This window comes from Allofrancisella inopinata (genome assembly GCF_012222965.1).
In the GTDB taxonomy this organism is placed as follows: Bacteria; Pseudomonadota; Gammaproteobacteria; order Francisellales; family Francisellaceae; genus Francisella; species Francisella inopinata.
Genome location: NZ_CP038241.1, coordinates 749,729 through 807,399, shown reverse-complemented (window position 1 = coordinate 807,399; position 57,671 = coordinate 749,729). Strand labels below are relative to the sequence as shown.

Genomic DNA, 57,671 nt, shown 5'->3' with positions numbered 1-57,671 from the left:
TTCACTATCCTAATATTAATAGTTATAATATTAGTATTACTTTTATACATCTTTAATACTTTTAGAATAAATGCTAGTATCTCAAACAATAAACAAGGTTTATTTATTGTCCAACAAGCGTTTCCACAATACAAAATCATAAAAACTTTCGATACGGGAATAAACTTACAAGGATATGTTCTTGAGGATAAAAAAGATCCTAAAAAGCGTACGGTCACATTTACAAGTGATGATGGTAGCGTAATAGTAAATGGTGAGCTTCTAGCTTGGAATAGAAACGAAAATACACTGACTAATCTTAACCAAATTTATATAAGTTACTTCACTTCAGATGATACTGCGAACAACCTTTATTTGGAAATAAAGAAAAATGCTTCTTATATTCAACAAGGAAGTGATACTGCTGCTCATAAGTTTTACGCTATTATAGATCCTAGTTGTAGTCATTGTAGTACTCTCTTTGATGCTACTCAACCAGCTATAAAAAAAGGCTTATTAGCTGTACGTTGGATACCAGTTGGCGCATTAAACAACAGCACAAATATCGTTAATAGCTTTTTTAACTCAGAAAACCCATTGAAAGCTCTTTTGCAATTCTATCAAGATAAAAAATATAACAAAAAACTCACTGAAACTAATCAAAAAACCTCTGGTAACCTTAAGTTATCTAAACATATAAGTGGTTTTCCAACTATTATTTACAAAACTTCTCAAGGGGCTCTTAAAGTATCTGGTGGCAATAAACTTCCACTTACCAATGCTACTGTAGCTAAAAAAGAAAATGTTAAAAAACTTAATGAATTTTTACTTTTAACCTCTGATCAGTTTTAAACCCATGAAGAAAATAATTATTTTTTTAGCTAGCCTAATATACATTACTATAACTTTTGCTACTTCAAATAGTATTGAGATATCAAATCAAATAACTAAACTAGAAACACAATATGGTGGTAAAATTGGAGTATATTTAATTGATTATAATGACAAAAGCAACTTCGGGTATAATGAAAAATTTCACTTTCCTATTTGTAGCGTTTATAAATTTTTAGTAGTTGGAGCAGTACTTAAAGAAAGTATGGTGACCCCGAACCTTCTCAATGAAAAAATAAAAATCAACGAAAACGACATTATTGGATACACTCCAATAACATCTAAAAATATAGACAAAAAACTAACTATAACAGAATTAAGTAAAGCCACAATGTTAAGCGATAATACTGCTGCTAATTTGCTAATTAAAAAATTAGGCGGTTTAAAAAATTTAAACAAGTTTATCCAATCTCTAGGTGATAGAGATACTATAATTACTGCAGATGAACCAGCTATAAATAATATCAACCTTAGAGATAATTTAAATAAAACATCTCCCCAAATAATTGCTAAAGACCTTAATAAAGTAGCATTTGACAAAAAAATTCTTAATAAAAAAAACCAATCTCTTTTCAAAAAGTGGTTACAAGAAAATAATACAGGAAAAGATAGAATAGCTTTTAATATACCGAAGGAATGGAAAATTGGGGATAAGACTGGAACATGTGAATATGGAACAACAAATGATGTTGCTATTATTTGGCCTAAAAACAAAAAACCTATTATAATAGGTATTTTTTATACTCAAGTAGATAAAAATGCTAAAGCTAATGATATTGTTATCCAAAAAATTACTAAAATATTACTGAACAACTTAAAGTACAATGACCAAAATTAAAATGATAGTTGGCCTAGGAAATATAGGCAAAGAATATGAAGATACCCGCCATAACGTTGGAGAGTGGTTTATCGCTAAAATTGCTCAAGATAAACAAGAAAGTTTTAGTGTAAACTCAAGACTTAACTCAAATATCGCTAAAGTAAATATTGCTTATAATAATGTAATTCTAGTATTCCCTACTACTTACATGAATAACAGTGGTTTAGCTGTTAGCAAAGTGGCTAATTTTTATAAAATAAAACCAGAAGAAATACTAGTTGCTCACGATGAGTTAGATATTGATTGTGGTCAAATTCGTCTTAAAAAAGGTGGCGGTCATGGCGGTCATAACGGTCTTAGAAGTATTCACCAACATTTAGGTACAAATGAGTATCTGCGTTTAAGAATTGGTATAGGTCATCCAGGCCATAAAAGTAAGGTTTCAAACTACGTGCTATCAAAGCCATCCGTAGAGCAAAAAAAACAAATAGACATTAGCATTGATAATGCGATATGTCTTTTAGATGATATAATAAACTATCAACTAGAGCCTGTAATGCAAAGGTTGCATACTAAATAAACATTATGCTGTCATGCTGAATTTATTTCAGCATCTCACCGTAAACCTCATGATGAGATCCTGAACCAAGTTCAGGATGACGTTGAAGTAAAAAAGATAAGGAATAAAATAATGGGATTTAAATGTGGTATAGTTGGTCTACCTAATGTTGGTAAATCTACCCTTTTTAATGCACTTACAGAAGCTGGAATTCAAGCTGAGAACTACCCTTTTTGTACTATTGACCCAAATGTTGGGATTGTGTCTGTTCCTGATCAAAGGTTAAATGAGTTAGCCAAAATTGTTAATCCTGAAAGAATACTTCCAACTACTATGGAATTTGTTGATATAGCAGGATTAGTAGCAGGTGCTAGTAAAGGTGAAGGATTAGGCAACAAATTCTTAGCTAATATTCGCGAAACTGATGCTATAGCCCATGTAGTTAGATGCTTTGAAGATGACAATGTAATTCATGTTAGTGGTAAAGTTGACCCTATAGACGATATCAACACTATCAATATGGAACTTATTTTAGCTGATATTGAATCTTGTGATAAAGCTGTTCAAAGGTTTTCAAAGATGAAAAAATCTGGTGATAAAGAAGCTCTAGCAAAAGCAGATTTTTACACTAAACTTAAAGAGCATTTAGAATCTGAAAAACCAGCTAGAATTTTTGGTATGACTGAAGATGAAGTTAAATGGCTTAAGCAAACCCCACTACTAACAAGTAAACCTGTATTATATATTGCAAACGTTGATGAAAATGGTTTTGAAAATAATCCACTTTTGGATAAAGTTATTGAGTATGCAAAAGCAGAAAACTCAAATGTAGTGCCAGTTTGTGCAGCTATGGAACAAGAAATAACCCAACTAGAACCAGAAGAAAAATTAGAATTTTTAGCTGATATGGGACTGACTGAAACTGGTCTTGATAGAGTTATTAAGGCTGGTTATTCTTTACTTAATTTACAGACTTATCTTACAGCTGGTGTCAAAGAAGTTAGAGCATGGACTATACCAGTTGGGGCAACAGCACCTCAAGCTGCTGGAGTAATACATACCGATTTTGAGCGTGGATTTATTCGTGCTGAAGTTATCGCTTATGATGACTATATAAAATATAATGGTGAAAAAGGTGCCAAAGAAGCTGGTAAAGCTCGCCTAGAAGGCAAAGATTATATCATGAAAGATGGTGATGTAGTTAATTTTAGGTTTAATGTTTAATCAAAAATACTCCTATCTTCCTCAACGATAGCCTTTGCATTTTAAAGTAAAACCTAAGATTTTAACATAAGATCCATATTCGGCTGGACGCTACCATTTTTCACTATTCCGCGCTCTACAAAGTCTTGGAAATATTCTTTAGAAATAAAGCTAGAGTTTTCATTTAAATTAAAATCTACAATATTATCTGCATCAAACACTACTAGTTTTTTGTTAAGGTATCCAACATTTTCTGGACATAGATCGGCCATGAAACGTTTATCATCATCTAAGGACCTAGCAATTGTAAAAAGATCCCCGATATTTCTATTTTTAGAATCCATAACTTCTATAACAGGCATTTCCAACACTTTTTGATCCTTGCCAACCGCTTTAGGAGAAAAATTACTTTTTTTATTTATGGATAATGAACATAATATCCTAGAAGTTCTTACTGCTCTTGTTTCTTCACCACCACAATCTTCTTCTATAAAAAACTTATAGACTTTACCATTAAAACTATAAACCTGACCAAAACTACCTTGACCTAACTTTTTACCTTTAAACGTAACAAGAGCTTTAATCTCTTCCATATCCATTTCTTGGAAACTACATTGAGAATAATATTTTTGCCAAGCTAACTTTGGCTTAAAGTTATTATTTCTCGAAGAAAATCCTCTTATATAGCTCTGTATTCTAGTTATTGACTTCTCCTTCATTATAGAATTTTTAATTGAATCAAGACAACCTTTATAAGCGGAATTATCAGGGTTTCTATAATTTCTATTTTTCATGTGTGAAAACAAAAAATGATTATTCGACTTAGGATGTCTCTTTGAGGTATAGTAGTCAAATTGGTTTTGATTATTATTTATATGCGTTCCATACTTAAGTAAAAGTATTTCATTATCTATCAAATATTCTAGTTGTTTTATATTTCTAGCTTGATTTACCGCATCTATTACCTCAATTGCTCTAGAACGATGGTTAGTCCATCGCCTATTACAATAAAGTTGAATTTGGGTAATGATATCATTTTTCAGAGATTCTAAAGACACTCATAAATAATTATTTTTTTTATTTATTCAATTAGTAACACATAATAACTTAATACGCAAGGTTATTTGAAAGATTTAGAAAATTTTATAGTATCAATCATTTAATACTTCTTTAATTGTATATCTATAGAACTGAAAGCTTTATAGATACTATCTTATTATCTCTAATTTCTGTGATTTCTAATAGAACGTCATTGTCTTTTATACAACATGGGCCAGATGGTAAATTTTCAATCTCTTCGATTATTAAACCAGAAAGCGTTTTAGCATCCTCACTTTCAAATTGAATACCAATATGGCGATTTATTTCTCTAAGCGTAGCACTACCTCCTATTAGGTAACTACTATCATCAAGCTTGCGAATATTATTATGGATGTCGAACCTATCAGAAAACTCCCCTACTATTTCTTCCATAATATCTTCTATTGTAACCACGCCGGTAACATCTCCATATTCGTCAACAACCACAGCAAAACGCTTACCTTTCTTTTGGAAATTGATAAGTTGAGTCTGTAAAGATACAGTTTCTGGGATAAAATATGGCTGTTGAGCAATCTTACGCAACTTAGATTTGTTAATACTAGACTTAGATAGTATTAACAAGTTAATTATTTCTTTTAATCTAATTACACCTATTACATTATTTATACCATTTTCACATACAAGAGCATTTGTGGACTTCATTTTAGAAATACGTGCAAGTATTTTTTCTATGGGATTGTTTAAATCTATATATTCTATTTTATTAAAATGAGTCATCACCTCTTGAATCAAAATTTTATCAAGCTCAAGTACACCTAAAAGCATATTTTTATTTTTAGACCCCAATTTTGCATTTGACTCATGGACAACAGTATGTATTTCGTCTTTATTTAAAGATTCATTATTTACTGATTCTATTTTAATACCAAATATCTTAAGCGCCACCCTAGATATTATCCCTAAAACTATAACTATAGGATATAAAACCAGCATAATTAGTTTTAAGGGTAATGAAAATGGAAATGCCAACTTCTGTGGATATACTGCTGCAAATGATTTAGGTATGATTTCCCCGAATATCAAAATCACCATGGTAACCACTATTGTAGATACCATAAGCCCAAAACTACCAAAATGGGTTTCTGAATAAGATGATATAACGGCTCCTGCAAAGATGTTTGCAAAAGTATTGCCTATAAGTATAGTAATTAAAAGTTTTTCTGGTTTAGCTACTAATGACAAACTACGCTTTGCAGCTTTATTATTTTTCTTTGCTAGATGTTTTAGCTTATATTTATTAAGCGCCATCATACATGTTTCTGAGCTTGAGAAAAATGCCGATACGCATACAAGGGAAAATAAAATTACTATTACGGTATAAGTATCCATTATCTACTTAATGATTAGAAAAACAAACTTGAAAGTAATTCTAGCATATACAAGTTGCTAGGTAAAAATATATGATTTTATTTGCTAGATTGTATTCTTAAGATTAGCTAAGAAGTTAAAGCTAATAAATAAAATAATTATTTATAAAAAATTTATACATTAAATTTAAAAAAAATATATTATATAATATTATTATAGTTACTCATTAAGTTTTTTAGTTAAAAAAATCTGTGCATGTATTATTTAAATTTTAAAAAAAAACAGTTACAAAAACTGTTATTAGCAACAACTTTAACCCTCCCAACGTTAGGATACTGTGGATTTATAGATTGGATAAGTAACTATACAGAAGTTACAAATGAGATACAGCAACGCCTTGAGCAAAAATATTATGGTGATAAGTTTGAAGTTTGGGATGTAAGTTATTCAAGCAATTTAGATGAATATAATTTTAAATATAAGTTAGAAGACAGCAATGATGCTACTTATATAGGGTCGTATTCCCCTAAAGGAGATAGATTAGTAGCAAATGAATATATGTGGGAAAAAATCTCTAAAGAATGGAGAGCAATATTTGTGCCATATGTTAAAATTGCTAGTAATAATTATTTTTTAATTGGTGGTATTGCTACACAATATCATAAAAATTCCAAGAAATATAAAATTGATTATAGAAGTAAAGCATTAGACGATTTATTTAGTGAAAGTTTAACTGCTCAAGAGTGGATTAATAAAGATCACAATGTTATTGCTGGAAGTATATCAATATTTATAGAGATACCAAGAACAGCAGAAGGGATATACAAAACCCTACAGATGGCTGAAAAAATACACGCAAAGCTTAGATCCTTTGGCTTGTCTAGCTATAAGTTAGAAATAATAACTTATGACTTACCTAACAAATTTGACATAGATAAATATTTTAATCAAGTTAAAGATAATTTTGTAACTTCCATTGATTGGTGGTTTGAACCAGGCATTCAGAAGTATGCATGGGGGTATTTATATTTAGATTCATGTCAAAAGGTTGATACGCTTGAAGAGTCTTGTGATGGTTATAAGGAAAATGATACAAATAATGATAACTTAACACTAATAAAAGATCATACACCTGAAAATAGAATACGTAGCTTAAGTTATTTAGCCAAAAAATTTCGTTTAGTAGATTGGTTCGGCACACCTAACAAATGTGATCCTATATTTGGGTGTTCAAGTATATGGCTTGCAAAACTAAGAGCTAATAAATCATTAAAATCTAGTCAACATTATCCAACACTAGTAAAACTAATAAATAAGGAAGGGTAGTAACTATAAGTAACTAAGTTAATTAGAGACTATAAGAAAGTCTTCAAGAAAGATGATCTAGATGGGTGTTTAAGCTTTCTAAGAGCTTTTGCTTCGATTTGTCTAATACGCTCTCTGGTTACGTTGAATTGCTTTCCTACTTCTTCTAAAGTATGGTCAGTATTCATACCTATACCAAAACGCATCATCAAAACTTTAGCTTCTCTTTCTGTTAAGCCTGTCTCTATCAATTCTTTAATTGCTTCTCTTAGGTTTTCTAAGTTTGCTGACTCTATTGGAGAATAGTTATTTTTATCTTCAATAAAATCACCTACTGTAGAATCTTCATCATCGCCAATTGGGCTTTCCATTGAAATAGGCGTATGCGAAATATTAAGAATCTTCTTAAGCTTTTCTTTAGTCATATTTGGCGTATGTTCGATAATCTCCTCTTCTGTAGCTTCACGACCTTTTTCTTGCATAATCTGACGCTTAACCCTATTTACCTTATTAATAGTCTCTATCATATGCACTGGCACACGAATAGTTCTAGCTTGGTCTGCAATAGAGCGTGTAATAGCTTGACGAATCCACCAAGTAGCGTAAGTTGAAAATTTAAACCCTTTACGATAATCAAACTTATCTACAGCTTTCATCAAACCAATATTACCTTCTTGGATAATGTCTAAGAAATGTAAACCTCTATTTGTATATTTTTTAGCTTCAGAAACAACTAACCTTAAGTTTGCTTCTATCATTTCTTTCTTAGCTTGCGTGATTTTAGCTTCACTTTTTGAAATTTCCAAATTTACTTTTTTAAGCTCTTCAATATCCATCATCATTAAACTTTGGAATTGATTTATCTGCTTAGTTAGTGTTTCTATCTCACGAATAACATTTTCAGTAAACTTATATTTTTTAATAATAGGCTCAAGCCAGTCTATTTTGCCTATTTTATATACTTTTAGAAATTCTTGTCGAGGAGTTTTGGCTCTCTCGACACTTAACCTTAAAATTTTTCTTTCCAGTTCTCTAACTTTTACAAATGGTAATCTGATATAATCCACCAATTTTTGTAAATGTGACGTTGATAACCTTAAGTTATCAAACTCTTTAACTATTGTTGCATAGAGCTTTTTGTTTGGTTTTTCTTGATACTGCTCATAAAGTTTTTCAAGATTTATAAAAAATTCATATGCTCTTTGAGTATCTATTTTTTCCTCATGATCGCTTTCAGCTAATTTCTCCTCAACATCTTGCTCATCACTAAAACCAGCCATTATTTCATTAAATCTAATATATTTAGTTACAGGTTCTTCTTCTATTTCCTGAGAAGCCATGTATTCAGTAGCCTTTTCCTCTAGCTCACGAAATCTTTCAATATATGTTTTAACAACTATTGGATAACTCAAAATAGTACTAAAAACCTCGGTTGTGCCTTCTTCAATCCTTATTGCTATTTCTGTCTCACCTTTTTTATCTAAAAGGTCTACTATACCCATTTCTCGCATATACATACGGATAGGATCAGAAGTTTTTCCTTTCAAATCATCAAGGTTTGCTTCACTTACTTTACGTTCGTCCTCTTCTTCTAACTCAGGAGTTCTATCGTAAACATCAATTCCAGCATCTACTAATATTGCCTCTATCTCTTCATATTTTTTAGGATCATCCGAAATATCACCAGGCAAAGCATCTAAAATATCAGCTCTCGTTAAGTAACCCCTTTCTTTACCATCAACGATTAAATCTTTTAGATCTGAGAGCAAATCTTCTTTTGTCATTTAACACTCCAATAGAATTTTTATTTTTATTTTTATCATTTAATATTTAAACTAAACACCTAATTTTGCTACTAAATATTTACGTTCCATCTCTTGGATTTCTGTCCTAAGTGGCAACGATGCTAAATATTTAAGTTGCTGCTTTACGCTTAGAATCTCAACTCGTTTTAACATATCTACTATTTGCTTTTGGTAATCAGCTTCTTTTGCATGTTTTTTAAGTGTATTTTCAATACCATAACTCAAAATTTCAAAAAAATACTCTCGACACTCCGGATAGTCTTCTGCTAATAATTGTATAAGTATAATAGCTTCGATTTCATTAGATGTGTCCTCTTTGAGAATTTTCAAGCTCTTTGCTAAAATATCTAGATTTTGCGAAGCTGAAAATATCTCAAAAACAGTATTTTTTTGCAACTCTTTAAAATCTTCTATATTTACAAAAATTTCTGCCAATAATATTTGTTCTAAAAGCAAGCTTTTGGAAATCCTTAGTTGCTTATTATAGCGTTTTACAGCTAAATTTTGACTTATAGTACTGTCTATTCTCTTGCGTATTTTTAAAATCTTCTTTACTTGATCTATTTTTATATTTACCTTATCAGATAAGGTAGCTATTATGCTTTCTGAATAGATATTTTCCTCTACTTCAGTTAAAAATGCTTTTAAATTTTCTAGCACTTCTATTTTTGCTTCAGCGGCATTAAGATCTCGATTACCTACAAAATTTTTAATTAGAAACTCCGTTACAGGTAATGCCTTGTCTAAAACATCCTGAAAAGCTTCTAAACCATATTCTTTTATATAATCATCTGGATCTTTATTATTTTCTAAACTCAGTATCCTAAGTTTTTTATTAGCAGTTAAAGTTGGTAATACTATTTTTATAGTCCTCATAGCAGCTTTTTGTCCAGCTTGGTCTCCATCAAAGCATAACACCACCGAATTAGTTTCTCTAAATAAAATTTTCGCATGATTCTGCGTAAATGCTGTCCCCAAGGTAGCAACTGCCCCATAAAAGCCATGCTGTGCTAATCCCACCACATCCATATAGCCCTCTACTACAACTAAACTTTCACTTACATTTTTGTGTTGTTTTTTAAATTGTCGATACTCATATAAACCGTAAAGTATATTATTTTTTTGGAAAACTAAAGTTTCTGGCGAGTTAATATATTTCACACCGTCTTTATCATCTAACACTCTACCACCATAAGCTATAACATTTCCTTGAATATTACGTATAGGAAACATTATCCTTTTACGAAAACGGTCATAGATATTACCGTTATCTTTTTGTACTACTAAACCTGTTTCAATTAAAATATCTTCAGCAAGTTTTGCTTTTTTCGCCAATTGGATAATGTTATCCCACCCATCACAAGCATATCCGATACCAAAAAATTTAGCTAACTCGCTACTTATAGCACGTTTTTTTAAATAATCTATAGCCTTATCTTTCATACTGGAATTTCCTAGACTCCAACGATAATATTTTTGAGCCGTTTCCAGAAAACTTATACATTTATTATATAACTGTTCTTGCTGTATATCTTCTTGAGAATGGTTTTCATATTCTATAGGCTTACCTATCGTTTCTGCTAGATTTTTTACAGCGTCAATAAAATCCAAATTATTAACTTTTTTTATAAAAGTAATGGTATCTCCTGATTCTTGACACCCAAAACAATGAAAAAAATTTTTATCCGGTGTCACAAAAAAAGAAGGCGTTTTTTCATTATGAAATGGACAACAGCCTTTATAGTTTTTACCAGACTTTTTAAGCTTAACAAACCGTGAAATCACATCAACAATATCAACGCTAGATATTAGATCTTTGATAAAACTATTGGAGACTCTTTTTGTCATATTCTAAAACAGCTGAAAACTATATTAAATTAGATTTTACTATAGCACTAACTTTACTCATATCTGTTCTACCAGCTAACTCTTCTTTTACATATGCCATTATTTTCCCCATTTCTTTCATAGAGGTAGCACCTACAGACTCTATAGCTTTTTGCACTATTGCAACTACCTCTTCGTCACTTAGCTGCTTTGGCATATAATTTGTGAGAATTTCTATTTCTCTTTTTTCACCATCTGCTAATTCAACTCTATTAGCTTGGATATATTGATTATAAGAATCTTGCCGTTGTTTGATCATCTTACTAATAACAGCAATCACGATATCATCAGTTATAGCAATTTTTTCATCTATCTGCTTTTGTTTAATAGCAGCCATAGCCATACGAATAGTAGTTAGCCTATTTTTATCTTTATTTTTCATCGACTCTTTCATATCTTGAGTCAACTGATTAAAAATTTGTGACATTGTATAAATAAGATTTCCTAATAAAATAGATGAGAGTATTTATTTACTCTCAAGGTGAATTAAATTATCCTGCTACTATATTGCTTTTGAAAGCCCTTTTTACAGCAGCAGCTTTTTTTCTTTTGCGTGCCCAAGTTGGTTTTTCGTAGTATTCTCTACGGCGTAACTCAGATACTATTCCAGCTTTCTCACAAGATCTTTTAAATCTTCTAAGAGCAACGTCAAAAGGTTCTCTTTCTTTAACTCTAACGCTTGGCATACTTCTCTCACCTCACTTAAAAATGCCAGTTAATTAAGTTTATAAAAGTTTAGGGTACACCCCATTAAATAACAAAACAAGATTTTAGCATATATTCAATTAAATGCAAATTTTTAATAAAGTTACTAGCTCTTGAAGTTTGTACTTTCAAAAATTTTATCAGCTGATTTAGCTACAAAACCTTGATATAACTTACCATTTTTATCCGGATACCTTTTAGCAAATTCATAGTAACAGCATGGTATAGTTTGCTTACCTTCGATAAAATCTACTTCTACCAAACCAGACATTGTACTTGACTGCTCTAACAAATCATCTGGAGTACCTTTTATTTCTCCACCTGAAAAGTTAAGCTTTATACCGTTTTGTTTTAAGAAATCATTTACTTGTGCTACTTCGTCAAAATTTTTTAATTTATTGATAAATACTGTAAAATGATTTGCCCTAAAACCAAAGGCATAAAACCAAGCTGCATATTCAGATTCTTCTAAAAGTTTAGTATAAGTTTGATAACTTAACTTACCCCAACTAGTACCTGAAATCAAAAGTTGTTCTTTATTATCTAATAATTTTTGTGGAATAGCTTTGATACATTCTTTCATAGTTTCCTGAACAAAAGAGCTAAATTCTTTTGTCAATAACTGACTTATAAAAATTTTTGGCTGATTTTCATCTACGTGCTCAAGATGTATTGCTTTTAGTTTTTTAACTTCAAAATCATAACTTCCACAAATACTATACCCCTTGTCTATAAAAACTTGAGCTAAAGCATTTATATCTATACTTGAGTCATCTAATGTTCTTAACGCAATATGATCATTAATAGGATTTTCTCCCTGTTTCACAAATAGATCATAAATTTGTATAACATGAGGATTAAAAGCAACGTATTGGTCCCATAGCTTATTTAAAATATCTATACTCATAACCTCTTAGTCCTCCAAATTAAATTTGATACCTTGTGCTAGTGGTAAGTCTTTACCATAGTTTATAGTGTTGGTTTGTCTACGCATATAAGCTTTCCATGCATCTGAACCAGCTTCACGACCACCACCTGTATGCTTTTCTCCACCAAAAGCTCCTCCAATTTCCGCTCCTGAAGTTCCAATGTTTACATTAGCAATACCACAGTCACTACCTTGGCTTGAGAGAAACTTTTCAGCATTTTGTAAGTTATTAGTAAAAATAGAACTTGATAGCCCATAATTAACCGAATTATTTAATTCAATCGCTTCGTCTATATTTTCAAAAGGCATTATATATAAAATAGGACAAAAGTTTTCTTCTGCTACTATACGCATATCTTTGTTAGCTTCTATAATAGTTGGCTCTACAAAAAATCCTTCTTTTTCTATTTGTTTACCACCGATTATAAGTTTACCACCTTGCTCTTTTGCTTTTGAAACCGTATTGATAAAATTCTCAACAGCAGCTTGATCGATAAGTGGACCCATTAGGTTTTTTTGATCTAAGGGGTCACCAACTTTGATTTGTTTGTAAGCATTAAGCATTTTTTCTTTGACCAGATCGTAGATAGACGTGTGCACTATTAGACGGCGTAAACTTGTACAACGTTGCCCAGCAGTACCAACAGCTCCAAATACAGCTCCAGGTATAGCAAGTTTTAAATCAGCACTTTCATCTATTATTGTTGCATTATTACCACCTAACTCTAAAATACATTTACCAAAACGCTTTGCTACCTGTTGACCAACATCTTGCCCTACTTTTGTTGAGCCAGTAAATGAAACTAAGTTTACCCTTTCATCGTTAACTAAAGCCTTTGAAGCTTCTATATCCTTTGAAATAACAGTGTAAAAAATTTCTGGGTAGTTATTTTCTTTAATAACCTTTTGACAAATATTTTGTACAGCAATAGAACATAAAGGAGTGTTTTCAGAAGGTTTCCAAACTACTGTATTACCACATATTACCGCTAAAAATGCATTCCACGACCATACAGCAACAGGAAAATTAAATGCCGAAATAACTCCTACCACACCCAACGGATGCCACTGCTCATACATTCTATGCTCAGCTCTTTCAGAATGCATAGTTGCCCCATATAGCATACGTGATTGACCGACAGCAAAATCTGCCATGTCAATCATTTCTTGAACTTCACCGTCACCCTCTTGTTTAGATTTACCCATTTCTAATGACACTAAACTACCTAAAGAATCTTTATTTTTACGTAGTTCTTGTGCTATTAACCTAACCAACTCCCCTCTTTTTGGAGCTGGTATCTGACGCCACTGTAAAAAAGCTTCTTTAGCTTTTGCAATAGCATCTTGCATATCTTTAGTACTATGATTTGCAACTCTAGCAATAATCTGACCATTAGCTGGATTGAGGGTTTCAATAGTATTTCCACTATCATTTACTATATAGTTTTCTAGACCTAAGTTAAATTTTTCTAACATATTTATAATAACCTCCCGCTATTAAGCTTGTATCAAAAGACCTGAATTTTTATAATAATCTCCAAACTTATTATTATAAAACTCTTTTAAGCATATAGACTCTTGATTAATAAAACCAGAAGCTTTTTGTGGTTTATTTAGCATGATATCTATAGTCACGCAAAGGCTTGTTGCTGTAGTTAATTGTAAAGCTGAAAAACGCTTTTCAAACATAATTTTGGATGGGTATTTTTGAGCAAAATGACGCTCAGACTTAAGGCCTTTACGAGTTCCATCTACTGAAACATATATCAGTACTATATCTTGGTTAATACGAGCAAGAGCATTATCCATAATTTTAACCATTAGATCTAAATCATCACCAAGCTTCATATCTTGCATCAAAAACTTCATTTTCTCACAATGACCTGGATGGCGAATACTTTTATAATTCATATTTTTGACTTTATCTTTATAAGTCTCAATCATCGAACCAACACCACCTGAAGTATTAAAAGCTTCGTAAGTTAAGCCATCAATTTTAATCTCTTCAATATCAGCTAATGGTGCTAGAATCCTCTTTTGCCCTCCTACGACTGCTTCACAAGGCTTAGCGTACTCATTTACTAAACCTTCTGTAGACCACGTTAAACCATATTGAAGTGTATTTGAGACATTAAGAGGTAAAGCTCCTACACGCATACGTACCATGTCAACTTGCTCAAATTCACCCAAAAGACTATTAGTTACAATGCTAATAAATCCTGGTGCCAAACCACATTGGGGGGCAAAAAAACTATTTGATGTAGCTGCTAATTCTTTAATATATTTTGTTGTTTCAACATCTTCTGTTAAGTCAAAGTAGTTAAGGCCTAACTTAGCTGCTAAACTTGCTATGCCTTTATTAAAATAAAACGGTAAACAAGAAACTACAGCATCAAAACTATTATCTTTAGAATACTTTTCTAATTTTTCTGTATTAGTTACATCTAATTCAATGTATTTAAGATTTGTATTATTTTTTTCCAAGGTTGGACTATCTTCAGGTATAACCTTATCAACTAAATGGACAATATATTCACCACTGTCTACAAGCAAGCATGACGTCAAAGAGCCTACACGGCCAGCCCCTAAAATTAAAACTTTTTTCATAAGATACTTCCTTGTGTATTATTATGAATATTCTAATTAAGTTATATCATTTAGCCTATAGAGAGTAAATATAATTACAGCTAGAAATCTTGTGTAGCGCCGTATTATGGGACTGTTACAACACTCCCTTTCAGTAATTTTGATGAAATAAAAATTCATTTCGACAGGTAGTTACTGAGCTTGCCGAAGTACTCAATGAGCTTTTATTTGATATATTTTAATAGTCTTATGATAAATTATCTCATATCATAAGTTTTAGTAACTAAAATATTAGTTCTCATATCAAATAATAAAATAAAAAACTTTTTTAAAGCTACCTATATCGACAACCCATAGTAAAGTTGTTTTACCTTGCTGGACTGATATTTTTTGACGTATATTATTTATTTGGATAGTATATGTACCACTATCTATCTGTTGTTCAAACAAATCCACACTATTTGGTAACAATAACCAACTTCTTAAATCAGCTTCTTTTGGTTCTGTTTTTGATAAATCAAATTTCAACTTACTTCCTAGCAACCCACCTAAGGCAAACTTTTTATCATAATTATATTTAAACACCTCAATAACTGTATTTTGCATAATTACCTTAGGATATTCAGCCACTAAAGATTTTATAGCGAATAAAGTACCATCTAATAGTGTTTCTGTATAAGTATTGACTAATTCTCTATCATTATCTGAAATTATAACCTTTTTAGGCTCAAAAAATTGGTACTGGGTATTGTAAACAGGTAATTGAAATTTCCTAACTCCAATATTGCCAATATCTAAAGGTGCTTTTATGGAAACTCTAGTGTTTACTAACCCCTGCTCATAAAAAACAACTATCCGACCCATTCCCATTGGAAATGGTGACGTTTGGCTTTCTATTGCAGAATAGAATTCTTGTACTGTTTGGTCAAGGTAATGATTTCCAACTGTATATTGCTGAGCTTTTATTAAACTTGTTAAAGCAGCATTATAATCTTTAGATATAGAACTTTCTAAAATAGCATTTAAGTAATACCCCATAGGATTACCATATGAATTTGGAATTCTGTCAGAAAAATTAGTCATGCTTTCTAAAAATTCGAAATTTTTAATGCCCAAATTTTCTATATTAACAGCATCTGTTTTAAGCTGTTTTTGTGCTAGTTTAGCCATACCTTTAGCTATACCATCTTGTTGGAGAGTCCAAAATTTAGCATTATCTAGCTGTTGTAATGATTTAAGAGCAGAAGTTGGGTCACTTTGCTTTAAATAGTTTAAAGCTTGATATATATACAAGAAATTTATAGCATAATCAGGAATTATATACGCATTATCAGTATCATAGTAATCATAGGTATTTTTATTTAACAATATTGCTCTTGCTTGTTTTATAGCTTCTTCTTTAGATGTCGCTACAGTGCTTAAAGCTTTATTATACTCATCTATGGAAATTTGGTACTGATCATTTAGTTGTAATAATCTGCCAGACTCTAAACTATTTAAATTTTTAAGTTGCTCTATATTTCCAATATGGTTATTGCTTTTTATAGCTGATTTTAAATTTGCCTGTGCTAACCTCTCACGTACAGAAAAAAATATTTTAGGATAGTTGCCAGATTCAAATTCTACTTTCGTAAGATCATCTTTAGCATCTATATAAGCACTACTGCAACTACCTAATAAACATACCCAGCAAAACAAAAATAATTTATTTAATTTTTTCATCTTTATAACACCAGTGCCATGGCTCATAAATAAAACCATATTCATTATCTCTAGGAAAACTCATTATAAAACCATATTTTGAAGCATTTTTCTCTAGCCAATAAAAAGCTTCTGTATTTTCAAACTGCTCAGTTAGAACTTCTTTTTCACCTAAGGTTGTCAAATCTATAGCTTTACCTGTATGATGCTCACTTTCTCCCACTAAAGCATTTACTTTGCTAATTTGCTCTAATGTTTGGCCATTGGCTAATTTTCTATCAATAATCTTTTGTTGATAATCATAACTTCTAAACCCAGATACAATAAAAAGTTCTATATCATCAGACTTAGCAGCAGCATATAAAGCTAACCAAGCTTTATAAGTATTTTTTTCTAAATATACATCTCTTTGAAAGAAGTCTTTTCCGACTAGTACAAGAGTATTTTTATCAGCCTCTATAAACTTAGGTTTTTTTACCATCTAATTTCTTCTTCTAGTTTGAGTATTTCCTGAAGATATTTATCATGTTCTGCAAGATTACTAACACTTGCTTGACGTAAATTTAGTCTTTCAAAATCTATATCGGCACTATCTTTAGTTGCAGATTTAGAAGTTTGTAATGACAGTTTAGTTTGTCCTCCTGTCATAGCAAGGTATACATCTGCTAAAAGCTCACTATCCAGTAAAGCTCCGTGAAATGTTCTATGATCATTTCTAATAGCATAACGTTTACATAAGGCATCTAGATTATTTTTTTGCAGAGGGTGTTTTTTCCTCGCTACTTCTAGGCTATCTACGATATTAGCAACATGATCCTCAAGTTTTCCATACTTGTTGTTTTTTAATAAATTAAGCTCCCAATTAATAAATGGTACGTCAAAAGCTGCATTGTGGATTATAATTTCAGCATCCTTTAGAAACTCTATCATATCATCAACTTTTTCATCAAAAGTTGGCTTATCTGCTAAAAATTCATTTGTTAAACCGTGTATCACTAATGCTCCTGCTTCAACTTCAAAATTTGGATTACAATAAAAGTGTAAAGTATTGCCAGTTATCTTCCTATCAATAACTTCTACAGCTCCAAACTCAACAATTCTATTACCAATTTTAAAATCAAAACCAGTAGTTTCGGTATCTATAAAGATTTGTCTAGACATTTGGTAACAACAAAAATATAACCATAATGAAATTATATCAACAGATAGCTATAAATGTAGTATATAGTTCAAAGAAATTATTTAAATGCATCCTAAAAAAGTATTTACTAAAAAATGAGTACGATAATTTTTTTACTATTTGGAGCTGTTGCAACTAATAGCTAAGTGATTCTAAACTTTTTTAACAAATTGTGATTTTAGTTTCATAGCTCCAATACCATCAACTTTACAATCAATATCATGATCACCCTCAACTAAGCGGATACCTTTGACTTTTGTACCAACTTTTATAACTTGCGAAGAACCTTTTAACTTAAGGTCTTTAATAACTGTAACAGTATCACCATCTTGTAATAAATTACCATTTGAATCTTTGACTATAAGTTTATCATCCTCATTTTTAACTTCATCCAACTTCCACTCATAACTACACTCTGGACAAGTTAATAGATCGTTATCTTGATAAACGTACTGTGACTGACATTTAGGGCATTGTGGTAAATCTTGCATATTTTTATAACCTTAATAATTTACATAAAAACTATTTTAACACAAAAGCAACTATAACTTTTTATATAAAAATCCTTAAATACAGTGATAGTAAGTTATCTTGTTGAAAAGACTTATTTGCTTGGGCATTAATATAACTATAACTAAAACCAAGCCAAGCATCTGCAAAGGTGTTATATCTAAATCCTGTATCTATAATAGCTGCATAGTTAGTACTAGATTGCTGTAGTTGAGAATAACTAATATATGGTACTAGATCTTTATTGTAAAACTTTGTTGTGTAATTTAACTGTGATGACCATGAATATACTTGCCCACCAGATGATAAGAAATTATTTGTATTTAAATTTGGAAATAATGAGGTATAAAATCCTTCTTTTAAGTTAAAAGATCCAGAAACATCTGTAGTTTTATCTACTCCTTTATCGGTAAAAATAAATTCACTCATAAATTCTAAGTCACTAACACTAACTCCAAAGTTAAAGTCCACAACTCCCACGTTGTCATTGTTTTTATTTGTAAAACCTGAGACATTTGAGTAAGCTGAGCCAAAATACCAGTAATCACCTACTGTATTTAAGTCATATGTGTATTTCATATTTACAGAAAAGCCAAGTTTTGCATTACCATTGTAAGCATTTGCAACTTGCAAAAATTGGTTCTGAGAAGGCGCTAAAAACACTACGTTTGCCTGCAAACCATCCTTATTATACGATAAGTTCACATTACCACCAGATTGCATAAAGTATATTCTAGTAAGTGTTGGTATAAAGTTAGTAGTTTCATCAAAATTACCAAAATTAACCGTAGAAAGTGCAGCATATGTAAATACTGGTAAACGCTTTAAATCTCCTAAAAGAAAATAAATGCCACCAGGATTTACATTCCAATCACCATTATCAGTATAAACGTTTACAGATGCAAAAACAGAAGTCCAATCACCTAGAGTACTTACCATATAATACTCAAAATTATAATTATTTATAGAAGTTGAATTTTGGTTGCTAGTGTTGTTTCTACCCCACATAGGTAAAAATGAAGCTGTTCCCCCAGCATAAAGATAATCATCTTTTAAAAGACCATTTTGGCGAGATAGCATTATAAACAAAGGATCCGCAGTTTCTTGCTGGGTATTCATCATTGCTTGTGAAAATATTACATTATTATCTATAGCTTGGTAATATGGTAACTTAAGCTTATTAAGGTAAGTGTAATCTAATATAGTTTTACCTATATCAACACTTGTAGTTGGAACAAAGGTTTCTCCCTCTTGCTGCTCAACTATATCTATTACAGATTTATTTTCGATTGATGACTGATCTTCTGTAAGTTGCGATTTTTGATTATTATCAGAATAATTATTAGCTGCATAAACAAGGTTGCTAAATACTAGCATACCTATAATTAAAAATAATTTTTTCATTTATACAGCTCACTAGGATATTTCTAGTACTTTATTTATGAAAATAAATAAGTTTTTCTTAGAAGAAAAAAATAAACGTTTAGACTATAGATCTGAAAGGTGACCAGCTAAATATTCAGCAACGCCTTTTGGAGAAGCCTTCATGCCTTGGTCACCCTTATTCCAACCAGCTGGACACACTTCACCATGTTGCTCATGAAATTGTAAAGCTTCAACCATTCTTATAACCTCATCCATATTTCTACCTAATGGAAGGTCATTAACAACTTGATGACGTACTACACCTTGTTTATCAATCAAAAAAGTACCTCTAAACGCCATACCACCTTCAGCTTGGACATCATAATCTTTTACAATTTTTTGATTAATATCAGCAACCATAGTATAACTAACTGGTCCAATACCACCCTCATTGATTGGTGTGTTTCTCCAAGCATTATGCGTAAAATGAGAGTCTATAGATACAGAAACAACTTCCACACCTAGCTCTTTTAGTTTAGCTGTTCTTTTATCTAAAGCTATTAACTCAGATGGGCAAACAAATGTAAAATCCAAAGGGTAAAATACTACTACAGCATATTTACCTTGGATCGCTTTTGCAAAATCATAGTTATCTACAATTTCACCATTTCCTAATACTGCTGGTGCGTTAAAAATTGGTGCTTTTTTGCCTACTAATACCATAATTACATTCTCCATTTATTGGTTTATGTTTATTTTAAAAGATTATTGATTTAACGCTAACAATTTTGCTTATTAATTATTCTTATGTCAACTTTATTTACTCTAATATACTTAAAGATTTCTTTAAAACTTACTGCTAAAATGTAGACCATATATTATGATTAATAGCCAACTTAACATGAATAAAAAGATAGTACTTTTTTTAAGTTTAGTATCCTCTTTTGGATACTCTGAAATAGTTAAGTCTGAAGTTTGGAAAGTTAATGATGTAAGTAACACTTATAAAACAAAATATTTCTGCAATAAAGATTTATCCAAACAAGATTGTGATAAAAATATAAAAAATATGCAGGTATTAGATGTGGACATAGATCATCTTAACTCACAAGATATAAAAACTTTACAGCTTAATAAAATTTCGTATAAAACTACAAATACCTTTCCAGCTAGTGGAAAAATTACCTCTAAAGTTTCTGGATTACTCATACTACCAGATACAGAAAAACCGAAAGGTGTGGTTCTATACTATCACCCTACTGTATTTGATAATAGTGGAGTTCCATCAAACTTAGGTAAAAACAATAAAACTAGCCTAATGCTTAATACTATTTATGCAGCTCTTTACGCTGCTAATGGCTATATAGTTGTAGCCCCTGATTATATAGGTCAAGGAGATGATTATAAAAATTATCATCCATATGTCCTATACCCCCAGCAAACTGTAAATACAGCTATAGATCTACTTAATGATATCTCTAATGTAATTAAGGAAAAATACAAACTAAGTGATACAAAAAGGCTAAATCTATTTTCTGTTGGCTACTCGGAAGGTGCTCCATATTCCATCTGGACAGCAAAATGTTTAGAATCTACATATAATTGCGATGGTATTAGCAAACTTGAAAAGTTGTACAGGTATAGGGCTGCAGTTGGTTTAAGTGGTGCATATGATATCAGTAATACTACCCTACGTTTTATGATAGATAACAATGATTCAAAAACATATAAACTCTATAGTAAAATCATAACCTCTATGCTAAAACCAGCATTAGTAGCAAATACTTTGATGAGCTATTTAAATTACAGTAACGCTGATAAAACTATTAACATTAAAGACATTGACAAAGGATTTTTTAACATGAAATGTTCAACCTTTGCTCAATCTAAATGTAATATAGACGGTAAGCACTACACACTTGCAAATGTATTTAACCAAAAAGATCTACCAAATACCGTCTTAGCTGAAGCTATTTTTAGTAGTTCTTTATATAAAAAATTTCCAAACCAAGACTCTGCTTCTCATTATAGTATACCAACAGGTAATAACTCCATGCTTGATCTGTTAAGTGAAAAAATTTTTCATGACCGTGAATTTTTACAAACGTTACAGAATGCTGATATTGTTGATTTTGGAACTAGGACTAGAACACCTATCTTCCTTTTTAGCTTAAAAGAGGATTCCATTGTGACGCCTCTTAACTACGACAGCTTCATAGCAAAATCTAATGCTATAGTAGACAGCTTTGTTCTAGATAATGATAAAATAGTAACCAAAAGTATAGATTGGCTACCTGATGTTTTAGGCATAGGTAAGGTTGATCATATAACCGGTGAGATATATGCCAATCTTTTTGCATACAAATATATAGATGACTTAAATAAGGTTTACATATAATTATGATACAAGCAATTACAGAAAGAACTGGAATATTAGTTAACTCGAAAGGTTTAGAAAAACTAGAAACTGCAAATATCTTTGTAGCAGGATGTGGTGGCGTAGGATCTTTTGTTATTGAAGCACTCGCTAGATCCGGTGTTGGAAAACTAACAATAATTGATATGGATATAGTAGACCCCTCTAATATCAATCGCCAACTTATTGCTTTGCATAGTACAGTTGGTAGGCCTAAAGTTGAGGTTATGAATGACAGAATTTTAGATATAAATCCTAAATGTCAAGTCAACGCCTTGCAGACTTTTATTAATTCTGAAAATACATATAGTCTACTTACTGCTGAAAAGTATGATTATGTAATAGATGCTATAGATACTCTAAATGCTAAAGTTAATTTAGTAAAAGCATCACATGAATTAGGAATAAAAACGATATCAAGCATGGGTGCTGGGGGCAAAACAGACCCTATGCAAATAAAGGTTGCTGATATTTATAAAACTGATGTTTGTGCTCTGGCTCGTGCTATGAGAACACGTCTAAAAAAACAAAAAGTCAAAAAAGGTATAAAGACTGTATTCTCTACTGAAAAAGGTATAGCTCCATTACCTCCTAAAGAACCTCAACCAAACCAACAAGGTCGATCTAGAGCCACAAATGGTACCCTTAGTTATATGCCATCTTTATTTGGACTAACTATAGCTGGTATTGTAATTAAGGAGATAGTTGATGATGATTTTAATATTTAATTTTAACTTAAAAATTATAATTTATCAGCGAAGCATTCCATAACCTTTTAAGAATTATCTTTTTCAAATTTCTTTAATTCCTTACGAAAATCTAGTGAACAGTCATAGCTCAAAAGAATAAATATCATAAACAAAATTACTTGCTTCATTTATATGCAACATAGAAATTTTATTATTTTATTATTATATATAAGTTTTTTTAATAGAAAATAAATGTTAAAATGCTAATTAAATATTAGAGATAATTTTTAATTACTTTAAATATATAATTACATACGTTTTTGGAGAATATTTTTAATGAATTTTTACGATATACTATATTCAAATATAGAAATTATATCAAAAAATTGCCATTTGGGTGATTATTATACTGCTCTAGGTTTGCCAAAAGGTCTATGTTTTGGTATGGCTGCTATGTGGGGTCAAGCATATTTAGCTGATGATCTTAAGACTTTTTATAAAAGATTAGAGTTACTTACAAGTGTCACTATAAATAAGCAGTTTAATGGCATTACCTATACCAGATTAACTGACCTTATTAACGCTGTACATAATTATGAAAGACAACTACCTAAACGCAAATTAGCTGGACAGGTTATTACTAATCATATAGTTCAAGAAAGAGAAATATATGAGTTAGTTATTTCAATAAGAGCTTTCTTAGATGGGTTGCTTGCTTACCATGAAGCTAAATATACTTTAGTTAACGGTGAGGGTATAAATTTTGGTCAAAATATATTAAAAACTTCACCATTTGTTATAAATAAAGAATTAACTGTTGTTAGTCAAGGAATATTTGGTGATCAAGAGTCTAATGTTACTTATCAAAAGGTTTCTCCATTGATGGAAATATACAATTACCCTTTTATTGGAAATAAACTAGATTATTATGATTTCTTAAAACTATTAGTTGATAAGTTTGCTAAATATCCGTTTCGTGCTTATATTAAGGTATCTAGTATTAATCATATGGTTGCATTTAATATTAAATCTGATTTACTTGGTGGCTATAAATTAAAATTGTATAATGCTAACAATTTACAGAAGAATAAAGTTGAAGCCGTAACATTTACTGATGTTTATGGTTTAGTTAATAATGGTATTTTTGAAGCTTTTGGTTTTAATGTAGAACAAAATAGCCTCCTAGCTTTAAATTTATCAATCTATATTAGCCCTACTATAGGAGTCGATAAAATTGATGCTTATGAAAACGCTTGTCGGATTAAATTTCAAAAAAAGATTGAAAAAATTAAATTGGAAATATACAACCAGTTAAATAGATATGTAAGTAGCTATTTTAAATGGAAAAATCATAAGAAGCGTGCAATATATACTAGAGATAAAGTAAGAACAATGGATATAAATAAGCTTTATAATTTTATTGCAGATGAAAAACACATATTACGAAGAGAAGAAAATCTGAATGAGCCAACGGAAATACATTTTAATAATAATATGCCGTCATTAGAGAACAATTTAGAAAAATCTGCATATATGAGGATTATTGAAGTTTCTCTAAAAAAGATTGAAGCAACTTATGCTGACAACATATATAATGACCGCGGTTATAAGGAGATGCTATTTAAAAAAATTTGTAGCAAAGGATATCATTGTAATACTGATTTTTTATATATTGCTTGCCGAAATGGCCACACAGAAATAGTTAGTAAGCTATTAAAACATGGTGGAATTGATGTAAACAAATATACAAAAAAAGGTGTTACTCCTTTATATATTGCTTGCCAAAAGGGCCACACAGAAATAGTTATTGAGCTATTGAGACATCCTGAAATTGAGGTAAACAAAGGTACAAATACAGATACTCCTTTATCTATTGCTCGCCACAATGGTCACCAAAAAATATCTCGTGCGATAGTTAGAGCGGGTGGTAAGGGAAAACCTCTGCAAGCATAAGCATAACTCGAAAAACAAGTCAAATATTTCCAGCTATCACACAATAACTACTAAAACCTATAAGCCAAGGTAGTCATAACTTTTGACTGGAGTTTCATTATAATTCTGACAGGTTTAGGAAGTTTCTTTCCCCCTGCTTTCTCCGCCTCTACAGCATGTTGTGCCTCGTCAAGATACATCTGTTTTAAGATTTCACGTGAGCGATTATCATTTACAGGTAAATTTTTTAGATGTGAATCCAAATGTTTCATTACTTGTTTTTCTGTTTCTACTACAAAACCATAGCTTAAACTATCACTTATAGCCCCAGCTGTAACCCCTATACCAAATGATGCCCAATACCAAAAAGGATTAAGTAAACTTGGTTTTGCACCTAACTCCTGTAATCTCTCGCCACACCAAGCTAAATGATCATACTCTTCATCAGCAGCTTGATATAAATAGGTCTTTGTTTCTACTGATTTAGCTACTGCAGCTTGCCCACGATATAAACCTTGAGCACACATCTCTCCGGTGTAGTCAACTCTCATTAGACCTGCTGAATGTTTTTTTTCTGCTTGGGTTAACTGTTGATCATATATGTTTTTACTAGGAGACTTTCTAGTGGGACTAACTTTAGCCTTTGTAAATTTTGCGTAGCTATCAAGCTCTTCTATAACCCTATCTAAAAACGATAATTTTCTCATAAAATATAAATTCCCTTTTGAAATTATATTTTGCTAATAAAGTCCATACAAAGAAATTATTGCAACTAAGGCAAATAATATGTTTAGTGCTAAAAAAATCCAGCTCACAGTAAAACCTTGTCGTATAGAAAAAACTGCATAAACAGACAAGAATATACCACAAATTACCATAAATTCATTTCTGGCTAGTACGATCCCCAAACATAAGCAAACTAAACCAATAAATGCACAAATTCTAGCAAAATTTAGTTTATGCCTAGCAAAATACCAAATAGCAAACACAAAAATTAAACTAACAAAAACAGTTAAATTATAAACCTGGGGAGCTTGATAAAACACCACTATTGCACTTATTACAAGTGCAATACCTTCCAAACCTGTAAAAAATTGTTCCTTTTGAATCAATGCTGCTACAAACATCAAAAGTGTGGCATATAGTATCACCACATTTTTCTCAAAAATACCTTTCTCAACTAGCCCAAACACAAACAGTGCTAAGCCGATTACGCCCAGACAAAACCCTATATTATTTATGTATTTTTTTAACATGCTTTAGTAAGATCACTCTTTACTCTAAGATACACATTATATGTTTATATTATACTTGTAAATATAAATTTTAGCAAAACTTTAATTTGTTAACTTAACAGCGTATTATGTTATAATCTGTTTGTTTTATTTAACTAAAAATATAAAGGAGATTTAATGTCTAGAAAGAAAATTGCTCTTATTGGTGCAGGTCATATTGGTGGAACTTTAGCTCACTTGGCACTTATCAAACAACTTGGTGATGTTGTTTTATTTGATATCGCTGAAGGTATGCCTCAAGGTAAAGCTCTAGATCTAGCACAAACATGCCCGATTGAGGGAATAGACTTTAAAGTTAAAGGAACAAATGATTATAGAGATTTAGAAAACTCTGATGTAGTTATAGTAACTGCAGGTGTGCCAAGAAAGCCAGGTATGTCTCGTGATGATCTTCTTGGCATAAACATAAAAGTTATGCAAGCTGTTGGTGAAGGTATCAAACACAACTGTCCTAACGCGTTTGTGATCTGTATTACAAATCCTTTAGATATTATGGTTAATATGCTACAAAAATTCTCTGGCATCCCAGATAACAAAATAGTAGGCATGGCTGGTGTACTAGATTCTGCTAGATTTAGAACTTTCTTAGCAGAAGAGCTAAATGTATCTGTTCAACAAGTTCAAGCTTACGTAATGGGTGGGCATGGCGACACTATGGTTCCTCTTACAAAGATGTCTAATGTAGCTGGTGTTTCACTTGAGCGTCTAGTACAAGAAGGTAAACTTACACAAGAAAGACTAGATGCTATAGTTGCAAGAACTAGAAATGGTGGTGGTGAAATTGTTGCTTTGCTAAAAACAGGTTCAGCATACTACGCTCCAGCTGCTGCTGGCATCCAAATGGCAGAAAGCTACTTAAGAGATAAAAAAATGATTCTACCATGTGCAACTAAAGTAAAAGCTGGTATGTATGGTCTTAAAGAAGACTTATTTGTGGGTGTTCCTACTGAAATTTCAGCAAATGGTGTTAGAGCTATAGAAGTAGAAATTTCAGATGTAGAAAGAAAAAATTTACAAGTTTCAATAGATGCTGTTAAAGATTTAAATAAAGCAGCAACAACTATTTTAGCTAAATAATTTTTTACTAATCTTCTTAACCCTTTATATTATCTAGCTCTTAAAACACCTCTAGTAATGTCAAGGATAATATTTCCTTTTTTGCTATTTTAAAATCCTAAAAAGTTGGTAGAATTCTAATAATAAAATATCAATTATACTTATTTAGTATAGATTTAATTTATTTGTTAGTTTATTAATAAGGTTTATTATGGCTAAAGAAAATTATCTAGGCATACATATAGATGTCTCAAAAGACCAAGAGCTTTCTCTACAAGCTCAACAATTACTTACTAACTATTATTGCTTAGAGAATGAACCATCTCCTCAGTATGCTTTTGCTAGAGCTGCTATAGCATACTCTTTTGGTGATAGCAACTTAGCACAACGTATATATAATGCTGCATCTAACGGTTGGTTTATGTTTGCTTCCCCTGTATTATCAAATGCTCCACTTCCTGGGGCTAAAGTCAAATCTTTACCTATTAGTTGTTTTTTGTCTTATGTACCAGATTCCTTAGAAGGGTTAATAGAGCATTCATCTGAATTAAGATGGTTATCTGTAAAAGGTGGTGGTGTTGGTGGTCACTGGTCAAGAGTTAGATCTGTTTCTGATAAGGCTCCTGGACCTATACCTTTCATGCATACTGTAGATGCTGATATGGTTGCGTATCGTCAAGGTAAAACTCGTAAAGGCTCGTACGCAGCATATATGGATATATCTCACCCTGATATAGTTGAGTTCTTAAGTATTCGTGTACCTACTGGTGATGTAAATAGAAAGTGTCTAAACTTACATCATGCTGTAAACCTAACTGATGAATTTATGCAAGCAGTTGCTAACAATGATAACTGGAAACTAGTTGACCCTGATGATAGATCAGTTAGAGATATAATCAAAGCCCGTAAGCTTTGGGAAACTATATTAGAAACTCGTTACCGTACTGGTGAACCGTATTTAAACTTTATTGATACTGCTAATAGAGCATTACCAAAAGCTCAAAAAGAGCTTGGACTAACTATCAAAGGTTCAAATTTATGTAATGAAATTCACCTTGTAACAGATGAAAAACGTACTGCTGTTTGTTGCTTATCTTCTGTAAATTTAGAAAAATATGATGAATGGAAAGACACAACTCTAATTAAAGATCTAATTAGGTTTTTAGATAACGTTTTACAGTTTTTTATAGATCATGCTGGTGATGAAATATCTAAAGCTAGATACAGCGCTTCTCGTGAAAGAAGCCTAGGGCTTGGGGCTATGGGCTTTCATTCTTATTTGCAGATGCATAGAGTACCATTTGAATCCAAAGAAGCTGAAGAAATAAATGAAGAAATTTTCAAAAGAATAAAAGAACAAGCTGTTGAGGAAACTTTAGAGTTAGGTAGAGAAAAAGGTGAAGCTCCTGACATGGTAGGAACTGAGCGTAGAAACGCTCATTTACTTGCGATTGCTCCTAACGCCAATAGCTCCTTAATACTAAATACTTCCCCTAGTATAGAACCTTGGAAAGCTAATGCTTTTACATCTAGAACTAGAGTTGGTTCTCATTTAAATAAAAACAAATATTTGGAGCAAGAACTAGAGAAACTAGGCAAAAATACAGAAGAAGTTTGGTCAGAAATTATAACCAATGGGGGTTCTGTGCAACAACTAGATTTCTTAAGCAAAGAAATAAAAAAGGTATTTAAAACTGCTATTGAGATGGATCAAGACTGGCTAGTGTATTTAGGTGGTGCACGTCAAAAATATCTATGTCAAGGTCAATCTTTAAATGTGTTTTTTCCTGCTGGAGCATCTAGAGCATATTTACATAAAGTGCACTTTAATGCTTGGAAATATGGTTGTAAAGGTTTATATTATTTAAGAACAGAAACTTCAAATAGAGCTGAAAATATTTCTAAAAAAGTAGAAAAACAAAGGCTTGTAGAGTTTTCAGAAGTTAAACAATCTGAAAGTGAATGTATCGCATGTGAAGGATAAATCTATGAACGTTAAAATGTATACTAAAACTGGCTGCCCATTTTGTACTGGAGCAAAACAATGGTTCGATCAAAATGGTATTAGTTATGAAGAAATCACTCTTGATAATAATCAAGAACGTAATGACTTTTACGATAAAATGAATCAAAGTGGTAAGGTCAAATCACATATTAAAACAGTACCCCAAATTTTTATAGATAATGAGCATATTGGTGGCTTTACAGATTTACAGGCTAATGCAAGTAAGATTTTAGGTAAAAAATAGGTAGTAATGTGGAAGTAAAAATATATACAAAAACTAATTGCCCTTTCTGTGATTTAGCAAAAAGCTGGTTTGGCGCTAATGATATTTCTTTTACACAAATTACCCTTGATGACGATATCGAAAGAGCTAAATTCTATGATGAAGTAAATAAGAATATTCTATTAGTAGAAGAACATGTTAGGACTGTTCCGCAAATTTTTGTAGGTGGTGTTCACATCGGTGGATACGATAACCTAATGACTCGAGCTGGCGAGGTAATCGCAAGGGTTAAAGGATCTTCACTTACAACTTTCTCAAAGACATACAAACCTTTTAGCTACCCTTGGGCTGTTGATCTAACAGTTAAACACGAAAAAGCTCACTGGATTGAAGATGAAATTGACTTGTCAGAGGATGTTACAGACTGGAAAAATGGCAAAATCTCAAAAGTAGAAAAAGAATATATTACAAATATTCTAAGGCTTTTCACTCAGTCAGATGTTGCAGTTGGTCAAAACTATTATGATCAATTTATACCAGCATTTAAAAATAATGAAGTTAGAAATATGCTAGGCTCTTTTGCAGCTAGAGAAGGTATCCACCAAAGAGCATATGCTTTACTTAACGATACTTTAGGGCTACCTGATTCAGAATACCATGCTTTTTTAGAGTACAAAGCAATGACAGATAAAATTGACTTTATGATGGATGCTGATCCAACTACTCGTCGCGGTTTAGGACTGTGTTTAGCTAAAACTGTGTTTAATGAAGGGGTTGCTTTGTTTGCTTCTTTTGCTATGCTGCTAAACTTCCAGCGCTTTGGAAAAATGAAAGGTATGGGTAAAGTAGTTGAATGGTCTATACGTGATGAATCTATGCATGTAGAGGGTAATGCCGCTTTATTTAGAATTTATTGCCAAGAAAATCCTTATATTGTTGATAACGACTTTAAAAAAGAAATCTACCTAATGGCTAGCAAAGCTGTAGAGTTAGAAGATAAATTTATTGACTTAGCATATGAGTTAGGAACTATTGAAGGACTAAATGCTGATGAAGTAAAGGTGTATATTCGCCATATTACAGATAGACGCCTCACGCAATTAGGACTTAAAGAAATATATAATATAGAAAAAAACCCTTTAACTTGGTTAGAGTGGATTCTAAATGGTGCTGATCATACCAATTTCTTTGAAAATCGTGTAACAGAATATGAAGTAGCTGGTTTAACCGGTAATTGGGATGAAGCATATAGGAGTTAGTGAAAAATTATAATGTAAGTTTTGTCAAAAACCACTATAGTTTAACAAAATTAGACTTTGTATCCTACTAAAATTCTGTCAACATGTCCCTGCTCAAATGATATCTCTTAAAAATCCTATTCTTTATATTCTCTTTTTCTAATTGATTTAAGTTACTTAAGTAGTTTTCGCATTCAGCTAAATTACTTTCATATAAAAACCTTAGACTATTTTTACACTTTAAATCTTTTGGATAGGTATTATTTTTTACTTTATACCATGCAGAAAGCCTGTCAATATCATCTGCTGTTACTATAAAAAGATGTTTTTTCACTCTTGTAATAGCCACGTAAAAAAGCCTTCGCTCTTCTTCTAAAACTTCATCAGAAATTTTTGAGTTGTTTTCACCAAAAAAGCCTCCTTCTGTAGCATCATGGATAACTACGTAATCCCACTCTAAACCCTTTGCTTTATGCATAGACATTATTTGAACCTGATTAGGATTAGTAACATTAAGTCCTTGTTGAGTAGATTTTAGATATAATTCATATAAAAGATCTATGAATACATTAAGAGTTTCTTTGTTACTTTTAGCAAAGCTGGATATTCCCTCTATTATCTGCAGTTTTGATCTACTAGAATATGTCTCTGCTGAGACTTTAGATATAAGCTTTTCTAGTTCTAGCGTTTCAAATATGAAGTTTATGGCTTTACCTGGTTTTTTTGCACGTGTATTATTAAAAATAGTTCGCCAACAGTGTGCTACAGCAAGGATATTTTTTTCTTTAAAAGATTTATCAACGTTTTTGCTTAACTCTATGATTAAACTTGTAGCTTGATCAATATCTTTAGCAATTTTTATAGCTAGAGTTTGTTTTTGCTCTTTTTTAAGGTATAAAGATGGATAGTCAAGCATAGCCTTTATAAATTCTATACGTTGATCTATAATATGTTTTTCGAAGCCATAGCCTTTATTTAAAAGCATTAGATAGCCATAAATAGCTTTAAATATATTTTCACTAAAAATGTCCTTATCAGCAACCACATGATATGGCAAATCATTATATAAACAACTTAATTCAAAAACGGTTGTTGAATTATATTTTCTAACTAATATAGCGATGTCACTTGCGTTGATTCCCAGTTCAATTAAAGCTTTTAGTTTTAACACAGCTTTATCGCTATTATCTAAAATACTAATATTTGTAGTTCTATCTAACTTTGGATAAGTAATACATAGGTTGTCGTGACGTTTTTTATTATTAGTTATAATGTTATTAGCCATAAGTGATATTAAATCACCATAGCGAAACGTATATGAAAGGTGATATTGTTTGACTTTTTTAAAGTCATTTTTGAAGCCCTCTAACATATAGTATGGAGTTGATCCACGCCATTGATATATAGTTTGATCAACATCCCCTACTGCCATGATGTAGGTATTATCGCCTACCAGACACTTTAAAAAAAATTGCTGTATAGGGTTTATATCTTGGTACTCATCAATAATGATATGTGAATATAAATTATTAGCTCGTGAGATATTTGTTTTATTTTTCTCAAAAAATTTTGCTGGAAGATAAATCATATCGTCGTATGTGATAGCTTTTAACTTTTCACATTGCTTGTTAAATTCAACAAATATTTTATCCAAAAGTTTTTTTTCTTTAGGGTTTAAACTTGTTAGCTTTTTATTATTTAAGCAAAGATCAGATTTTAAAATAGAAATATATTCTTTAAAAGCTTCTACCCTATCACTATCTATCTCTTTAATGATTTTAAATTTTTTTGGTAGTTTTTAATTAAATTTAATAAAATACTATCAACCTCATAATCTTTGAGAATTTTATTAAATTCAATATATCCTGCTTTAGCAAAAGCTTGTAAAAAGCTATTACCTAAAGAATGCATTGTACGTACATTTATATATTTTGATTTCTCAGCAGATAAAACTTTTTTTAATCTGTTTGCAAAATCTAATTGCGCTGATTTATTATACATAAGAACAAGTATTTTATTTGCTGGAATGCCCTTAGCTAATAAATACTCTATTCTTGCTATAAGTGTTTGGGTCTTACCACTTCCTGCTACTGCTGAAACTATTGCATGACTAGATATGTCATGCTGTATGATTTTTTGTTGCTCGGATGTATATTGCATTTAAAGTTTTTTTTAAGAAGGTTCTTTATTTTTTGTAGAGAAAAGTTTAGAAACTATATATAAAACAGTGAGTACTATTTGTTTTACAATACTAGCTACAAATTTAACTATATACAAAAGTGTGTACCCAAGATATTTAATATAGCTGCTAACACTAATATTAGCTTTATTATCTTTGATAAATCTAAATGGACTAAAAACAAGTAAAACAAAGCTGACCATAACTATATACGAGAAGATAGATCCTAATGCTTGCTCATACCAAATAGAAAATTTGTAGAATAATAATAATGCTACAGCGATCAATATTACTAAAGAAAAAAATACAAATAAGCCTTTTTTATTCATTTGAGTCTCTCCTATTGTTTAGTACTGTCATGATACCACTATTTACAGTAAGTTATGTTATAATCTTAGCTTTAAATTATACAATATTATTTTTTATGACTACAAACCAAAGACTAGACGTAACTATAGAAGCTTTAGATGATTTAAAAGGTATAAATATCCAAGCTATAGATGTTGAACATTTAACTGATATGATGGATAAAATTGTTATTTGTACTGCTTCTTCTACTACACATGCCAGAGCATTAGCTAAACATTTAGAGCAAGAGCTTAAAAAAAACTCTATTTCCATATTAGGCGTAGAAGGTAATAATAAAGCTGACTGGGTATTAGTCGATATTGGCGATATAGTTACTCATATAATGCTTGAGGAAACAAGAGAGCTTTACGCTTTAGAAAAACTTTGGGATATCAAACGCAAAGATAGCTAATTATGTAATTATGAAACTGGAACTAACTTTAGAGCAATGGCAAAAAGTTAAAAATTATGCTGTAAATGAGTTAGGCTTATCATCATTATCAAAAGCTGATTGTGATTTATCAGAATATATTCCTTACTACAATAAATGGATAGAAAATGGCTACTATGCTGAGCTTGATTATATGGTTAAGCATGGTCAAAAGCGTTTTATTCCTGATCAGCTAGTTCCTGGTACAAATAGTGTTATAGTAGCTACTCTTAATTATCTTAATCGCTCTATTTCCACAAAGACTGAAGTAAAGCGTCTAAGAACACCTTCCGAAATAGCTGAAATTTCTATATATGCTCATGGTAGAGATTACCATAAGGTAATGAAAAAAAAGCTACAAAAACTAGGAGAATATATAGATAAAATTACAAGCGATCACCAGTTTAGAGTATTTACAGATAGTGCACCAGTATTAGAAAAACCACTAGCTGAAAAAGCTGGTCTTGGCTGGATTGGTAAAAATTCAATGCTAATGAACAAAGAACAAGGATCTTTTTTCTTTATTGGAGTTATATATAGTAATTTAGATTTGTCTAAATTACCAAATACAGATCCTAAATTAAATGAATGTGGAAAGTGTCAAGCATGTATTAAGCTTTGTCCAACAGGAGCAATTTTGCCCAATAAAATGATCGACTCACGTAAATGCATATCTTATCTAACTATAGAGAATAAAGGAGCTATACCTCTAGAGTTTAGAGATAAAATAGGTACTAGAATTTATGGTTGTGATGATTGTCAGTTGGTCTGTCCTTTTAATAATCAAGCACCTGTGACGACTGAACAAGATTTTCAACAAAGAAATTTTTTAGTAAATAGACCTTTACTTGAGCTTTTTTCATGGTCTAAAGAAGACTTTGACAACTATACACAAGGTTCGGCTATTCGTAGAATTGGTTATGATGCTTGGATAAGAAATATTTCTATAGCCATAGGTAACTCACCATATAAACACGAAAATTTATTAGCTTTAAAAAACAAAAGAGCCGAATATTTAGATAATTTTCTAATTTTGGAGCATATCGATTGGGCTATAAATAAACTATATAATAAACAAAAATCATCCATATAAAAGTTGGGATTATCCATATAGTTTGTTAGAATGATTTTAAAGTTACTAAAAAAATTTCAAACAATGGGAGAAAATAAAATAATGAAATTAGCTAAAACTTTAATTATAGCCCCTATATTAGCAGGTGCCCTAGTAGGAAGTAGCTTTGCTGCTGACAACAAAGATGATATTAGTTATTCTGTAGGTTACTCTATGGGTAAAACTCTTCAAACACAAATGGCTCAAAGCAATATTTCTGCAGATAATGAACAAATAGTAAATGGTCTAAAAGATGGTATTCTAGGTAAGGATGCTAGATTAACTCCTGAACAAATGCAAAATGCAATGGTTGAATTCCAAAAACAAGCTATAGCTAAACAAAAGGCAGCTGTTGAAACCCAAAAACAAGAAGTAACTAATAATAAACCTACTCAAGCAAGTGATGATGTAGTACAAGCACAACCTGAGAAAACACAATTAGCAGGTACAGCTTCAGCTGAACAAGTAGCAAGTCAAACTAAGTAACCATATTGGTTAAGGAGTAAAATTATAATGACTAAGAAAAAACTTTTAAAAGCATTAGCAGTTGCAATTATAACTACTAGTCTAGTAGCATGCTCTGGAAGTAGCGATAATAATGATGAAACTACATCTTCGGTAGCTATAAGTGCATCTACTGCAAATGAATCTAATCTGGATAACGTTAAATCAGATGCTAGCTATACAATTGGTTATGGTATGGGTTCGCACATTACTCAAGATCCTAATCTAAAAGATTACAGCTTTAACTCTGATAAAGTTATAGCTGGGTTTGAAGATGCAATCAATGGTAAAAAGCCCGCTATTTCTCAAAAAACTATCGATAATAGTATGAAAGAACTACGTGATAGTTTGATGCAAAAAATGAGCACTGAACAAGTTACTAGTTTCTTAAAGGTCAAAGATAGTATATACAACTCGGATTTAACACCTAAAACAGATATAAAAGATCCTGCTGTAGTTATCTATGAGTTTTTTGATTATCAATGTATGTATTGCTCGAAGGTTGCACCAGAAATTGAAAAAGCAATAGTAAATCATAAAGATGTACAAATTGCGTTTGTAGAATTTCCTATCTTTGGCCAAAGAGCTCCTGCTTCTGAATATGCCGCTGAAGTAGGCACTGCTATATACAAAATTTATGGTGCTAAGGCTTATGTTAAGTATCATAATGGTATATTTGCTACTGGTGAAGATGAAGGTAAACTTAAAAATTCAACTATTGATAATGTAGCAAAAAGTGCTGGCGCTGATATAACTAAAGTTAAACAAGTAATTAAAAATAATAAAATTTCTGAGCATCTACAAGATACTTTGGAGATGGGCTTTAAAGACTTAGAAATCCAAGGCACACCTTTCCTAGTTATTGCCCCTGCTAAAAAAGCCGATGACAGTAACACTACTATAATCGGTGGCTATACTGAATATTCTAATATTGAAGCAGCTATCGCAAAAGCTAAAGCTTAACTTTTCTTTTTTCTTTATTTTCTATAATTTTTAATTTTTGATAAGTACTATCTGTTAAAATAGTTTATCAAAATTACAATAATTTTTCCTATCAGTATGAAACTTAGAAAAGGTAGTAAATATTTAATATTTTTTATAGTTATCTTCGTTGCTTTACCTCCTTTTGCTATTGATACTTATATTCCTGCTTTTGGTAACATAAGTGATTTTTTTAATATAGATGTAAGTAAAATGACAATTACAGTATCTACATATCTTGTTGGGTTTGGTGTAGGTATGCTGATATGGGGAGCATTATCAGACAGATATGGTCGCAAAAAAATACTTATTTTAGGTATGTTAATATATACAATTAGTACTATCTTATGTTCATTAAGCTCAGACTTTGAAACTTTAACTTTTATGAGATTTATCCAAGGTCTTGGCGACTCTCCTGCTGCTGTAGCTGCTATGGCTATATTAAAAGATTGCTACCGTGGGCAAAAATTAATCAAGATGATGGCAACTATGGTTATGGTATTTATGATAGCACCTATGATTTCGCCTATAATTGGTAGCCTTATTATTTATACAACTGGTCAATGGCAAAATATATTTCATTTTTTAACTCTATATGGTGTAGTTTTGTTATGCTTGACATTTATAATGCCAGAAACTCACAAGCCACAGAACAGATCAGCAAGTTTATTACAAAGTTTTTACGTATATATAAAACACACCAGAAATATACCTTTTATTTTAGGAGCTATTGGTGCTGGACTATGTTTTGGAGCGCTATTTAGCTTTATAAATACATCATCAAACCTTATTATAGAATATTTTAATTTAGGATATTTACAATACTGTATTTTATTTGCGACTAATATTTTGGGTATAGTCTTTGCAAGCTACTATATAAAGAAGAATATAACTCCATATAATCAAAATAACATTATTTTTTCAGGATATGTTATATCTACAGTTGTTATAATAATTAATCTAATATGCTCTTATATACTTAATAACGTCTATGTTTTTGTATTATTAAATACTATTGCAACAGCTTGCTTTGCTTTGGTAAATATTACATTAACTTCAAAAATTATAGACTTACTCAAAGAAGGCTTTGCTGCTGGTAACGCTATAAATAGATTAACCAAATTCGCTATAGCTGGTATTGGTGGAGTTATACTTAGTTTTTACTCAACCACAGAGCTTATGGTAGAGATACCAATCCAACAATTAGGATTTATAATTTCGTCATTGGTGATATTTTTGGTAATAAAAAACGAACTATTTTTGAAACAGTCATCTGCAAAGCCATATAATATGTAGTAGTTCCGAAAATTGCAAATTAACTTAAATACTAAAACTTTCGTGATTTCTTCTCCAACTCTCTCCACTGTCTACTGTCGGTATCCTTATCAAGACAGTCACGATACAATTGAGTAACTATCTTTGCTGTCCTAGATTTTGGATTTTTGTCAATATAGTTTTCAAACTTAGCTTGATCTAATTCATTTTTCCAAGATTTGTTGCTTTTTGACCATTTCAATAGACCTGATTTTCTATGCGAATAATCATGAATATCTTTAATTAACGTTAACTTAGGAGAAGCTGTTGAGTTATTATAATAGTGCTTGTTATAAAGTTCCAGCGCTTTTGCTGATCTAGAATTTGGATTGGCGTGTGCATAACTTAAAAATTCCTGTAAATTTATACGATCGATATTTATGCCACTGCGGCCTTTAAACCAAGCTGTACTTCCAGCAGCTAATCCGTGATATATTTTTTTTAAAATTATTAATTTTATACAATCTTCTGAGATTTTTTGGTACTCACTCTCTTCCTTGTTACGTCTATCTTTCGCAAGTTGCTGGTCTTGTGGTGAGAGGTTGCTTATGCATTTAGTTGGTGAGTTATTGGTCTGCCGATAATCCAAATTTGAATTCACTCTGCAAGAAGGGTGGCTAGGATATTGTAGATATTGAGCCCAATCTTCAATTGGTGGTTTATCTTTTCGCGTATGACTTATAACTTCAACTCTTTTTAAATAGTGGGGCTGTAATACTGAGTTTAGCTCGACAACTGTTGCTTTCTCTTGTAATTTTTCATATAGAGTATTCAGATCTTTTAGCCTATTACCATTATAATCATCAAATAAGCTTAGAAAGTTATGTTCTCCGATATTATCAGGGATATTCTCTTTTAAGGAAAGCTTCTCAAGATTTGGAAGACCTGCAATAATATCCGGTAACTCCTTAAGATACTCTTGCAGAAGACCATTATAGCTTAAATCAAGTTCAGTGACACTTCTTGGAATAAGTTTAAAGATCTCACATAACCCTTCACATTCTATGGAATATAAGCTATTATTGCTTAGATCAAGTTTAGTGATATGTGACGGAATAGCCTTTATTAATTCACTTATTTCAGGCGTCATTTTTTTAAATGGAAAGTTCAAGCCTCTCCCCTCTCTACACCACATAAGACTCTCATCGCCTGTATAGTTCATAATAGGTCCATTAAACTGAAATAAGGAAGCTAAGTTATTATTGCTTAAATCAAGTTTAGTGAAATATGAAGAAATTCCGTTAAAATCCTGTTTTACCTTATATATTAAACCTTTTTTACCATAACGGTCTCCGTATTCTCTATATATATCTATTTTCCATGTACTCATTATATGCTTTATCTCCAATTTCAAACATTAAATTACATTTTAAAACTATTTATATAATAAATAAAAATTAATAAAAATCAAATTTTTCTTTCAAATATTATTTATTTTTAAAAACTTAAATATTTTATAGCTTTGGTAACGTAAAATTAATGTTTAAATCTATATCAATAGCCATTACTTTACTTCTAAGCTGTTATAAAATTGGTATAGATAATAAAAAATATAAGCAAATGAACTATAAAATACTATAAATTTTTAAGTTAACAGGAAGTTTGGCTAGGCTACTTATCATAAGAACATACTATTTCCAAAAAGTTAAAATATTTTTTTATGAGTATGACAATACGGTAATGAGCCTTTTTTAAAATAGTAATCCAGATGATAATCCTCAGCAATATAAAAAGGCTTTACTTCTATAATTTTAGTAGTTACATTATAGCCTTTATCATTTAATGTTTTTTTAATATTTATTGCTATCTGTCTTTGCGTATCAGTATAGTAGAAAATTGCAGATTTATATTGTTCTCCTATATCTGGACCTTGGCCATCTACTTGTTCAAAATCATGTATTTCAAAGAAATATTTTAAAACGTCATCTAGAGACAATTTATCCTTATCAAATATAACTCTGACTACTTCTAGATATCCTGTATCACCATCACAAACTCTTTTATAATTAGGATATGGCTGATCACCACCACAATAGCCGGATTCCGCAAGGAGTATTCCATCTAATTTTTTAAAGTAATATTCCACACCCCAAAAACACCCTGCTGCTAATATAATTTCTTCTGTTTCACCAAAACCTCTAAACGGTATAAAATCCACAGACGCTGAGTTTACACAGTATCGAGTATTTAGCTGAGTATAGCCTTCACCATGGAAAATATGTCCTAAATGTCCATCACAACTATTACATAAGATCTCTATTCTACGACCATCTCTATCGGGTAGTTGCTTTACATTATCAGCGATATGAATATCATAACTAGGCCAGCCACAACTTGATATAAACTTACTATCTGATTTAAACAATGGTGTAGCACAATTCCTACAAATATAAGTTCCTTCACAATCTAGTTCATTATATCTACCAGTAAAAGACTTTTCTGTAGCTTTATTTATGATAATATCGTTTTGTAACGGAGTTAAGCTTTTAGTTTTTAGCATATAGAGTCCTAATTTCTTCAAAATAAACTTGCCTAAGAGAATTATCATATAAACTTCCACAAATGTATATTCTTCAACTATAATTTTAGCCAATAACAGCGTTACAGTAGCTCAGGGCAATTGCATTAAAAATGTCTTGACAACCTTATTATTTTACGGTTATAACCAGTAAAGTTACTATTTTTGGTAGAGTGTCCACCTAAAATGCCTATAAATACAGCTTATTTAACGAAGCTATAAATAATAAAGCGTCATTTTAATCATAATCAGTTAATTTTAGGAGATCTGAAACTGCTTGTATTGATCTTGTAAAGAAGTTAAAACTATTATAAACAAAGGATTCTAGCAAAAAATATTTTAATGCAATTGCCCTGTACAGTAGCTATGTTTAAGCCTTGAAAGGGGCTGTTGCAACTATTAAAAATTATTGCCTCTTATTAAATACACCCCATATCAAATTATACTTTAAATTTATATATTTAGCAGGGAGTAAAACAATAAAAAAGGAGTTATAATGTTTCTACTTGCTATCCACAAAGATAAATTACAAAATAATACATTTACTGCAACTGATTTGAGGAATATAACACAATCTGACATTGATCAACCAAGTATATATAATGAAGAATATTATATGATCCCTTGGTTTTCTTTGTACAAGCCAGAAGAGATAATAAATGATTTTCTAACGTATGCTTATGAATTTGAGATGCTTGATGCTAACTTAATAGAACCAACTGTTCTAAAATATAAGGATATTTATATTCAGCAATGTTTAATATACTTTCATCCAATTTTAGGTAAAGTTCCAGAACAACCACTTACTAACAAAGTTAGCGCTAACATTTTAACACACGAAGGTAGTATAAATAAGCAGCTAAAAACATTATATACTTATTTATCAAAAAAAAATGGTGGTTTGACAAATCTCCCAACAGAAGAAGTATTTAATTTTAAAACTAAACAAATTATAAATAATGAAATATTTCTTGACTTAAATAATGATATGTCGTTTATAAATGAAGCCGAATACTTTATTACATATCCATCTATACAACTTGCTTTTAAACATATAGCTATGAAAGCTAGAAATATTGCAACTGGCAATTTCGCTCGTACAAAATTACTGGTTGAAAAACTGATTAAAGATGAGAATGATCAACTTTATAAAGCACAGGTCCAAATTCTCAAAAAATGGAAAAATAAATATCAAAATGCTCTATCAGCCTTGTCACCCGAGAAGAAAGAACAACTAGAAAAAGATTTTAAAATAAAAGAACCAGACTTAATTAAAAAATTTAACAAAATACCATTAGACAAGCGATTATCTGATGGAAAAGAGATAACAGAGGAGTTATTTCTTCTGGGACAAAAGGAAAAAGATATAAAAGCACAAGAAAATCAGAAACTTACATCCTCTTTGGGCTCAAATGAATATTATAAATATTATCAGAATCTTAAGGATAATAAAATAACAAACGCCTTAAAATCATTTAAAACATTTGAACTTTTACTTAATGAGTTTATTGAAGACTTTCCAAAAATTGGTAAACAAAAAAACAATATATTTAACATTTTGCCCAAGGTTGCAATAGGTGCCATGTTGATTAATGATACGCGCAAAATCATTACCTCTGTATTAGAAAAACACAAAGATCCCGTAAAGGAATCAACAGTTTATACAGGGTCTAATTGGAATAATATCATAAGAGAAAAATATAAACTTGGAGTGCTTGGAAAAGCTCCTAGCAATAATATGACTTACAATCATTATTCTAAGCCTTCAAATATAGTAGCTGCCCGGAATAAAGCCTGTTATGAAACTGGTATGATGCTTGGAAATGGAGTAAGTGGTCATATGGCTTCTATACTAGATATTCATGACTGCCAAAAGCCTATAGAAAAAATGACAGTTGCTTGTAGCATGCTCATCTTCTGGGATAAGTTTTATGATCGACAAGTCACCAATGCACATTCATATATCGAAATTTTTGAATCTATTATGTATGAAGAAGATTATAATAATCAAACACCCAAATTGGTTTATCCTAATATTTCAGGAAATGTGTTTAATATTTTAGTTCGTTATTATGATAAGAAAATGTTTAATCCTATCGATACTTTGTCTTTTTTAACAAATACATCATTACAGAAAAAGTCTTTATTAAATAAATCAAATAGAAGTATCGATGATAATAGCATATCTACTTACCGAAAGTTTTCTAAGGAAGAAATAGATGAGCTCTCTCTCGCATTGAAACAAGGTGGGACTGTATATCTTTATTAACTCATAAATGGTTTTTACTTGTTCTCACAACTTTTAAAATTAACTTTTTGCTAGAAAATGTATTTATAAATCTTTTATTTTAGTTAATAATTTCATCTAATAATCAACTATTTACTAACATATGAAGCTAATTTCTATAAAAACAAACGCGCACTATAAGAGAAAAATTCATGATTCAAAACTTGCTTTTAAGAGTTAATTACATTGAGATACCAAAATAAATTTAGCATGAAAGTTTTATAATGAATTCTATATGGCAAAAAGGAGAAAACTTTACTCATTTATATTTGGTAACTACAGGGGGAAAGATGGTTATGCAGATAAGTTTTTTAAAGACTATTGAGCTGTTCTCTCAAGCATCCAATACTACACTTGAGCAGCTTTCAAAAGTGGCGATGAATTTTTTTTATAGAAAAAATACTTTAGTTATGGATTATGACCAGAGTTTACGAAATTTCTTATATGTAACTAATGGCTGGCTAAAACTTTTTAGAGTAAGTGTTGATGGTGAAGAAATTATTATTGATATCCTTTCACAGGATAATTATTACGGTGAATCACTTATTACAACCTCATCTAGAGAAGAAGCTTATATGGCGCATGCCATTTCTGATCTTAAGGGTTTTACTTTGCCTCTTGATAAATTAAAACAATTGTTAACGTTAGATAGCAATTTATCATTTAGCTTTTTACAAAAAATGTCGCAAAAGCAACTTTTATTAAATGCCCATATTGAACATCTATCTATCCAAAATGCTATGCAGCGTATAGGGTGTTTTTTATTAAGATTAAATAACAATGTTAATACTAATTATCAGAAAAGCACCACTATACATTTACCCTATCCAAAAAACATATTAGCCTTAAAACTTGGTATGAGACCAGAGACTTTTTCAAGAGCAATTAGCAAACTTTATACTCGTTGTGATGTTCAAATTAAGGGAGAATATGTTGATATCCCCCAACCTAAAAAGTTAATTTCTTACGTTTGTCAACATTGCTCAAAAACATTTCCTTGCAACTTACCAATTGATTAGTATTTATAATTATAAACTATGATTCTGCATTAGCATCTTTAAATAAGTCGGCTAATGAAGTCTTATCTTTTACACGATGAATAACATCTATAAGAGATAAAATACCACAGAAAGCCCCTTTTTTATTTTTTATCAACACGCGACGTATATTGTGGCGAGTCATTTGAGAAACAGCATGCTGTAATGAATCCTCTTCTTCACAAAAGACTGGATTCTTACTCATAACTTCTGTGATACAGGTTTTCTCTAGGTTTTTATTTTTTGCTATCGCTCTGACTATAATGTCTCTATCAGTGATAACACCTTTTATATCCTTATCGTCATCAACTATCGGCAAAATACCACAGTTAGATTCTTCCATTTCCTTAACAGCCTCTAATACAGTTGCGCTTTCATTTAAAGTTATAGGCTCCTTTGTCATCAAATTTGCTATTTTCATAATTACCTTCTCCTTATGTTAAATTAGTAACTTAAAATTTAACTAACTTTTTGTTTACATTCATTGATTTTAATCAATGACGCCCTTAGGAAAAATAGAGAATATAGTAGTTGCTTTTCTAACACTACCAATAGGAGGTAATTATGAATTTGCTAGCTACTAAGAAAAATGTTCCTATTAATTTAGGTCAGCGTAAAAATACACCATTTTGGTCAACAGCACAAAACGAGTTTAATAAGGCATTTAATAATATCTATGAATGGTTTGAACCATTTAGCTCCTCTATTGAACGTTTTGAAGACTTATCTCTTTGCCCTGCGGTAGATGTTGTTGATGAAAAAAATCAACTTAAAATTGAGATTGAAATGCCAGGATTAGGTGAAGAGGATATTAAAGTTTCCATAGACAATGGAATTTTAACAGTTAAAGGAGAAAAAACCACGTCCAGGCAAGATAAAGATAAAAACTATATGATGCGTGAAATTAATTACGGCAGTTATGAACGTAGTCTATCTTTGCCTGATACAGTAGATACTGATAAAGCTAAAGCATCATTTAAAAAAGGGATGCTTTGGGTAGTATTACCTAAAAAACCTGAATGCACTAAAGAATCTAAAACCATTGAAGTTGAAAAAGTATTGTAACTTGATAAACCCTTAACACCTGGATGCACTTTTGTACACCGTTTATTAAATAAATGATAGTGTAACGTACTTTTATACTTAATCAGAGATTTTAATTTTAAAGTAACTATATAAAACACACTATTAGTATATTTATATTAAACAATTTATAAATTTTATACAAATTAATTATTTTTAGTTTTGTTTATTTTAAAATAATGTATAATTATGTAATTATTTTAATATCACATATAAATTACAAATATGATTAGCATTTTTTTAATGAAACGCCTTGGATACACTATCAACGAAGGCGGAATGTGCTATGGTGTAGCTTTTATGGCAATACAGGCTATTATTAGAAACGATATTAATACGTATGTTAACAGATTAAAGTTTATTAATGGTTATGACAATAAGTTAAGAAATTATAAAGTTATAAATCTGAATCCACTGCCTGAACATCATGACTTAGATACTATATATATAAACCCCTCAAATAAAAAATATAGTTTTCACTATAATAAAGAAGGTACCCTTGAACTTATAACAGGTAAATTGCCAGCTGAAATTGCAAATGAAATTAATTCAATTTCACCACCTTTAATAATACCTAGCAAAGAAGGATTAAAAAAGTTAAAAGATTTTTTTGCCATCGAACTATTAGTTCGTGATATTAACAAAGCTGAGGAAGACAGATTTAATAAAGACAAACCACAATCTCAACAAAGTCTTATTGTAATAGATAAATTATTAAGCATAAAACCTTGGCTTGAGGGGATAGCTGTATATCATGGCTTAAAAAGCCCAAAAGATCTTAGTGTAGAAGAAGAGGCGGTATGGAATAAAAACTTTAACACCTGGGATGGAGATAATAAACCATTTACATTTAAAGACTATAATCTTGGTAGGGAGTTGTTTAAACAACCAAAACACTCGCAAGAAAACAGGCCAAATCTTCGTCGTACCATATCAAACCTAGGTAACCGTGGAAGTATACAAAAAAATAAAGTGCTAAAGCGTAGTAATAGTGCAACAAACTTTAACTTAACCTTATTCGGTGAGCAAGAGCAAGAAAAAGAAAGGCAGAAAGATAATTCTATTTATTTACTAAAGAAACACTTAGGTCTCTATACTAAAGATAATGCCTGGGGTCTAATAAAAAAATTCTTAATTAATGAAAAGCCTACTGCATGTTTACTTGGTAGAAATCGCCATGTTATTGCAATTGGGGGTTCAAATGAAATGGGTTACCATTTAATTGACCATGACACATATAAGCGGCTTACCTTTTCTGACGTTCATTTGCAAAATGGATGTAATATATTAGAGTCCTTATTTAGGGAAACAATTTCAGACGCTAATCAAGAGTATGCAATTTCTATTTTAGTATTTGGAGTAGAACGATCTGGTGATAACCCAGTTGTTCCAGAGGAGGGTTTTGACGAACCTAAAAGTGATTATTGGAAAAATTTATTACCAATCCCCAAAAGTGACAATGCTGGATTATTATATTTAGCCTTGGGAAATGGTCATGCAGCAGCTGTTACAGCTTATATTAACGCCATAAATAGTATTAATGATATTAGCATTGATAAGAAAATAGAATTATTGGCTGCTAAAAACGAAAACGAAACCCCTGGACTTTACATGGCTTTACGAAAGGGTCATGCAGCAGCTGTTACAGTTTATATTAACGCTATAAATAGTATTAGGGGTATTAACATTGCTAAGAAAATAGAGTTATTGGCTGCTAAAAGCAAAGATAAGTTCCCTGGACTTTACGTGGCTTTACGAAAGGGTCATGCAGCAGCTGTTACAGCTTATATTAACGCTATAAATAGTATTAGGGGTATTAACATTGCTAAGAAAATAGAGTTATTGGCTGCTAAAAGCAAAGATAAGTTACCTGGACTTTACGTGGCTTTACTAGAGGGCCATACATTAGCTGTTACAGCTTATATTAACGCTATAAATAATATTAGTGGCATTAACACCGCTAAGAAAATAGAGTTATTGGCTACTAAAAACAAACGTGGGTTCCCCGGGCTTTACTCGGCTTTACAAAATGGTCATGCAGCAGCTGTTACAGCTTATATTAACGCTATAAATGGTATTAGTGGTATTAGCCTTGCTAAGAAAATATGGTTACTGGCTGCTAAAAGCAAAAATGGGACCCCTGGGCTTTACATGGCTTTACATGGCTTTACAAAATGGTCATACATCAGCTGTTACAGCTTATATTAACGCCATAAATAATATTAGTGGTATTAACATTGCTAAAAAAATAAAGTTATTGGCTGCTAAAGACAAAGATATGTTCCCAGGACTTTACATGGCTTTAGAAAATGGTCATGCAGATACAGTTGCTGTCTATTTAAAGATTAATGACTATGATAATAGTTATGCAAATTATATAATGAAAGAATATAAAGGTAGTCGCAAAAATTTTAAAAACCAACTATTAAACTGGGCACAAAGCTACAAACCAGAAGAAGAAAAGAATAAAAGAAACTATAAATTACTTGTTACTCTTCTTTCTTTTAATAGAAATTTTATAAGCAAAAATCCCACAAAATCAATGCTATACTTAAACGCAATAAATCATTGGAATTAAATTTAACTATAAATTCAAAAGATTTGATTTTGGTAAAACATTAAACCTTATAAAGAAAAGTTATTTACATGTGTCCATAATGGGACTGTTGAAAGCTGAAATTAGGCAAATAATAATAAGGCAAAAATATTTGAAAAAGCGCAGTTTACATCTTCATATACTAAATATTTAATTACCGGCTTCAAATAGTAATCCGTTTATAACAATCCGATGATTAATATTACTATTTAAACTAATAAGTAAAAAACATACAATAACTACAAAAGTAAAAAACATACTACCTCAAATGCAGACTTTGACTCAAAAGCTCCAAAAAGAAATAAAAAAATTACACTCAAACCAAGGTAGAAAAAAATCTCAATTTTACATAATCGAAGGACTAAGATGTTGCCAAGAGGCATTAGTTAGGCTCGATAAAACCCAAATTGCGGCACTTATATTGACTAAAGAAAGTGATAATGAAAGCTACGATATAGAGCAAAAATTTATCGTTTCTGAAAAAGAGTTTACTGAGCTTTCTCAAACACATAACTCCCAGGAAATCATGCTACTTGCATATAAACCAAAAGTTAAGAATCTAAAATTTAATGATGATTTTTTATTAGTCTTAGATCGTATCCAAGATCCTGGCAATATGGGGACAGTATTACGCACTGCTATTGCTGTTGGGCTAACGGAAGTCGCGCTTATAAATGGTACTGTAGATCCTTTTAACCCTAAAGCAATACGTGCTGGCATGGGAGCTCAGTTTAGTCTAAATTTCGGTTTTTTTGGAGATTTGAAAGAACTTTGTAATCATTCCCAGATAAAACAACGTCAAGTATGGTTAACCACCCCTCACGAGGGAGTATCTTGCTACGATCAAAGTTTTAAACTTAATAACAGTGTTTTAGTTTTTGGTGAAGAAGCTAATGGTATAGTAGATTTCTCCGTTGGACAAAAAACTATGATTCCAACACTTAGCAATATAGAGTCACTCAATGTGGCTCAAGCTGCTACAATATATTTGTTTGAGAGTTTAAGACAAAAATTAATAATTTCGTGATACTATTTTAGAATGTTTTAAAGAAAGTTAGTTAACAATATCCTTATCCGCTACAGCTAGGTGTAAATAATGAAGATGTTTATCATATTGGTTAATAATATCAGCTATAACCTGCTCTTTTGAGTAACCCATAATGTCATAATACTGACCACCATGACTTAGAAAAACTTCCACTCTAGTATATTTATCAATATCATCATCTCTATAACTAGGGGAGTCATAAACTCTAAGCATAACTGTATATACAAAATTATCTGAATTTATCTTAGAAATTATCAAATGAATTTGCTCTTTTCCTAAGTCTACTTTTGTGTCTAACCCAGTTTGTTGCATTTTATTAGCTACTTCTAGTATAGCTGGTTTTACAATTTCTTTTAGAAACTCTCGGGCTTGATTTTTTGTTGGTTTATTAACTATAGCTGCTAACCTGTCTTGCCAAGATGTATTTGCCTTAACGTACTGAACAACTGTTGAGTGAGTTTCGATACTCTTTATACGTAAGTAATCTAACCTTAGACTATTTATAAGAGATATACACATAAAAAAAAGTATAAATAATAATGGAAAAGCACTGATTATAGTTGCAGCTTGCAGTGCTTGCAACCCTCCTGCTAAGAGCAAAGATATAGCTAGCAAACCACTTAGTATAGACCAAGAAATGCGATGTGCCGTAATTGATTCTTTAGCATTACCTGTTGCTAGTATATCTATAACTAAAGAGCCACTATCTGCTGAAGTTACAAAAAATGTTATAACCAAAAATACAGCTAAAATAGACGCAAAAGTAGAAAATGGAAAAAATCTTAAAAACTCAAATAAAGCTACAGGAATATTATTTTGAGAAGCATTTATTAACTCTGAGCCTGCTCCACTCATAACTATATTAATAGCTGAATTACCAAAAATAGTCATCCATAAAAATGTAAAACCAACCGGAATAAATAAAACGCCTACGACAAATTCTCTAATAGTTCTACCTTTTGAAACTTTAGCAATAAACATCCCAACAAACGGCGACCAAGCTATCCACCAACCCCAATAAAATAAAGTCCAACTTTTTAACCAAGTCTGATTGTTTTTATTGTAAGCATATAAATTAAAAGTTTTATTAACAATAGTGCTTAAGTAGTAACCTATGTTTTGGAAATAATCTTTTATAAGGTCTGTAGTGTGACCAAAAAACAATACAAAAGCTAGTAACGCTAACGCTAAGATAATATTAAAATTACTAAGAAATTTGATTCCTTTATCTAGTCCTAAGGCTACTGAAACTGTAGCTAGAAAAACGATAAAAACTATGTAGATTACTTGCATATTTATATTATCTGGAATTCCTATCAAAAAATTAATTCCAGCACTAACCTGCATAGCACCAAAGCCTAAGGATGTAGCGACTCCAAAGAGTGTACCTAGTATAGCAAATATATCCACCGCATGACCTATAGGACCATAAATATGCTTACCTAATATTGGATATAGTATAGACCTAGGCAATAATGGCAAGTCATGACGATATGCAAAGTAGGCTAATGATAACCCAACTATAGCATAGACAGACCAAGCCTCTACTCCCCAGTGAAAGAAAGTAATATTCATAGCTTCTTGTGCTAAATAAAATTGGTCTAGTGACTGATCAGGTGGAGCTAGATAGTGTTGCAAAGGTTCTGCAACACCGTAAAACATAAGTCCAATACCCATACCCGCAGCAAAAAGCATAGCAAACCAAGAAATATTGCTATACTGAGGTAAGTCATGTTCTTGACCTAATTTTATATCCCCAAACCTGCTAAACATTAGAAATATGCATAAACAAACAAATATACTCATCCCTAGTATATATAGCCACCCTAGGTTACTTAAAATTAAATTTTGTATCGCTCCCATATATTTTGAGAATATAGTTGGAGCAAATATTCCCATCAAAGAAAAGATAACAGCTAAAATAATAGCTGGATAAAATACCGGTGCATATGCGCCTTTGTTACGTTCTATCATTTTTAGTTTTTTTATATTAAGGGTACTTATTAACTTAACATAATAAAAACTAATAATCAAAGTGGTTAAAAATAGTAACTAGATTTTGGTTTAACTATTATTCCCTTGTAGATTCTAACTCTTCCAAAGCCTCAAACCACTCTAACTCTATTTTATCTATTTGCTCTTTTAATTTTGTATGCTCTGACAAAGTTTTCTGTAATTTTTCTTTATTATCATACAGATTTTGGTTTTGTAATTGTTTTTCTATAACTAGATTTTGTTGTTGTAGCTTACCTAAACTTTTTTCTAATTTTTTAACTTTGTCTTGGAGGGGTTTAAACTGTTTTCTTTTATCTGCTGAAAACTTACGATTTTCTTTTTTAGTATCTACATTTTGGGATTCCAAGGAAACATTATTCTCCAGCTTTTTAATTTCTAAAATATACTTATAATAATCATGCATATCACCATCAAAAGCTTTAACACTTCCCTGCCCAACTAACATATATTCATCAACGGTAGACTCTAACAGAAATCTATCATGTGAAACTAGAATAATAGCTCCCTGGAAACTTTGTAATGCTACTGTCAAAGCTTCACGTACGCCAATATCTAAATGGTTTGTCGGTTCATCAAGTAGTAAAAAGTTTGGTTCTTGATAAACTATCATCGCCAAAGCTAACCTTGCTTTTTCACCACCAGAAAAACTGACTACTTTAGCTAAAGCTTTATCTCCTGTAAAGTTAAAACTCCCCAGAAATGTTCTAAGTTTTTCTTGGGTAGCTTTCATATCTAACCTTTGCATATGTAACAAAGGACTAGCTTGCATATCTAACATATCTAAAGAATGTTGTGAAAAATACCCTACTCTAAGATTTGGGTGCTTTTCAATCTTACCTGAAAGTATATCTATTTCACCAATTAGAGATTTAATCAGAGTTGATTTACCAGCACCATTTAGACCCAAAAGCCCTATACGCATTTCATTATAAATAACCAAATTTATATTATTTAAAACCTTATTTTGAAAGTACCCCAAATCTGTATTTTGTAAACTGACAAGTGTGCCATTTAAATGCTCTTTTGGTTGCTTAAACTCAAAACTAAATTCTGACTCAGTTTTTATAGCTTCTATGCGTTGGATTTTATCAAGCATTTTAACGCGGCTTTGAGCTTGTTTAGCTTTTGAAGCTTTAGCTTTAAAGCGATTAATAAAACTCTCTAAATGCTCTATATGCTTTTGTTGTTTTTCAAACTGCTTTTGTTGAAGAACCTTTTGTTCATAAGATTGTTTTTCAAAAGATGAATAATTACCCGTATATGCAACTATCTTTTTTTCATCTATGTGAAAAACCTGCTTAACAACGTTGTCTAAAAAAATCCTATCATGCGAAATAAGCAACAAAGAACCTTTATATTCTTGCAAATATTGCTCTAACCATAAAACTGCATCTAAATCCAAATGGTTTGTAGGTTCGTCAAGCAGCAAAATATCTGACTCTTGTAAAAGTGCTTGAGCAAGGTTTAACCTTATCTGCCAACCACCAGATAGCTCTTTTACTTTTTGTTCTAATTGACTAATACTAAACCCTAAACCAGCTAAAAGCTTACTAGCTTGAGACTCTATAGTATAACCACCTAATGATTCATATTCCTCATGGTATTTAGAATACTCAACAAAATCTTCTTTATCTAAAGCTTCTGCCATCTTATGTTTTAAAGATCTTATAGATTCAACACCATTAATCACATAGTCTATAACTTTAATTTCAAAATCATCAACTTCCTGTTTAACCGTAACTATACGCGTATTTTTAGCTATCTCTATATCACCTTTATCAGGTGAAATATTTGCTTGTATCAGGTTGAAAAGTGTAGTTTTACCGGTACCATTCTTACCCACCAAACCTATTTTTTGATTTTGGAAAATAGAAAAGTTAATATCATTAAATAACTCTTTTATCTCAACTTGATAAGAAACATTTTTAAAGAAAATCATTTAGTTGTACTTTTTATATTTATTAGGAGTAATTATATATAGTTAATTCATTATAAAAAAGTCACGCTAGGTTAATTTTAGCATCCCGCCATAAGTATTGGTTTTATTGATGTTTTATAATCTATAAGATGATATAAAAACCGATTACTTTATTGTACTATTTATAAATAAACAGTTTATATAAAAAAAAGTATGTTAGAGATAGTAACTATCTTATATGATGAGTTTGAGACCTTAGATGTATTTGGACCAATTGAAGTCTTAGGAAGCTTCAAAAATGATTTTAAACCAAACTATTATTCAATTAATGGCGGTATAGTCACTAGTAGCCAAGCAGTAGAAATAAATACTAAAGATTTCTCTAAAATAACTTCAAACGATTATGTTTTATTTGTACCGGGCGGCATGGGTACTCGTCAGCTAATTCATAATAAAAAATTGATCACTGAACTTACTAGACTAGCAAATAATGCTAAATATATTTTTACAGTTTGTACTGGTTCTTCTTTATTTTCTCAAACAAAGTTACTTGATGGGAAAAAAGCCACCTCAAATAAGAAAGCTTTAAACTGGACAAAATCTATAGCTGCTGATGTTATATGGATAGACAAAGCAAGGTGGATTAAAGATGGTAATATCTATACAAGCTCAGGAGTTAGTGCCGGCATAGATATGAGTTTGGGCTTTGTCGCTGATTTACTAGGTTATGAGGTAGCAAAACAAAAAAGTATTGAAATAGAATATAATTGGTATGAAGACTCTAACATAGATCCTTTTGCAGATATTTATAAGTAAAAAATCATGAGTAAAATAAGAAAAATCATACATATTGATATGGATTATTTCTTTGCTCAGATAGAAGAAAAAGCAAATCCAAGCCTAAAAAATAAACCTTTTGCTGTTGGTGGCACAAATCCCAAACGTGGTGTAATATCAACTTGTAACTATATCGCACGTAAATACGGTGTACATTCAGCAATGCCAACGTCTATAGCGATGCAAAAATGTCCCAGCCTTATACTTTTAAATACAGATTTCACAAAATATAAGGCAGCTTCTGCTAGTATTAGAGAAATATTTCATTCTTTTACAGATAAGGTTGAACCACTATCTCTTGATGAAGCTTATATCGATGTCACTGATATAGCAGACTACCAAAATAGTGCCACTCTAATTGCTCAAGCAATAAAAAAACAAATATTTGAAAAAACTGGCTTAACTGGCTCTGCTGGAATAGCCCCAAATAAACTTTTAGCAAAAATAGCTAGTGATATAAATAAACCAAATGGTTTATATGTAATAACGCCAAAACAAGTCGATGATTTTATAAAAGACTTACCTGTTAAAAAACTCTTTGGTGTTGGTAAAGTATCTCAAGAGAAGCTAAAAAGCATGAATGTTGAAACTTGTTCACAATTGCAACAACTTAGCTTAAATACTCTTATAGAAAAATTTGGTAAGTTTGGTAGTAGTTTATACAACTATGCTAGAGGTATTGATAACCGTATAGTTAACCCCATTCATATCCGTAAATCTATAAGTGTTGAAAATACCTATTTAGATGATCTAAAAACCTTAGAGGCTTGTCTAGAAAAACTACCTAGCTTATATCAAAAGCTAGCTAGTCGGATATCAGAAAATCATTACAAATGTATAGTTGGCATATTTGTCAAGTTTACTGACACTAAATTTAATAAAACTAGTGTGACTAGAGTCTCTAGAGCTATAGATAGAGAGATCTTCACAAATCTAATAATCGAGCTTTATAAAAAGCAAACTTACCCGATTCGTTTAATAGGTATTGGCATCAGACTTGGGGAGATTGATGATAGGCAGATGGAGCTGTTTTGAAAAAGGTATTATACAAAGACAGTTGCAAAAGTTTATTAAGTTTGTAGGACTAAACATCTAGTCTACTGCTAAGCTAAGCTAACCTATCTGTAGCAATATGGTAATCTTCATCTTCTAAGATATTTAATTCTACTAAGTTACCCGCTTTACCTAGTAAAATTTTACATTCTTGATTTAAATGGCGTAAATGCAATCTTTTACCAAGCTTAGTATATTTATCAGCAACCCACTGGATAGCATCTATAGCAGACTGGTCAGCTACACGTGAGTATTTAAAGTCAATTATTACTTCTTCTGGATCTTTAGCAAATTTAAATAAACCTTTAAAACTAGTTGTAGAGCTAAAGAACAAAGGTCCATGAATAATGTACTCTTTTTCACCATTCTCATTAGTCCTCTCTGCTGCCCAAATATTCTTAGCTGTCTCCCATGAAAATACTAATGAAGCTATAATAATACCAATAACAACTGCTATTGCTAAATCAAACATCACTGTAGTGATTGTCACTACTATAATCAATAACACATCTTTTTTAGGAACTCTACGCATCATTTTAAAAGAAGCCCACTCAAAAGTTTCTATTACAACCATCATCATCACACCGATTAATGCCGCTAATGGAATTATTTTAATCAAAGGCATTGCAGCAATAATAAATATAAGTAAAAATACACCTGCTGTGATTCCTGATAAACGCCCTCGCCCGCCAGAAGATATATTGATCATACTTTGACCAATCATAGCACAACCGCCCATACCCTTAAAAAAGCTAGATACGATATTTCCAACCCCTTGAGCAATACATTCTTTATTACCTCTACCACGGGTTTGTGTACGCTCATCAATAAAAACCAAAGTCATCAAAGATTCTGATAAACCGATAATAGCCAATATAAATGCATATGGCACAATGATTTTAAGTGTCTCTAAAGATAAAGGAATATGAGGAATACTAAAACCATGTGATACCGTGTCCCCACTCATTGCCATTAGACTACCTACTGTTGGCATACTAACACTTGCTGGCATTGGTACAAATACTACTATCAAAGTAACAACTATAATAGCTGTAAGTGCTGAAGGCAAAAGTTTTGTAAAACGAGGTAAATAATGAGTAATCGCCATAGCTAAAAGTACTAAACTAATCATAATCCAGAGGCTAGCTCCACTAATCCATACAGAAGGTTCAACTCCTGGTGGTGAAATCCTAAAAGATTGGATTTGTGATATAAAGATCACTATTGCTAAACCATTAACAAAACCTACCATCACAGATTTAGGCATCATACGTATAAACTTACCCAAACCTAAAACCCCTATTACAACCTCTATAACACCAGTAAGTAAAACTGTTGCCATTAGGTAGCTTAAACCAGTTACAGGATCACCTGGAAATAACAACATTATAGATATCATAACTATAGCCATTGAGCCAGTAGCTCCAGATATCATACCAGGGCGGCCGCCTATAATAGCTGTTATTATACACATAAAAAAAGCTCCCCACAGTCCTACTGTTGGGTTAACTCCTGCTACTAAAGAAAAAGCTACTGCTTCTGGAACCAAAGCTAAAGCTACGGTTAAACCAGATAAAAAATCTACCCTATAACTGCCACCAAATGGCATCAAAAAATTATTAATACTTTGTTTCATTTTTATTTGTTACCTCAAAATATTTTAAAATTAAAAAGAATGCTTCAAAAATACCCTTTTACGTATAAATATTAATCGTAAATACAGACTTAACGAAAAAAATTAAAACTAAGGTGGAGTAACAAATTTCATTATTTTGAATCTATAGTTTTTTTATTTATTAATAAATAATATAGCAAAAAACAGCTAGTATCAAAGCATAGTAGCTACATAGTTACATGATCCAATCAAATATTATTTCCATTTGTAGTAAATACTATCTTTGAAAAAACATACAGGTTAAACTAATTATGGATATTGTATTAGTCTAAGGAGATTTTGATATGCCAGTTATGTCTGATAGTCTAGGTGAGGTTTTTGTAAAAGATGGAGCATTATATGGAGCTCAAACTCAAAGAGCTATAGATAACTTTAAAATTAGCAATCTACAAATGCCTAAGAATTTTATAAATGCTGTCTTATATATAAAAGAAGCTGCTGCTATAGTTAACTATAACTCAAACAAGCTAGCTTTTGAAAAGTCTCAATCAATACAAAAATCCTGCCAAGAACTAAGAAACGGAGATTATTCTAATCAATTTCCTTTAGATGTATTCCAAACAGGCTCAGGTACTAGTACTAATATGAATGTTAATGAAGTCATTTCTGGATTTGCAAAAGAAAAATTTGGAATAACTTTAGACCCAAATGATGATGTCAATATGAGCCAAAGCAGTAATGATACAATTCCTACAGCTATAACAGTTTCTTCGCTCTTATTAGTCAAAAGAGACTTGATGCCTAAGCTAGAAAAGCTTATCAAGGTATGTAAAACTAAAGAAAAAGAATTAAAAGGATGTGTTAAAACTGGTAGAACTCACTTAATGGATGCTATGCCTATAGATTTTTCTCAGGAAATATCAGGCTGGAGATTTCAATTTGAAGAAAATTTACAAAGAATACAAAACTGTATTCCTAGGTTTTGTAAATTAGCTCAAGGTGGGACAGCTGTTGGTACAGGAATTAACACACCAAAACATTTTGCTAAAGAAATAGCAAAAACCATTTCTGAAATTACAGGTGTTAGCTTTGAGCCTAGCCAAAACCATTTTGCTTTGATAAGTGGTCAAGAAAACAGCTTAGAACTTTCCTCATGCTTAAAAAATACTGCCTCAACGCTTATGAAAGTTTCAAATGATTTAAGGATAATGAATAGTGGCCCACTCTCTGGATTTAATGAAATAGAGCTACAAGCTCTACAACCTGGAAGTAGTATAATGCCAGGTAAAGTAAACCCAGTGATACCAGAGGCTGTATGTATGGCTTGTGCTCAGGTTATTGGTAATGATACTTGTATTACAATTGGAGCTCAGAGCGGGCTATTTCAATTAAATGTTATGTTACCTGTTATAGCTTACAATCTACTTCAAAGTATATCTTTGGTAGCAAATTCAGCAGAACACTTAGCTGAAAAAGCTATAGCTACTTTTAAAGTTAGAGAAGACAACATACAAAAAACTGTTTCTAGAAATCCTATACTAGCCACAGCTCTTAACGAACACATTGGATATAAAAAAGCAGCTGAAATAGCTAAAAAAGCTTATAAAGAAAATAAATCCATACTAGAAGTTGCTTTAGCTGAAACAGATATAAAAGAGACAGAATTAAAAGAAATATTAGATCCTAATAAGCTTATTTGTAAAAGTCTAGACTAATTCACAACTGTATAAGTACTTGTGTTTTAAATACACCGTTTAATAAAGTAGCTCGCTCAATTTTAACATTACAATCCATGGAGTGATTCCCTATGATGTTTCAAAACGTCACTTCGAGTAAATGTAAGATTGCACACTTCACATACATATGGCCGCTCTCCTGTATGTTTTCGTTTATGTCTAATTAAAACACCTGGTCGAATAGTGTAATAATCACAGCCTTCAAAGTCACACTCATATTTCTCCCCTGTATGTGTCCGCATATGTATCTTTAGTTCATTTGAGGTACTACAACTTTCACCACAATCCTCAAAGTTACATACATATGGTCTTGCTCCTGTATGTATTCGCTGATGTTGTATTAACTGCGTTGAAGTCTTAAAACTTTTACCAC

At 31.2% G+C, this 57,671-nt stretch carries 50 protein-coding genes and 2 pseudogenes (2 of these 52 running past the window's edge); 26 read left to right on the top strand and 26 right to left on the bottom strand.

Annotated elements, in window-relative coordinates:
* The 4 genes from E4K63_RS03700 to ychF all read left to right on the top strand — a co-directional run.
* Positions 1-831, top strand: the 3' portion of a protein-coding gene (locus E4K63_RS03700) for a thioredoxin domain-containing protein (protein ID WP_133940693.1). It extends 15 nt beyond the left edge of the window; only the last 831 of its 846 coding nucleotides appear in the window; the start codon falls outside the window, past its left edge; its stop codon occupies positions 829-831.
* Positions 832-835: 4 nt separating this feature from the next.
* Positions 836-1,708 carry a class A beta-lactamase gene (gene bla / locus E4K63_RS03695; RefSeq protein ID WP_133940691.1) on the top strand — a complete coding sequence of 291 codons (873 nt, stop codon included), beginning with the start codon at positions 836-838 and terminating at the stop codon, positions 1,706-1,708.
* Positions 1,695-2,270, top strand: coding sequence for an aminoacyl-tRNA hydrolase (gene pth / locus E4K63_RS03690; protein WP_133940689.1), 576 nt, complete (start codon positions 1,695-1,697; stop codon positions 2,268-2,270). Before bla ends, pth begins: the two co-directional genes overlap by 14 nt.
* 111 nt (positions 2,271-2,381) lie before the next feature.
* Complete coding sequence (gene ychF, locus E4K63_RS03685; protein ID WP_133940687.1) at positions 2,382-3,473, top strand: redox-regulated ATPase YchF; 1,092 nt, start codon at positions 2,382-2,384, stop codon at positions 3,471-3,473.
* 53 nt (positions 3,474-3,526) lie between these two features.
* Here the strand turns inward: ychF and E4K63_RS03680 are convergent, their stop codons facing one another.
* Both E4K63_RS03680 and E4K63_RS03675 read right to left on the bottom strand, forming a co-directional pair.
* A complete protein-coding gene (locus E4K63_RS03680; protein WP_133940685.1) occupies positions 3,527-4,510 on the bottom strand; it encodes a hypothetical protein in 984 nt (327 codons plus the stop codon).
* Positions 4,511-4,634: 124 nt separating this feature from the next.
* Positions 4,635-5,882 carry an HlyC/CorC family transporter gene (locus tag E4K63_RS03675; RefSeq protein ID WP_133940684.1) on the bottom strand — a complete coding sequence of 416 codons (1,248 nt, stop codon included), beginning with the start codon at positions 5,880-5,882 and terminating at the stop codon, positions 4,635-4,637.
* A gap of 234 nt (positions 5,883-6,116) precedes the next feature.
* Here E4K63_RS03675 and E4K63_RS03670 point away from each other — a divergent pair, with 234 nt between their 5' ends.
* Positions 6,117-7,187: a hypothetical protein gene (locus E4K63_RS03670; protein WP_133940682.1), complete on the top strand. Its 1,071-nt coding sequence runs from the start codon at positions 6,117-6,119 to the stop codon at positions 7,185-7,187.
* A 29-nt stretch (positions 7,188-7,216) separates the two neighbouring features.
* On the opposite strand, the gene rpoD is transcribed toward E4K63_RS03670, so the two are convergent.
* The 13 genes from rpoD to E4K63_RS03605 form a co-directional block, all read right to left on the bottom strand.
* A complete protein-coding gene (rpoD, locus tag E4K63_RS03665; RefSeq protein WP_133940680.1) occupies positions 7,217-8,950 on the bottom strand; it encodes an RNA polymerase sigma factor RpoD in 1,734 nt (577 codons plus the stop codon).
* A gap of 51 nt (positions 8,951-9,001) precedes the next feature.
* The gene (gene dnaG / locus E4K63_RS03660; RefSeq protein WP_133940678.1) at positions 9,002-10,819 is read right to left on the bottom strand and encodes a DNA primase; all 1,818 of its coding nucleotides are present in this window, start codon (positions 10,817-10,819) and stop codon (positions 9,002-9,004) included.
* 19 nt (positions 10,820-10,838) lie between these two features.
* Complete coding sequence (locus tag E4K63_RS03655) at positions 10,839-11,285, bottom strand: GatB/YqeY domain-containing protein (RefSeq protein WP_133940676.1); 447 nt, start codon at positions 11,283-11,285, stop codon at positions 10,839-10,841.
* Positions 11,286-11,349: 64 nt separating this feature from the next.
* The gene (gene rpsU / locus E4K63_RS03650) at positions 11,350-11,544 is read right to left on the bottom strand and encodes a 30S ribosomal protein S21 (RefSeq protein ID WP_133940674.1); all 195 of its coding nucleotides are present in this window, start codon (positions 11,542-11,544) and stop codon (positions 11,350-11,352) included.
* Between the two features lie 125 nt (positions 11,545-11,669).
* Positions 11,670-12,470: a DUF1338 domain-containing protein gene (locus E4K63_RS03645; RefSeq protein ID WP_133940673.1), complete on the bottom strand. Its 801-nt coding sequence runs from the start codon at positions 12,468-12,470 to the stop codon at positions 11,670-11,672.
* 6 nt (positions 12,471-12,476) lie between these two features.
* Positions 12,477-13,967 (bottom strand): L-piperidine-6-carboxylate dehydrogenase, encoded by a 1,491-nt coding sequence (amaB, locus tag E4K63_RS03640; protein ID WP_424922886.1) that lies wholly within the window; start codon positions 13,965-13,967, stop codon positions 12,477-12,479.
* Between the two features lie 21 nt (positions 13,968-13,988).
* Positions 13,989-15,098 (bottom strand): saccharopine dehydrogenase C-terminal domain-containing protein, encoded by a 1,110-nt coding sequence (locus E4K63_RS03635; protein WP_133940669.1) that lies wholly within the window; start codon positions 15,096-15,098, stop codon positions 13,989-13,991.
* A gap of 282 nt (positions 15,099-15,380) precedes the next feature.
* Positions 15,381-16,799 carry a COG3014 family protein gene (locus E4K63_RS03630; protein ID WP_208318251.1) on the bottom strand — a complete coding sequence of 473 codons (1,419 nt, stop codon included), beginning with the start codon at positions 16,797-16,799 and terminating at the stop codon, positions 15,381-15,383.
* Positions 16,783-17,259 carry a M15 family metallopeptidase gene (locus E4K63_RS03625; RefSeq protein WP_133940665.1) on the bottom strand — a complete coding sequence of 159 codons (477 nt, stop codon included), beginning with the start codon at positions 17,257-17,259 and terminating at the stop codon, positions 16,783-16,785. Before E4K63_RS03625 ends, E4K63_RS03630 begins: the two co-directional genes overlap by 17 nt.
* On the bottom strand, positions 17,253-17,939 hold the full coding sequence (dnaQ, locus tag E4K63_RS03620) for a DNA polymerase III subunit epsilon (RefSeq protein WP_133940663.1): 687 nt from the start codon (positions 17,937-17,939) through the stop codon (positions 17,253-17,255). Before dnaQ ends, E4K63_RS03625 begins: the two co-directional genes overlap by 7 nt.
* A gap of 171 nt (positions 17,940-18,110) precedes the next feature.
* Complete coding sequence (locus tag E4K63_RS03615; RefSeq protein ID WP_133940661.1) at positions 18,111-18,449, bottom strand: zinc ribbon domain-containing protein YjdM; 339 nt, start codon at positions 18,447-18,449, stop codon at positions 18,111-18,113.
* A gap of 61 nt (positions 18,450-18,510) precedes the next feature.
* Positions 18,511-19,872 carry a hypothetical protein gene (locus tag E4K63_RS03610; protein ID WP_133940659.1) on the bottom strand — a complete coding sequence of 454 codons (1,362 nt, stop codon included), beginning with the start codon at positions 19,870-19,872 and terminating at the stop codon, positions 18,511-18,513.
* 84 nt (positions 19,873-19,956) lie between these two features.
* Positions 19,957-20,556 carry a peroxiredoxin gene (locus E4K63_RS03605; protein WP_133940657.1) on the bottom strand — a complete coding sequence of 200 codons (600 nt, stop codon included), beginning with the start codon at positions 20,554-20,556 and terminating at the stop codon, positions 19,957-19,959.
* Positions 20,557-20,734: 178 nt separating this feature from the next.
* On the opposite strand from E4K63_RS03605, the gene E4K63_RS03600 reads away from it, so the two are divergent.
* The 3 genes from E4K63_RS03600 (at position 20,735) to E4K63_RS03590 (ending at position 24,891) form a co-directional block, all read left to right on the top strand.
* Positions 20,735-22,231 (top strand): alpha/beta hydrolase family protein, encoded by a 1,497-nt coding sequence (locus tag E4K63_RS03600; RefSeq protein ID WP_133940655.1) that lies wholly within the window; start codon positions 20,735-20,737, stop codon positions 22,229-22,231.
* A gap of 2 nt (positions 22,232-22,233) precedes the next feature.
* On the top strand, positions 22,234-22,977 hold the full coding sequence (locus E4K63_RS03595; protein ID WP_133940653.1) for a tRNA threonylcarbamoyladenosine dehydratase: 744 nt from the start codon (positions 22,234-22,236) through the stop codon (positions 22,975-22,977).
* A gap of 297 nt (positions 22,978-23,274) precedes the next feature.
* Positions 23,275-24,891 carry an ankyrin repeat domain-containing protein gene (locus E4K63_RS03590; protein ID WP_133940651.1) on the top strand — a complete coding sequence of 539 codons (1,617 nt, stop codon included), beginning with the start codon at positions 23,275-23,277 and terminating at the stop codon, positions 24,889-24,891.
* Positions 24,892-24,941: 50 nt separating this feature from the next.
* On the opposite strand, the gene coq7 is transcribed toward E4K63_RS03590, so the two are convergent.
* Together coq7 and E4K63_RS03580 are read right to left on the bottom strand one after the other, a co-directional pair.
* Positions 24,942-25,577, bottom strand: a complete 636-nt coding sequence (gene coq7 / locus E4K63_RS03585; protein ID WP_133940649.1) for a 2-polyprenyl-3-methyl-6-methoxy-1,4-benzoquinone monooxygenase — start codon at positions 25,575-25,577, stop codon at positions 24,942-24,944.
* Between the two features lie 33 nt (positions 25,578-25,610).
* Positions 25,611-26,126: an MFS transporter gene (locus E4K63_RS03580; RefSeq protein WP_133940647.1), complete on the bottom strand. Its 516-nt coding sequence runs from the start codon at positions 26,124-26,126 to the stop codon at positions 25,611-25,613.
* Between the two features lie 156 nt (positions 26,127-26,282).
* Between E4K63_RS03580 and mdh the strand changes: the two genes are divergently transcribed.
* From mdh to E4K63_RS03560, 4 genes are all read left to right on the top strand, one after another.
* On the top strand, positions 26,283-27,242 hold the full coding sequence (mdh, locus tag E4K63_RS03575; RefSeq protein WP_133940645.1) for a malate dehydrogenase: 960 nt from the start codon (positions 26,283-26,285) through the stop codon (positions 27,240-27,242).
* A gap of 190 nt (positions 27,243-27,432) precedes the next feature.
* Positions 27,433-29,205: a ribonucleoside-diphosphate reductase subunit alpha gene (locus E4K63_RS03570; RefSeq protein ID WP_133940643.1), complete on the top strand. Its 1,773-nt coding sequence runs from the start codon at positions 27,433-27,435 to the stop codon at positions 29,203-29,205.
* 4 nt (positions 29,206-29,209) lie between these two features.
* Positions 29,210-29,470 carry a glutaredoxin gene (locus E4K63_RS03565; protein WP_133940641.1) on the top strand — a complete coding sequence of 87 codons (261 nt, stop codon included), beginning with the start codon at positions 29,210-29,212 and terminating at the stop codon, positions 29,468-29,470.
* 8 nt (positions 29,471-29,478) lie between these two features.
* Positions 29,479-30,708 (top strand): ribonucleotide-diphosphate reductase subunit beta, encoded by a 1,230-nt coding sequence (locus tag E4K63_RS03560; protein WP_133940639.1) that lies wholly within the window; start codon positions 29,479-29,481, stop codon positions 30,706-30,708.
* A 67-nt stretch (positions 30,709-30,775) separates the two neighbouring features.
* Here the strand turns inward: E4K63_RS03560 and E4K63_RS08200 are convergent.
* A pseudogene (locus E4K63_RS08200) lies at positions 30,776-32,847 on the bottom strand (ATP-dependent helicase).
* Between the two features lie 12 nt (positions 32,848-32,859).
* Positions 32,860-33,195 (bottom strand): hypothetical protein, encoded by a 336-nt coding sequence (locus E4K63_RS03550; RefSeq protein WP_133940635.1) that lies wholly within the window; start codon positions 33,193-33,195, stop codon positions 32,860-32,862.
* 95 nt (positions 33,196-33,290) lie between these two features.
* On the opposite strand from E4K63_RS03550, the gene rsfS reads away from it, so the two are divergent.
* The 5 genes and pseudogenes from rsfS (at position 33,291) to E4K63_RS03525 (ending at position 37,536) form a co-directional block, all read left to right on the top strand.
* On the top strand, positions 33,291-33,626 hold the full coding sequence (rsfS, locus tag E4K63_RS03545) for a ribosome silencing factor (RefSeq protein ID WP_133940755.1): 336 nt from the start codon (positions 33,291-33,293) through the stop codon (positions 33,624-33,626).
* A gap of 10 nt (positions 33,627-33,636) precedes the next feature.
* A complete protein-coding gene (gene queG, locus E4K63_RS03540) occupies positions 33,637-34,737 on the top strand; it encodes a tRNA epoxyqueuosine(34) reductase QueG (protein ID WP_133940633.1) in 1,101 nt (366 codons plus the stop codon).
* Between the two features lie 81 nt (positions 34,738-34,818).
* Positions 34,819-35,241 (top strand): FKBP-type peptidyl-prolyl cis-trans isomerase N-terminal domain-containing protein, encoded by a 423-nt coding sequence (locus E4K63_RS03535; RefSeq protein ID WP_133940631.1) that lies wholly within the window; start codon positions 34,819-34,821, stop codon positions 35,239-35,241.
* Positions 35,242-35,268: 27 nt separating this feature from the next.
* Positions 35,269-36,219, top strand: a pseudogene (locus E4K63_RS03530) (DsbA family protein); the annotation flags it as partial.
* Between the two features lie 99 nt (positions 36,220-36,318).
* Positions 36,319-37,536 (top strand): multidrug effflux MFS transporter, encoded by a 1,218-nt coding sequence (locus tag E4K63_RS03525; protein WP_133940628.1) that lies wholly within the window; start codon positions 36,319-36,321, stop codon positions 37,534-37,536.
* 31 nt (positions 37,537-37,567) lie between these two features.
* Here E4K63_RS03525 and E4K63_RS03520 read toward each other — a convergent pair whose 3' ends face one another.
* Both E4K63_RS03520 and E4K63_RS03515 read right to left on the bottom strand, forming a co-directional pair.
* Positions 37,568-38,884, bottom strand: coding sequence for a leucine-rich repeat domain-containing protein (locus E4K63_RS03520; protein WP_133940626.1), 1,317 nt, complete (start codon positions 38,882-38,884; stop codon positions 37,568-37,570).
* A gap of 315 nt (positions 38,885-39,199) precedes the next feature.
* Complete coding sequence (locus E4K63_RS03515; RefSeq protein ID WP_133940624.1) at positions 39,200-40,054, bottom strand: bifunctional methionine sulfoxide reductase B/A protein; 855 nt, start codon at positions 40,052-40,054, stop codon at positions 39,200-39,202.
* A 514-nt stretch (positions 40,055-40,568) separates the two neighbouring features.
* On the opposite strand from E4K63_RS03515, the gene E4K63_RS03510 reads away from it, so the two are divergent.
* Together E4K63_RS03510 and E4K63_RS03505 are read left to right on the top strand one after the other, a co-directional pair.
* Positions 40,569-42,341: a hypothetical protein gene (locus tag E4K63_RS03510; protein ID WP_133940622.1), complete on the top strand. Its 1,773-nt coding sequence runs from the start codon at positions 40,569-40,571 to the stop codon at positions 42,339-42,341.
* A gap of 242 nt (positions 42,342-42,583) precedes the next feature.
* Positions 42,584-43,378 carry a Crp/Fnr family transcriptional regulator gene (locus tag E4K63_RS03505; RefSeq protein ID WP_133940621.1) on the top strand — a complete coding sequence of 265 codons (795 nt, stop codon included), beginning with the start codon at positions 42,584-42,586 and terminating at the stop codon, positions 43,376-43,378.
* 16 nt (positions 43,379-43,394) lie between these two features.
* On the opposite strand, the gene E4K63_RS03500 is transcribed toward E4K63_RS03505, so the two are convergent.
* Complete coding sequence (locus E4K63_RS03500) at positions 43,395-43,817, bottom strand: CBS domain-containing protein (RefSeq protein WP_133940619.1); 423 nt, start codon at positions 43,815-43,817, stop codon at positions 43,395-43,397.
* Positions 43,818-43,960: 143 nt separating this feature from the next.
* Between E4K63_RS03500 and E4K63_RS03495 the strand changes: the two genes are divergently transcribed.
* From E4K63_RS03495 to E4K63_RS03480, 4 genes are all read left to right on the top strand, one after another.
* Entirely contained in the window at positions 43,961-44,461 is a 501-nt protein-coding gene (locus E4K63_RS03495) for an Hsp20/alpha crystallin family protein (RefSeq protein WP_133940617.1), read from the top strand.
* A 261-nt stretch (positions 44,462-44,722) separates the two neighbouring features.
* On the top strand, positions 44,723-46,687 hold the full coding sequence (locus tag E4K63_RS03490; RefSeq protein WP_133940615.1) for a hypothetical protein: 1,965 nt from the start codon (positions 44,723-44,725) through the stop codon (positions 46,685-46,687).
* On the top strand, positions 46,641-47,057 hold the full coding sequence (locus tag E4K63_RS03485) for a hypothetical protein (protein ID WP_133940613.1): 417 nt from the start codon (positions 46,641-46,643) through the stop codon (positions 47,055-47,057). The genes E4K63_RS03490 and E4K63_RS03485 overlap by 47 nt, the downstream gene beginning before the upstream one ends.
* 286 nt (positions 47,058-47,343) lie before the next feature.
* Entirely contained in the window at positions 47,344-48,102 is a 759-nt protein-coding gene (locus E4K63_RS03480; RefSeq protein ID WP_133940611.1) for a TrmH family RNA methyltransferase, read from the top strand.
* Between the two features lie 27 nt (positions 48,103-48,129).
* Here the strand turns inward: E4K63_RS03480 and E4K63_RS03475 are convergent, their stop codons facing one another.
* Together E4K63_RS03475 and E4K63_RS03470 are read right to left on the bottom strand one after the other, a co-directional pair.
* Positions 48,130-50,094, bottom strand: coding sequence for a BCCT family transporter (locus E4K63_RS03475; RefSeq protein WP_133940754.1), 1,965 nt, complete (start codon positions 50,092-50,094; stop codon positions 48,130-48,132).
* Between the two features lie 100 nt (positions 50,095-50,194).
* Positions 50,195-52,078, bottom strand: a complete 1,884-nt coding sequence (locus tag E4K63_RS03470; RefSeq protein WP_133940609.1) for an ABC-F family ATP-binding cassette domain-containing protein — start codon at positions 52,076-52,078, stop codon at positions 50,195-50,197.
* A gap of 192 nt (positions 52,079-52,270) precedes the next feature.
* On the opposite strand from E4K63_RS03470, the gene E4K63_RS03465 reads away from it, so the two are divergent.
* On the top strand, positions 52,271-52,873 hold the full coding sequence (locus E4K63_RS03465; RefSeq protein ID WP_133940607.1) for a DJ-1/PfpI family protein: 603 nt from the start codon (positions 52,271-52,273) through the stop codon (positions 52,871-52,873).
* A gap of 6 nt (positions 52,874-52,879) precedes the next feature.
* Positions 52,880-53,929: a DNA polymerase IV gene (gene dinB, locus E4K63_RS03460; RefSeq protein ID WP_133940605.1), complete on the top strand. Its 1,050-nt coding sequence runs from the start codon at positions 52,880-52,882 to the stop codon at positions 53,927-53,929.
* Positions 53,930-54,002: 73 nt separating this feature from the next.
* Here dinB and E4K63_RS03455 read toward each other — a convergent pair whose 3' ends face one another.
* Positions 54,003-55,583 (bottom strand): SulP family inorganic anion transporter, encoded by a 1,581-nt coding sequence (locus E4K63_RS03455; RefSeq protein WP_133940603.1) that lies wholly within the window; start codon positions 55,581-55,583, stop codon positions 54,003-54,005.
* A gap of 323 nt (positions 55,584-55,906) precedes the next feature.
* Here E4K63_RS03455 and E4K63_RS03450 point away from each other — a divergent pair, with 323 nt between their 5' ends.
* Positions 55,907-57,277, top strand: a complete 1,371-nt coding sequence (locus tag E4K63_RS03450; RefSeq protein ID WP_133940601.1) for a class II fumarate hydratase — start codon at positions 55,907-55,909, stop codon at positions 57,275-57,277.
* 68 nt (positions 57,278-57,345) lie between these two features.
* Here the strand turns inward: E4K63_RS03450 and E4K63_RS03445 are convergent, their stop codons facing one another.
* Positions 57,346-57,671: the final stretch of a C2H2-type zinc finger protein gene (locus tag E4K63_RS03445; protein ID WP_179965686.1), read on the bottom strand. The gene runs 2,197 nt beyond the window's last position; only the last 326 of its 2,523 coding nucleotides appear in the window; the start codon falls outside the window, past its right edge — the gene reads right to left on this strand; the stop codon is at positions 57,346-57,348.

Bases quoted from the DNA above. Each gene is read 5' to 3' on its own strand.
- bla (WP_133940691.1), top strand. From the start codon at position 836: ATGAAGAAAATAATTATTTTTTTAGCTAGCCTAATATACATTACTATA.
- pth (WP_133940689.1), top strand. From the start codon at position 1,695: ATGACCAAAATTAAAATGATAGTTGGCCTAGGAAATATAGGCAAAGAA.
- ychF (WP_133940687.1), top strand. From the start codon at position 2,382: ATGGGATTTAAATGTGGTATAGTTGGTCTACCTAATGTTGGTAAATCT.
- E4K63_RS03675 (WP_133940684.1), bottom strand. From the start codon at position 5,882: ATGGATACTTATACCGTAATAGTAATTTTATTTTCCCTTGTATGCGTA.
- E4K63_RS03670 (WP_133940682.1), top strand. From the start codon at position 6,117: ATGTATTATTTAAATTTTAAAAAAAAACAGTTACAAAAACTGTTATTA.
- rpoD (WP_133940680.1), bottom strand. From the start codon at position 8,950: ATGACAAAAGAAGATTTGCTCTCAGATCTAAAAGATTTAATCGTTGAT.
- dnaG (WP_133940678.1), bottom strand. From the start codon at position 10,819: ATGACAAAAAGAGTCTCCAATAGTTTTATCAAAGATCTAATATCTAGC.
- E4K63_RS03655 (WP_133940676.1), bottom strand. From the start codon at position 11,285: ATGTCACAAATTTTTAATCAGTTGACTCAAGATATGAAAGAGTCGATG.
- rpsU (WP_133940674.1), bottom strand. From the start codon at position 11,544: ATGCCAAGCGTTAGAGTTAAAGAAAGAGAACCTTTTGACGTTGCTCTT.
- E4K63_RS03645 (WP_133940673.1), bottom strand. From the start codon at position 12,470: ATGAGTATAGATATTTTAAATAAGCTATGGGACCAATACGTTGCTTTT.
- amaB (WP_424922886.1), bottom strand. From the start codon at position 13,967: ATGTTAGAAAAATTTAACTTAGGTCTAGAAAACTATATAGTAAATGAT.
- E4K63_RS03635 (WP_133940669.1), bottom strand. From the start codon at position 15,098: ATGAAAAAAGTTTTAATTTTAGGGGCTGGCCGTGTAGGCTCTTTGACG.
- E4K63_RS03630 (WP_208318251.1), bottom strand. From the start codon at position 16,799: ATGAAAAAATTAAATAAATTATTTTTGTTTTGCTGGGTATGTTTATTA.
- E4K63_RS03625 (WP_133940665.1), bottom strand. From the start codon at position 17,259: ATGGTAAAAAAACCTAAGTTTATAGAGGCTGATAAAAATACTCTTGTA.
- dnaQ (WP_133940663.1), bottom strand. From the start codon at position 17,939: ATGTCTAGACAAATCTTTATAGATACCGAAACTACTGGTTTTGATTTT.
- E4K63_RS03615 (WP_133940661.1), bottom strand. From the start codon at position 18,449: ATGCAAGATTTACCACAATGCCCTAAATGTCAGTCACAGTACGTTTAT.
- E4K63_RS03610 (WP_133940659.1), bottom strand. From the start codon at position 19,872: ATGAAAAAATTATTTTTAATTATAGGTATGCTAGTATTTAGCAACCTT.
- E4K63_RS03605 (WP_133940657.1), bottom strand. From the start codon at position 20,556: ATGGTATTAGTAGGCAAAAAAGCACCAATTTTTAACGCACCAGCAGTA.
- E4K63_RS03600 (WP_133940655.1), top strand. From the start codon at position 20,735: ATGAATAAAAAGATAGTACTTTTTTTAAGTTTAGTATCCTCTTTTGGA.
- E4K63_RS03595 (WP_133940653.1), top strand. From the start codon at position 22,234: ATGATACAAGCAATTACAGAAAGAACTGGAATATTAGTTAACTCGAAA.
- E4K63_RS03590 (WP_133940651.1), top strand. From the start codon at position 23,275: ATGAATTTTTACGATATACTATATTCAAATATAGAAATTATATCAAAA.
- coq7 (WP_133940649.1), bottom strand. From the start codon at position 25,577: ATGAGAAAATTATCGTTTTTAGATAGGGTTATAGAAGAGCTTGATAGC.
- E4K63_RS03580 (WP_133940647.1), bottom strand. From the start codon at position 26,126: ATGTTAAAAAAATACATAAATAATATAGGGTTTTGTCTGGGCGTAATC.
- mdh (WP_133940645.1), top strand. From the start codon at position 26,283: ATGTCTAGAAAGAAAATTGCTCTTATTGGTGCAGGTCATATTGGTGGA.
- E4K63_RS03570 (WP_133940643.1), top strand. From the start codon at position 27,433: ATGGCTAAAGAAAATTATCTAGGCATACATATAGATGTCTCAAAAGAC.
- E4K63_RS03565 (WP_133940641.1), top strand. From the start codon at position 29,210: ATGAACGTTAAAATGTATACTAAAACTGGCTGCCCATTTTGTACTGGA.
- E4K63_RS03550 (WP_133940635.1), bottom strand. From the start codon at position 33,195: ATGAATAAAAAAGGCTTATTTGTATTTTTTTCTTTAGTAATATTGATC.
- rsfS (WP_133940755.1), top strand. From the start codon at position 33,291: ATGACTACAAACCAAAGACTAGACGTAACTATAGAAGCTTTAGATGAT.
- queG (WP_133940633.1), top strand. From the start codon at position 33,637: ATGAAACTGGAACTAACTTTAGAGCAATGGCAAAAAGTTAAAAATTAT.
- E4K63_RS03535 (WP_133940631.1), top strand. From the start codon at position 34,819: ATGAAATTAGCTAAAACTTTAATTATAGCCCCTATATTAGCAGGTGCC.
- E4K63_RS03525 (WP_133940628.1), top strand. From the start codon at position 36,319: ATGAAACTTAGAAAAGGTAGTAAATATTTAATATTTTTTATAGTTATC.
- E4K63_RS03520 (WP_133940626.1), bottom strand. From the start codon at position 38,884: ATGAGTACATGGAAAATAGATATATATAGAGAATACGGAGACCGTTAT.
- E4K63_RS03515 (WP_133940624.1), bottom strand. From the start codon at position 40,054: ATGCTAAAAACTAAAAGCTTAACTCCGTTACAAAACGATATTATCATA.
- E4K63_RS03510 (WP_133940622.1), top strand. From the start codon at position 40,569: ATGTTTCTACTTGCTATCCACAAAGATAAATTACAAAATAATACATTT.
- E4K63_RS03505 (WP_133940621.1), top strand. From the start codon at position 42,584: ATGAATTCTATATGGCAAAAAGGAGAAAACTTTACTCATTTATATTTG.
- E4K63_RS03500 (WP_133940619.1), bottom strand. From the start codon at position 43,817: ATGAAAATAGCAAATTTGATGACAAAGGAGCCTATAACTTTAAATGAA.
- E4K63_RS03495 (WP_133940617.1), top strand. From the start codon at position 43,961: ATGAATTTGCTAGCTACTAAGAAAAATGTTCCTATTAATTTAGGTCAG.
- E4K63_RS03490 (WP_133940615.1), top strand. From the start codon at position 44,723: ATGAAACGCCTTGGATACACTATCAACGAAGGCGGAATGTGCTATGGT.
- E4K63_RS03485 (WP_133940613.1), top strand. From the start codon at position 46,641: ATGGCTTTACAAAATGGTCATACATCAGCTGTTACAGCTTATATTAAC.
- E4K63_RS03480 (WP_133940611.1), top strand. From the start codon at position 47,344: ATGCAGACTTTGACTCAAAAGCTCCAAAAAGAAATAAAAAAATTACAC.
- E4K63_RS03470 (WP_133940609.1), bottom strand. From the start codon at position 52,078: ATGATTTTCTTTAAAAATGTTTCTTATCAAGTTGAGATAAAAGAGTTA.
- E4K63_RS03465 (WP_133940607.1), top strand. From the start codon at position 52,271: ATGTTAGAGATAGTAACTATCTTATATGATGAGTTTGAGACCTTAGAT.
- dinB (WP_133940605.1), top strand. From the start codon at position 52,880: ATGAGTAAAATAAGAAAAATCATACATATTGATATGGATTATTTCTTT.
- E4K63_RS03455 (WP_133940603.1), bottom strand. From the start codon at position 55,583: ATGAAACAAAGTATTAATAATTTTTTGATGCCATTTGGTGGCAGTTAT.
- E4K63_RS03450 (WP_133940601.1), top strand. From the start codon at position 55,907: ATGCCAGTTATGTCTGATAGTCTAGGTGAGGTTTTTGTAAAAGATGGA.